59 protein-coding genes (2 of these 59 cut by a window edge) are annotated in these 53,714 nt (G+C 69.3%); 27 read left to right on the top strand and 32 right to left on the bottom strand.

The genetic code is table 11. From position 1 onward, the window contains the following. From ybgF to ACG00Y_RS05595, 12 genes are all read right to left on the bottom strand, one after another. Positions 1–242, bottom strand: the 5' portion of a protein-coding gene (gene ybgF, locus ACG00Y_RS05650) for a tol-pal system protein YbgF (RefSeq protein ID WP_394476793.1). It extends 541 nt beyond the left edge of the window; only the first 242 of its 783 coding nucleotides appear in the window; it begins with the start codon at positions 240–242; its stop codon lies off the left edge, out of view. 2 nt (positions 243–244) lie between these two features. Next, the gene (gene pal / locus ACG00Y_RS05645; RefSeq protein ID WP_394476791.1) at positions 245–781 is read right to left on the bottom strand and encodes a peptidoglycan-associated lipoprotein Pal; all 537 of its coding nucleotides are present in this window, start codon (positions 779–781) and stop codon (positions 245–247) included. A gap of 100 nt (positions 782–881) precedes the next feature. Further along, a complete protein-coding gene (gene tolB, locus ACG00Y_RS05640) occupies positions 882–2,171 on the bottom strand; it encodes a Tol-Pal system beta propeller repeat protein TolB (protein ID WP_394476789.1) in 1,290 nt (429 codons plus the stop codon). Between the two features lie 68 nt (positions 2,172–2,239). After that, positions 2,240–3,724, bottom strand: a complete 1,485-nt coding sequence (rng, locus tag ACG00Y_RS05635; protein ID WP_394476787.1) for a ribonuclease G — start codon at positions 3,722–3,724, stop codon at positions 2,240–2,242. A gap of 47 nt (positions 3,725–3,771) precedes the next feature. Beyond that, entirely contained in the window at positions 3,772–4,374 is a 603-nt protein-coding gene (locus ACG00Y_RS05630) for a Maf family protein (RefSeq protein WP_394476785.1), read from the bottom strand. Further along, positions 4,371–4,838, bottom strand: coding sequence for a 23S rRNA (pseudouridine(1915)-N(3))-methyltransferase RlmH (gene rlmH, locus ACG00Y_RS05625; RefSeq protein WP_394476783.1), 468 nt, complete (start codon positions 4,836–4,838; stop codon positions 4,371–4,373). Before rlmH ends, ACG00Y_RS05630 begins: the two co-directional genes overlap by 4 nt. Next, positions 4,838–5,527 carry a ribosome silencing factor gene (gene rsfS, locus ACG00Y_RS05620; protein ID WP_394476781.1) on the bottom strand — a complete coding sequence of 230 codons (690 nt, stop codon included), beginning with the start codon at positions 5,525–5,527 and terminating at the stop codon, positions 4,838–4,840. The genes rlmH and rsfS overlap by 1 nt, the downstream gene beginning before the upstream one ends. Next, a complete protein-coding gene (gene nadD, locus ACG00Y_RS05615) occupies positions 5,528–6,115 on the bottom strand; it encodes a nicotinate (nicotinamide) nucleotide adenylyltransferase (RefSeq protein ID WP_394476779.1) in 588 nt (195 codons plus the stop codon). Then, the gene (gene hemF / locus ACG00Y_RS05610; protein ID WP_394476777.1) at positions 6,112–7,047 is read right to left on the bottom strand and encodes an oxygen-dependent coproporphyrinogen oxidase; all 936 of its coding nucleotides are present in this window, start codon (positions 7,045–7,047) and stop codon (positions 6,112–6,114) included. The genes nadD and hemF overlap by 4 nt, the downstream gene beginning before the upstream one ends. Then, a complete protein-coding gene (locus tag ACG00Y_RS05605) occupies positions 7,044–7,682 on the bottom strand; it encodes a 1-acyl-sn-glycerol-3-phosphate acyltransferase (protein ID WP_394476774.1) in 639 nt (212 codons plus the stop codon). Before ACG00Y_RS05605 ends, hemF begins: the two co-directional genes overlap by 4 nt. Then, positions 7,679–8,965, bottom strand: coding sequence for a phosphoribosylamine--glycine ligase (gene purD, locus ACG00Y_RS05600; RefSeq protein ID WP_394476772.1), 1,287 nt, complete (start codon positions 8,963–8,965; stop codon positions 7,679–7,681). The genes ACG00Y_RS05605 and purD overlap by 4 nt, the downstream gene beginning before the upstream one ends. Continuing rightward, complete coding sequence (locus ACG00Y_RS05595; RefSeq protein ID WP_394476770.1) at positions 8,965–9,687, bottom strand: YebC/PmpR family DNA-binding transcriptional regulator; 723 nt, start codon at positions 9,685–9,687, stop codon at positions 8,965–8,967. The genes purD and ACG00Y_RS05595 overlap by 1 nt, the downstream gene beginning before the upstream one ends. Before the next feature lie 76 nt (positions 9,688–9,763). Between ACG00Y_RS05595 and ACG00Y_RS05590 the strand changes: the two genes are divergently transcribed. From ACG00Y_RS05590 to ACG00Y_RS05565, 6 genes are all read left to right on the top strand, one after another. After that, a complete protein-coding gene (locus ACG00Y_RS05590) occupies positions 9,764–11,305 on the top strand; it encodes a helicase HerA-like domain-containing protein (protein WP_394476769.1) in 1,542 nt (513 codons plus the stop codon). 81 nt (positions 11,306–11,386) lie between these two features. Next, a complete protein-coding gene (locus ACG00Y_RS05585) occupies positions 11,387–12,457 on the top strand; it encodes a sensor histidine kinase (protein WP_394476767.1) in 1,071 nt (356 codons plus the stop codon). Then, the gene (locus tag ACG00Y_RS05580) at positions 12,454–13,227 is read left to right on the top strand and encodes a LytR/AlgR family response regulator transcription factor (RefSeq protein WP_394476765.1); all 774 of its coding nucleotides are present in this window, start codon (positions 12,454–12,456) and stop codon (positions 13,225–13,227) included. The genes ACG00Y_RS05585 and ACG00Y_RS05580 overlap by 4 nt, the downstream gene beginning before the upstream one ends. 99 nt (positions 13,228–13,326) lie before the next feature. Then, positions 13,327–13,590, top strand: coding sequence for a hypothetical protein (locus tag ACG00Y_RS05575; RefSeq protein WP_394476763.1), 264 nt, complete (start codon positions 13,327–13,329; stop codon positions 13,588–13,590). A gap of 1 nt (position 13,591) precedes the next feature. Further along, a complete protein-coding gene (locus ACG00Y_RS05570; RefSeq protein WP_394476761.1) occupies positions 13,592–14,410 on the top strand; it encodes a hypothetical protein in 819 nt (272 codons plus the stop codon). Positions 14,411–14,465: 55 nt separating this feature from the next. After that, entirely contained in the window at positions 14,466–16,235 is a 1,770-nt protein-coding gene (locus ACG00Y_RS05565; protein WP_394476759.1) for a glutamine--tRNA ligase/YqeY domain fusion protein, read from the top strand. A 7-nt stretch (positions 16,236–16,242) separates the two neighbouring features. Here ACG00Y_RS05565 and ACG00Y_RS05560 read toward each other — a convergent pair whose 3' ends face one another. From ACG00Y_RS05560 to dbpA, 4 genes are all read right to left on the bottom strand, one after another. Beyond that, a complete protein-coding gene (locus ACG00Y_RS05560) occupies positions 16,243–17,031 on the bottom strand; it encodes a substrate-binding periplasmic protein (protein WP_394476757.1) in 789 nt (262 codons plus the stop codon). A gap of 66 nt (positions 17,032–17,097) precedes the next feature. Next, positions 17,098–17,307, bottom strand: coding sequence for a hypothetical protein (locus tag ACG00Y_RS05555; RefSeq protein WP_394476755.1), 210 nt, complete (start codon positions 17,305–17,307; stop codon positions 17,098–17,100). Between the two features lie 109 nt (positions 17,308–17,416). Next, the gene (locus ACG00Y_RS05550) at positions 17,417–18,271 is read right to left on the bottom strand and encodes a hypothetical protein (RefSeq protein ID WP_394476753.1); all 855 of its coding nucleotides are present in this window, start codon (positions 18,269–18,271) and stop codon (positions 17,417–17,419) included. Positions 18,272–18,379: 108 nt separating this feature from the next. Further along, entirely contained in the window at positions 18,380–19,780 is a 1,401-nt protein-coding gene (dbpA, locus tag ACG00Y_RS05545; protein ID WP_394476751.1) for an ATP-dependent RNA helicase DbpA, read from the bottom strand. Positions 19,781–19,908: 128 nt separating this feature from the next. Here dbpA and ACG00Y_RS05540 point away from each other — a divergent pair, with 128 nt between their 5' ends. After that, positions 19,909–20,400 (top strand): hypothetical protein, encoded by a 492-nt coding sequence (locus ACG00Y_RS05540; RefSeq protein WP_394476749.1) that lies wholly within the window; start codon positions 19,909–19,911, stop codon positions 20,398–20,400. On the opposite strand, the gene ACG00Y_RS05535 is transcribed toward ACG00Y_RS05540, so the two are convergent. From ACG00Y_RS05535 to ACG00Y_RS05510, 6 genes are all read right to left on the bottom strand, one after another. Then, the gene (locus ACG00Y_RS05535; protein ID WP_394476747.1) at positions 20,397–20,990 is read right to left on the bottom strand and encodes a hypothetical protein; all 594 of its coding nucleotides are present in this window, start codon (positions 20,988–20,990) and stop codon (positions 20,397–20,399) included. The two genes, ACG00Y_RS05540 and ACG00Y_RS05535, sit on opposite strands and share 4 nt — an antisense overlap. 14 nt (positions 20,991–21,004) lie before the next feature. After that, positions 21,005–22,150, bottom strand: a complete 1,146-nt coding sequence (locus ACG00Y_RS05530) for a M48 family metalloprotease (RefSeq protein ID WP_394476745.1) — start codon at positions 22,148–22,150, stop codon at positions 21,005–21,007. After that, on the bottom strand, positions 22,147–22,854 hold the full coding sequence (locus ACG00Y_RS05525; protein ID WP_394476743.1) for a hypothetical protein: 708 nt from the start codon (positions 22,852–22,854) through the stop codon (positions 22,147–22,149). Before ACG00Y_RS05525 ends, ACG00Y_RS05530 begins: the two co-directional genes overlap by 4 nt. Before the next feature lie 93 nt (positions 22,855–22,947). Further along, positions 22,948–23,301 carry a translation initiation factor Sui1 gene (locus ACG00Y_RS05520; RefSeq protein ID WP_394476740.1) on the bottom strand — a complete coding sequence of 118 codons (354 nt, stop codon included), beginning with the start codon at positions 23,299–23,301 and terminating at the stop codon, positions 22,948–22,950. After that, positions 23,298–24,173: a hypothetical protein gene (locus tag ACG00Y_RS05515; RefSeq protein ID WP_394476738.1), complete on the bottom strand. Its 876-nt coding sequence runs from the start codon at positions 24,171–24,173 to the stop codon at positions 23,298–23,300. The genes ACG00Y_RS05520 and ACG00Y_RS05515 overlap by 4 nt, the downstream gene beginning before the upstream one ends. 5 nt (positions 24,174–24,178) lie before the next feature. Further along, entirely contained in the window at positions 24,179–26,377 is a 2,199-nt protein-coding gene (locus ACG00Y_RS05510; protein WP_394476736.1) for a S9 family peptidase, read from the bottom strand. A gap of 411 nt (positions 26,378–26,788) precedes the next feature. Between ACG00Y_RS05510 and ACG00Y_RS05505 the strand changes: the two genes are divergently transcribed. Both ACG00Y_RS05505 and ACG00Y_RS05500 read left to right on the top strand, forming a co-directional pair. Further along, positions 26,789–27,265 (top strand): chemotaxis protein CheW, encoded by a 477-nt coding sequence (locus ACG00Y_RS05505; protein ID WP_394476734.1) that lies wholly within the window; start codon positions 26,789–26,791, stop codon positions 27,263–27,265. Positions 27,266–27,542: 277 nt separating this feature from the next. Further along, a complete protein-coding gene (locus ACG00Y_RS05500) occupies positions 27,543–29,258 on the top strand; it encodes a methyl-accepting chemotaxis protein (RefSeq protein WP_394476732.1) in 1,716 nt (571 codons plus the stop codon). 64 nt (positions 29,259–29,322) lie between these two features. Here ACG00Y_RS05500 and ACG00Y_RS05495 read toward each other — a convergent pair whose 3' ends face one another. Continuing rightward, a complete protein-coding gene (locus tag ACG00Y_RS05495; protein ID WP_394476730.1) occupies positions 29,323–30,258 on the bottom strand; it encodes a tRNA dihydrouridine synthase in 936 nt (311 codons plus the stop codon). Beyond that, positions 30,255–30,776: a M48 metallopeptidase family protein gene (locus ACG00Y_RS05490; RefSeq protein WP_394476728.1), complete on the bottom strand. Its 522-nt coding sequence runs from the start codon at positions 30,774–30,776 to the stop codon at positions 30,255–30,257. Before ACG00Y_RS05490 ends, ACG00Y_RS05495 begins: the two co-directional genes overlap by 4 nt. Here ACG00Y_RS05490 and ACG00Y_RS05485 point away from each other — a divergent pair. From ACG00Y_RS05485 to ACG00Y_RS05475, 3 genes are all read left to right on the top strand, one after another. Continuing rightward, positions 30,770–31,048, top strand: a complete 279-nt coding sequence (locus ACG00Y_RS05485) for a 2Fe-2S iron-sulfur cluster-binding protein (RefSeq protein ID WP_394476727.1) — start codon at positions 30,770–30,772, stop codon at positions 31,046–31,048. The two genes, ACG00Y_RS05490 and ACG00Y_RS05485, sit on opposite strands and share 7 nt — an antisense overlap. Before the next feature lie 183 nt (positions 31,049–31,231). Then, positions 31,232–31,822 carry a 1-acyl-sn-glycerol-3-phosphate acyltransferase gene (locus ACG00Y_RS05480; protein ID WP_394476725.1) on the top strand — a complete coding sequence of 197 codons (591 nt, stop codon included), beginning with the start codon at positions 31,232–31,234 and terminating at the stop codon, positions 31,820–31,822. A gap of 179 nt (positions 31,823–32,001) precedes the next feature. Continuing rightward, a complete protein-coding gene (locus ACG00Y_RS05475) occupies positions 32,002–32,241 on the top strand; it encodes a VF530 family protein (protein ID WP_394476723.1) in 240 nt (79 codons plus the stop codon). A 5-nt stretch (positions 32,242–32,246) separates the two neighbouring features. Here the strand turns inward: ACG00Y_RS05475 and minE are convergent, their stop codons facing one another. The 3 genes from minE to minC are packed head-to-tail and all read right to left on the bottom strand — an operon-like array spanning position 32,247 to position 34,134. Beyond that, on the bottom strand, positions 32,247–32,510 hold the full coding sequence (minE, locus tag ACG00Y_RS05470; RefSeq protein WP_394476721.1) for a cell division topological specificity factor MinE: 264 nt from the start codon (positions 32,508–32,510) through the stop codon (positions 32,247–32,249). Between the two features lie 13 nt (positions 32,511–32,523). Then, positions 32,524–33,339, bottom strand: a complete 816-nt coding sequence (minD, locus tag ACG00Y_RS05465) for a septum site-determining protein MinD (RefSeq protein WP_394476719.1) — start codon at positions 33,337–33,339, stop codon at positions 32,524–32,526. 36 nt (positions 33,340–33,375) lie between these two features. Continuing rightward, on the bottom strand, positions 33,376–34,134 hold the full coding sequence (minC, locus tag ACG00Y_RS05460; protein WP_394476718.1) for a septum site-determining protein MinC: 759 nt from the start codon (positions 34,132–34,134) through the stop codon (positions 33,376–33,378). Positions 34,135–34,787: 653 nt separating this feature from the next. Between minC and ACG00Y_RS05455 the strand changes: the two genes are divergently transcribed. The 5 genes from ACG00Y_RS05455 (at position 34,788) to ACG00Y_RS05435 (ending at position 39,910) form a co-directional block, all read left to right on the top strand. After that, positions 34,788–34,970, top strand: a complete 183-nt coding sequence (locus ACG00Y_RS05455) for a hypothetical protein (protein ID WP_394476716.1) — start codon at positions 34,788–34,790, stop codon at positions 34,968–34,970. A gap of 59 nt (positions 34,971–35,029) precedes the next feature. Next, a complete protein-coding gene (gene metG, locus ACG00Y_RS05450) occupies positions 35,030–37,075 on the top strand; it encodes a methionine--tRNA ligase (RefSeq protein ID WP_394476714.1) in 2,046 nt (681 codons plus the stop codon). A gap of 126 nt (positions 37,076–37,201) precedes the next feature. Then, positions 37,202–38,848: a SulP family inorganic anion transporter gene (locus ACG00Y_RS05445; RefSeq protein WP_394476712.1), complete on the top strand. Its 1,647-nt coding sequence runs from the start codon at positions 37,202–37,204 to the stop codon at positions 38,846–38,848. Positions 38,849–38,863: 15 nt separating this feature from the next. After that, positions 38,864–39,067 carry a DUF3460 family protein gene (locus ACG00Y_RS05440; RefSeq protein WP_394476710.1) on the top strand — a complete coding sequence of 68 codons (204 nt, stop codon included), beginning with the start codon at positions 38,864–38,866 and terminating at the stop codon, positions 39,065–39,067. 3 nt (positions 39,068–39,070) lie between these two features. Further along, on the top strand, positions 39,071–39,910 hold the full coding sequence (locus ACG00Y_RS05435) for a segregation and condensation protein A (protein ID WP_394476708.1): 840 nt from the start codon (positions 39,071–39,073) through the stop codon (positions 39,908–39,910). A gap of 10 nt (positions 39,911–39,920) precedes the next feature. On the opposite strand, the gene ACG00Y_RS05430 is transcribed toward ACG00Y_RS05435, so the two are convergent. Both ACG00Y_RS05430 and ACG00Y_RS05425 read right to left on the bottom strand, forming a co-directional pair. After that, positions 39,921–40,826: a DUF808 domain-containing protein gene (locus tag ACG00Y_RS05430; RefSeq protein ID WP_394476706.1), complete on the bottom strand. Its 906-nt coding sequence runs from the start codon at positions 40,824–40,826 to the stop codon at positions 39,921–39,923. A gap of 35 nt (positions 40,827–40,861) precedes the next feature. Next, entirely contained in the window at positions 40,862–41,317 is a 456-nt protein-coding gene (locus tag ACG00Y_RS05425; protein ID WP_394476704.1) for a MaoC family dehydratase, read from the bottom strand. Positions 41,318–41,361: 44 nt separating this feature from the next. On the opposite strand from ACG00Y_RS05425, the gene kefF reads away from it, so the two are divergent. The 8 genes from kefF to ACG00Y_RS05385 all read left to right on the top strand — a co-directional run bounded on the left by kefF (position 41,362) and on the right by ACG00Y_RS05385 (position 51,400). Next, on the top strand, positions 41,362–42,012 hold the full coding sequence (kefF, locus tag ACG00Y_RS05420; RefSeq protein WP_394476702.1) for a glutathione-regulated potassium-efflux system oxidoreductase KefF: 651 nt from the start codon (positions 41,362–41,364) through the stop codon (positions 42,010–42,012). Continuing rightward, the gene (kefC, locus tag ACG00Y_RS05415; protein ID WP_394476700.1) at positions 42,009–43,868 is read left to right on the top strand and encodes a glutathione-regulated potassium-efflux system protein KefC; all 1,860 of its coding nucleotides are present in this window, start codon (positions 42,009–42,011) and stop codon (positions 43,866–43,868) included. The genes kefF and kefC overlap by 4 nt, the downstream gene beginning before the upstream one ends. Further along, complete coding sequence (locus ACG00Y_RS05410) at positions 43,865–44,425, top strand: ECF-type sigma factor (protein WP_394476698.1); 561 nt, start codon at positions 43,865–43,867, stop codon at positions 44,423–44,425. Before kefC ends, ACG00Y_RS05410 begins: the two co-directional genes overlap by 4 nt. After that, entirely contained in the window at positions 44,418–46,334 is a 1,917-nt protein-coding gene (locus tag ACG00Y_RS05405; RefSeq protein WP_394476696.1) for a protein kinase domain-containing protein, read from the top strand. The genes ACG00Y_RS05410 and ACG00Y_RS05405 overlap by 8 nt, the downstream gene beginning before the upstream one ends. Before the next feature lie 84 nt (positions 46,335–46,418). Beyond that, entirely contained in the window at positions 46,419–48,347 is a 1,929-nt protein-coding gene (locus tag ACG00Y_RS05400; RefSeq protein ID WP_394476694.1) for a gluzincin family metallopeptidase, read from the top strand. 183 nt (positions 48,348–48,530) lie between these two features. Continuing rightward, positions 48,531–50,009: an MBL fold metallo-hydrolase gene (locus tag ACG00Y_RS05395; protein ID WP_394476692.1), complete on the top strand. Its 1,479-nt coding sequence runs from the start codon at positions 48,531–48,533 to the stop codon at positions 50,007–50,009. Between the two features lie 114 nt (positions 50,010–50,123). Then, positions 50,124–51,047, top strand: coding sequence for a PEP-CTERM sorting domain-containing protein (locus tag ACG00Y_RS05390; RefSeq protein WP_394476690.1), 924 nt, complete (start codon positions 50,124–50,126; stop codon positions 51,045–51,047). Then, positions 50,969–51,400: a DUF1841 family protein gene (locus ACG00Y_RS05385; protein ID WP_394476688.1), complete on the top strand. Its 432-nt coding sequence runs from the start codon at positions 50,969–50,971 to the stop codon at positions 51,398–51,400. The genes ACG00Y_RS05390 and ACG00Y_RS05385 overlap by 79 nt, the downstream gene beginning before the upstream one ends. 45 nt (positions 51,401–51,445) lie before the next feature. Here the strand turns inward: ACG00Y_RS05385 and ACG00Y_RS05380 are convergent, their stop codons facing one another. The 3 genes from ACG00Y_RS05380 to flgA form a co-directional block, all read right to left on the bottom strand. After that, a complete protein-coding gene (locus ACG00Y_RS05380) occupies positions 51,446–51,835 on the bottom strand; it encodes a hypothetical protein (protein ID WP_394476686.1) in 390 nt (129 codons plus the stop codon). Positions 51,836–51,839: 4 nt separating this feature from the next. Beyond that, entirely contained in the window at positions 51,840–52,175 is a 336-nt protein-coding gene (gene flgM / locus ACG00Y_RS05375) for a flagellar biosynthesis anti-sigma factor FlgM (protein ID WP_394476684.1), read from the bottom strand. Between the two features lie 222 nt (positions 52,176–52,397). Further along, positions 52,398–53,096 carry a flagellar basal body P-ring formation chaperone FlgA gene (gene flgA, locus ACG00Y_RS05370; protein WP_394476682.1) on the bottom strand — a complete coding sequence of 233 codons (699 nt, stop codon included), beginning with the start codon at positions 53,094–53,096 and terminating at the stop codon, positions 52,398–52,400. A 157-nt stretch (positions 53,097–53,253) separates the two neighbouring features. Here flgA and flgB point away from each other — a divergent pair, with 157 nt between their 5' ends. Both flgB and flgC read left to right on the top strand, forming a co-directional pair. Beyond that, positions 53,254–53,664, top strand: coding sequence for a flagellar basal body rod protein FlgB (gene flgB / locus ACG00Y_RS05365; protein ID WP_394476680.1), 411 nt, complete (start codon positions 53,254–53,256; stop codon positions 53,662–53,664). A 17-nt stretch (positions 53,665–53,681) separates the two neighbouring features. Beyond that, a protein-coding gene (flgC, locus tag ACG00Y_RS05360; protein ID WP_394476678.1) for a flagellar basal body rod protein FlgC crosses the window boundary here: on the top strand, positions 53,682–53,714 show its start. Its footprint extends 381 nt past the window's final position; the window shows 33 of its 414 coding nt (coding positions 1–33); it begins with the start codon at positions 53,682–53,684; its stop codon lies off the right edge, out of view.

Below are 53,714 nucleotides of genomic sequence, written 5' to 3'. Positions count from 1 at the left end.
ACGTCGATCTGGCTGTTCAGCTCCAGCATGCTGCGGCGCAGCGGCTGGAGCTGATCCTGGATCAGCGCGTTGAGCTGTTCGGCGCTCCGCTTGGCGGCGTCTTCGTTGGCCTGGACCTTGGCACGCAGCTCGATGATGGCCTTGCGGGCTTCGTCATCCTCGAACAGGCCGGCGCGAGCCGGCTGCAGAAAGGCCGCGCTCGTGGCCAGGGCCAGGAGCGTCACACGCAGAACGCGCTTCACTGTCACTTGTCCTTGAGCTCGACGCGACGGTTCTTGGCCCAGGCTTCCTCGCCGCCACCTTGGGCAGCCAGGCGTTCCTTGCCGTAGCTGACAGCTTCGACCTGCGCAGCACCGACACCCAGCAGCGTCAGCGACTTCGAGACAGCTTCGGCACGGCGCTGGCCAAGGGCCAGGTTGTACTCGCGGCCACCGCGTTCGTCGGTGTGGCCTTCGAGGGTCAGTGCGAGCTTCTTGTTGTTGTTCAGACGCTTGGCGTGCAGGTCGACCAGCGGGCGGTACTCTTCCTTGACGACGTCGCTGTCGTAATCGAAGTAGACGACGCGCTTGTCACGGACTTGTTCGGTGAACTGGGCGTTAAGGTCGATGGTCGCGACCTTGGACTCGGGCACCGCCTGGGCGGTGTTCTGCGCCGGGGCCGGCTTGGGCGCCTCGGGCTGACGGGTCTCGACCGGCGCGGGCTCGTCCAGCTTGACGGTGGAACCGCAACCGGCCAGGGCGGCTGCGGCAATCAGGGTGAGCGCAAAGCGGGTCAGTTTCATTCGAATGTCTCCACAACGGAACGGGGGGGCAGAAAAGAACTAAGCGGGTCCGACAGCGGTGCCGGGCGCGGCATTGTCCAACATGGTGCGACTTGTCAAGTTACTGACGTGTAAAAGGACCCCAGTGGGGCTCGCGCACTTCGGCCAGCGTGACCAGCAGCGGCGTCTTGATCTTGCCGTCCAGCGTCGTCGTCATCAGCACTTCCTTGCCGCCGGCGCGGCTCGCATAGACGATGAGCTTGCCGTTGGGCGCGAAGGCCGGGCTCTCGTCGTCGTTGGCTTCGCTGATGGTCTGCGACTGCCCGGTGGCGAGGTCCATGACGCTGAGGCGGAAGGCGCCGCCGCTGCGGTTGATGTAGGCCATCGTGCGGCCATCGGGGCTGATGGCCGGGCTGATGTTGTAGCCGCCGCTGAAGGTGACGCGCTCGGCCGTGCCGCCGCTGGCGGGCATGCGGTAGATCTGCGGGCCGCCGCCACGGTCACTGACGAAGTAGATCTTGCTGCCGTCCGGCGCGTAGCAGGCTTCGGTATCGATGGCGCTGCTCTGCGCAATGCGGCGCACGCCGGACCCGTCGCGGTTGATGACGAAGAGCTGGGTGCCGCCGTCGCGCGACAGGCTGAGCACGAGCTGGTTGCCATCGGGCGACCAGGCCGGCGCGCTGTTGGTGCCCTTGAAGTCGGCCAGCACCCGGCGGCCGCCGGTCTGCACGTCCTGGATACGCACGGTGGCCTTGCCGCTCTCGAACGAGACATAGGCCAGCTCGCGGCCATTGGGCGCCCAGGCAGGCGAAATGATGGGCTCGGGGCTGGCCAGCGCGACCTTGGCGCTCTCGCCGTCGGCATCAGCGATGACCAGGCTGTAGCGGCGGCCGGCCTTGGTGACATAGGCCATGCGCGTGGCAAACACGCCCTTCTCGCCGGTGAGCTTCTCGTAGACGATGTCGGCGATGCGGTGGGCAGCGAGGCGGGCGTCGTCGGGCAGCACGGCCTGGGCCTGGCCAATGATCTCCGCGCCGCGCACGACGTCCCAAAGCTTGAAGCGGATGTCCAGGCGGCCATCGGCGAGGCGGTTGACCGACCCGGCGACGAGCGCCTCGGCCTGGCGGGCGCGCCAGTCGGCGTAGACGGGGCTGCTGGTCTCGACCAGCCCGCCGGGCGCGTCGACCGTGCGGAACAGGCCGCTGCGCTCCAGGTCGGCGCGGATGATGGCGGCGATGGGCTGGGGCGACTTGGCCTGGTCACCGAAATCGACGATGGCCACCGGCACGCGGGTGCCGCCGACGCCGGAGATGTCGATGCGCACCTGGGCCAGGGCGGGAGTGGCGCCGAAGGAGGCGCCGAGGGCGGCAAGGGCCAGGAGGCCGTGGCGACGGGAGACGGATGCAGGCATGGCGCGCGATTTTGCCGCAGCTGCCGGCGCCGCTACGTCGGACGAGGCCGCGTTGCGACTGAACGCCTTCACAGCAGCACGATGTCGTAGTGCTCGGTCTGGTTGGTCGGCTCGGCCGTCAGCGAGATCGGCTTGCCGATGAAGTCGGACAGGCCAGCAAGGTGGGCGCTTTCTTCGTCGAGCATCATCTCGACGACATTGGCCGCCGCGACGACGCGGAACTCGCGTGGCGAGAACTGGCGCGCCTCGCGCAGGATCTCGCGCAGGATGTCATAGCAGACCGAGCGCGCCGTTTTCACCTGGCCGCGGCCTTCGCAGGTCGGGCAGGGCTCGCAGAGCATGCGCGACAGCGACTCGCGTGTGCGCTTGCGCGTCATCTCGACCAGGCCCAGCTGCGTGAAGCCGCCGACGGTGACCTTGGTGCGGTCCTTGCTGAGCTGCTTCTTGAACTCCGCCAGCACCGCCGTCTTGTGCTCCTCGCGAGTCATGTCGATGAAGTCCACGATGATGATGCCGCCAAGGTTGCGCAGGCGCAGCTGGCGGGCAATCGATCCCGCCGCTTCGAGATTCGTCTTGAAGATGGTGTCGTCGAAGTTCTTGGCGCCGACGAAGCCGCCGGTGTTGACGTCGACGGTGGTCATCGCCTCGGTCTGGTCGAAGACCAGCGAGCCACCGGACTTCAGCTCCACCTTGCGCATCAGCGCGCGGGCGATCTCGGCGTCGACATTGCACAGATCGAAGATCGGCCGCTCGCCACGGTAGTGTTCCAGCTTGGCCGTGGCGGCCGGCATGAAGGTCTCGCCGAACTCGCGCAGCACGTCGTACTGCATGCGCGAGTCGATGCGGATGTGCGCGGTGCGCTCGTGGGTCAGGTCGCGCAGCACGCGCTCGACGAGGCTGAGGTCCTGGTGCAGCAGGCTGGCGGGCTGCATCGTCAGTGCCTTCTCGCGGATCTGGTGCCAGGTCTTGCGCAGATAGGCGATGTCGGCGCCCAGTTCCTCGTCCGACGCGTCCTCGGCGTTCGTGCGCAGAATGAAGCCACCGCCGCCGCCCTGCTCCTTGCTGCCCACCAGCGCCTGCATGCGCGTGCGCAGCGCCTCGCGCGTCTCGGGCGAGCCGATCTTCTGGCTGATGCCGATGTGCTCGTCCTGAGGCAGGTAGACCAGCATGCGGCCGGCGATGCTGATCTGGCTGGACAGCCGCGCACCCTTGGTGCCGATCGGGTCCTTGATGACTTGCACCGTCAGCGGCTGGCCCTCGAAGACCAGGCGCTCGATGGGCGTCGGAGGCGTGTCTGCGTTCTGGTGCCGGCCATGGCCGAACTGCGAGGCGCTGTGCAGGTCGGCGACATGCAGGAAGGCGGCACGCTCCAGGCCGATGTCGATGAAGGCGGACTGCATGCCGGGCAGCACGCGCACGACCTTGCCAAGGTAGACGTTGCCGACGAGGCCCCGCTCCAGCGTGCGCTCGACGTGCAGTTCCTGCACCGCGCCGTTCTCGACCACTGCCACCCGCGTCTCCTGCGGGGACCAGTTGATCAGGATGTCTTCCATCTCTAACCTTTGAATGCTGACGGCTGCGCGCATGGTGCGCGCAGCCGTCAGAGCTCGAAGCCGAATTTGTCCAAGAGCGCCGCCGTCTCAAAGAGGGGCAACCCCATGATGCCGGTGTAGCTGCCGGCAATCTTCACGATCCAGGCGGCTGCCTGGCTCTGGATGGCGTAGGCGCCGGCCTTGCCGAAGGGCTCGCGACTGGCGATGTAGCGGTCTATCTGAGCGGCAGACAGCGGCGCGAATTCCACGTGAGACACGTTCAGGGCCGACAGGCGCCGGCCGGCATCGGCGACGGCCACCGCCGTGATGACGCGGTGGCTGCGGCCCGACAGCAGGCCGAGGATGCGGCGCGCATCGGCATCGTCCTCGGGCTTGCCGAGGATGAGGTCGTCGACCGCGACGGTGGTGTCTGCGCACAGGATGGGCGCCGGCGGCAGGCCACGCGCGGTCAGGCGAGCCAGCGCCGCGTCCAGCTTGGCGGCGGTGACGCGGGCGCAGTAGGTCTCGGGCAGCTCGCCGGCCTGCACGATCTCCAGCGCCTCGGCATCTTCATCGGTGCCGGGCAACAGCAGCTCATGCCTCACACCGATCTGCGCCAGCAGCTGGCGGCGGCGCGGGCTTTGCGAGGCGAGGTAGATGAATCTGTTCATTCGCGGTGGTACGGATGGCCGGTCGTGACAGTCCAGGCGCGATAGAGACCCTCGGCCAGCAGCACGCGGGCGAAGGCGTGCGGCAGCGTCAGGTCGGACAGGCGCAGCGTCTCGTCGGCCGTGGCCTTGAGGTCGGAATGCAGGCCATCGGGCCCGCCGATGATGAGGGCGGCGTCGCGTCCCTCACCCATCCACAGCTTCAGACGCTCGGCCAGTTGCACCGACGTGCGGCGCTCGCCGCGCTCGTCCAGGATGATGCGGCGCACGCCCTTCGGCAAGGCCGTCTCGATGCGCGCGGCTTCGGCCGCCATCAGCTGCTCGGCCGTCTTGCTGCCGCGCGTCTCGGCCTTGACAGCCTTGAGTTCGAGCTTGAGTTCGGGCGGGAAGCGCTTGGCGAAGTCCTCAAAGGCGGTGTCCGCCCAGGCCGGCTGGCGCTGGCCAACGGCGACGAGGAAGAGGCGCATCAGCGCTTCTTCGGAGCCGCCTTCTTGGCCGCTACGACCTTCTTCGCTACGGTCTTGGTGGGGGCAGCCTTCTTCACGCCAACCGTCGTCTTGACCGCGACCTTCTTGGCGGCGGGCTTCTTGGCCGCCGGCTTGGCGAGACCGACCGTCATCGTCTTGGTCGCCGGCGTCTTGGCGCTGACGACACCGCGCGGCGCCTTCTTGGCCGCCGGCTTCTTGGCAGCAGGCGCGGCCTTCTTCGCCGGTGCGGCTTGCTTCACACCCACCGGGCCGAGGGGCTTGCCGGACTTCTTGGCAGGCTTGGCGGAGGCATCCTCGGACGCCTTCACCAGCTTGACCTCGCTGGAACCGAGCTTGAGCTTGACGGGCTTGTCGCCCCAGATCTCTTCGAGGTGGTAGTAGTCGCGGATGGCCGGCTGCATGACGTGGACGACGGCGGCGCCGCAGTCGACGATGATCCATTCGCCGTTGTCCTCGCCCTCGGTGCGCATGACCTGCAGGCCACGGCCCTTGACCGTTTCACGCACGCTGGACGCGAGTGCCTTGGTCTGCCGGTTGCTGGTGCCGGAGGCGATGATGACGCGCTCGAACAGGGGCGACAAATGCTCGGTGTTGAACACGACGATGTTCTGAGCCTTGACGTCCTCGAGACCATCGACGATGGCTCGTTGCAGTTTGCGAATGTCCATTCAGGGCTTCTTCCCGTAAAGACGGTGCGAGCCAATATAGCTTGCCACGTCGGCGCCCACCATGGGGCTGATGTCGTCACCGCAGGCGAGGGCCTCGCGCACGGCAGTGGATGAGATGGGAGTGTCCGGCATGTCCAGCACCTGCAGGCGGTGCGGCGGCATGCCGGGCGGCGTGACGACGGCCTCACCGGCGCGTGGCACGACGACGAGTGTCGCCAGCTGGGTGACCGCCTCGGCGCGGTACCAGGTCGGCAGGCGGGCGTACTGGTCCTGACCGATGAGGAACAACAGTTCGGCAGCGGGGTACTCGGTCTTGAACTCGCGCAGCGTGTCGGCCGTGAAGCTGGGGCCGCGGCGGTGCAGTTCGCGGTCGTCGACAGCGAAGCGCGGCTCGCCGGCGATGAGGCGCCGCAGCATCGCGACGCGGTGCACGCCGGCCGCCATGATCTGGTCGGGCTTCTGCCATTGGCGACCGGCGGGCAGCCACAGCAGGCGCTCGGGCGAGAGCGCCTCCAGCGCGAAGCGGGCGAAGGCCAGGTGGCCAAGATGAGGCGGGTCGAAACTCCCGCCAAAGAGAGCCAACTTCATAGCCAAAGTGCAGTCGGGGTTTCGTCGGCCCAGTCACGCGGGCGCAGGAAGTCGGTGTACAGGCGCGCCTCGGGCGTGCCCGGCTCGGGGGTCCAGTCGTAGCGCCAGGTCACCTGGGGAGGCATGGACATCAGGATGGACTCGGTGCGGCCGCCGGACTGCAGGCCGAACAGCGTGCCCCGGTCCCAGACGAGGTTGAACTCGACGTAGCGGCCGCGGCGGTAGGCCTGGAAGTCGCGCTCGCGCTCGCCGTAGGCATAGCCCTGGCGGCGCTCGACGATGGGCAGGTAGGCGGCCAGGAAGGCGTCGCCCACGGAGCGGATCAGCGCGAAGCCGCCGTCGAAGCCGCCGTCCGCATAGTCGTCCAGGAAGATGCCGCCGATGCCGCGCGGCTCCTGGCGGTGCTTCAGGAAGAAGTAGTCGTCGCACCAGGCCTTGAACTTCGGGTGCAGCTCCGGCCCGTGGGGCGCAAGCGCATCGCGGCAGGTGCGGTGGAAGTGCTGGGCGTCGCGCTCGTAGCCGTAGTAGGGCGTCAAGTCCATGCCGCCGCCGAACCAGGTCACAGCCGGTGCGTCGGCCGGCAGCGCCGCGAACATGCGCACGTTCATGTGTACCGTCGGCACGAAGGGGTTGTGCGGGTGCAGTACCAGCGACACCCCCATGGCCTCGAAGGGAGCGCCCGCCAGCTCGGGGCGGTGCTGCGTGGCCGAGGGCGGCAGCACGCGGCCCTTCACATGCGAGAAGTTGACGCCGCCACGCTCGAAGACGGCGCCGCCCTCGATGAGGCGCGACAGGCCGTCGCCCTCCAGCCGGCCGCCGGGTTCGCGCGTCCAGCCGTCGCTGAGGAAGGCATTGCCATCCACGGCCTCCAGCGCGCTGACGATGCGCTGCTGCAGATCAAGCAGGTAATCACGGACGGCTTGCGTGTTCATGAGCGGGGGCCTGGGCTGGAGCAGGGCTGGATGGGGCTGGCCAGCTCGGGGCGCTTGCCCACGCGGTGGCCCAGGTAGTCGGCAAAGGCGGCGAAGTCAGCTTGCGCGTCGCCTGTCGGCTGGACGAAGCGGGTCAGCGACACGACCTGCTCGCGGAAATCGAAGTAGCACAGGCCCACCGGCACGCCGGCCTGCAACGCGACCTGGTAGGCGCCGGTGCGCCAGCCACCCTTCAGCGAGCGCGTGCCCTCGGGCGCAGCCGCGAGCCAGAAGCGCTCGCCGCGCGCGGCGGCGGCCTGCATCTGCCGCACCGTGTCGGCCACGATGCCGTGCGGGCTGCTGCGGTCCACGCCCACGCCACCGATCCAGCGCATCCAGTGGCCCAGCAGCGGCGCCTTGAACAGGCTGTCCTTGCCCCAGAAGCGCAGCTCGATGCCGATCGCCCACTTGGCCAGCAGGCCGATGACGAAGTCCCAGTTGGACGTGTGCGGATAGACCAGGATGACGCCCTGCTCCGCCGGCACGCCGGGTGCGTCGACCCTCCAGCCGAACAGGCCCAACACGCCGCGCGCCAAGCGGCTCTCGCGGCGGTGCGGGCGCAGCGGCCCGGTCAGGACGACGGGCGCTGCTGTCAACGCTTGATGGCCCGGTGGCCGATGTCGCTGCGGTACTGGCGGCCGGCGAACTGGATGCCAGCCGCCAGCTCGTAGGCGCGTTGCGCAGCGGTGCGCGCGGACTCGCCCAGCGCCGTCACGCACAGCACGCGGCCGCCGCTGGTCAGCAGTTGGCCGTCGGTCTCGGTGGTGCCGGCATGGAAGACCATGGCCTCGTCCTCGTCTGCGGGCAGGCCGGTGATGGCGTCGCCCTTGCGCGGGTTCAGCGGGTAGCCCTCGGCGGCCAGCACGACGCCCAGCGCCACGCGCCGGTCCCATTGCAACTCGACCTCGTCCAGCGTGCCGTCGGTGGCATGCAGCAGCAGCTCGAACAGGTCGCTCTTGAGCCGCATCATGATGGGCTGCGTCTCCGGGTCGCCCATGCGGGTGTTGAACTCGACAGTGCGGGGCTGGCCTTGCTCGTCGATCATCAGCCCGGCATACAGGAAGCCGGTGAACGGATGGCCGTCGCGGGCCATGCCGGCGATGGTCGGCTGGATGATCTCGTGCATGACCTTGGCATGCACGTTGGGCGTGACGACCGGCGCGGGCGAATAGGCGCCCATGCCGCCGGTGTTGGGGCCGGCATCGCCGTCCAGCAGGCGCTTGTGGTCCTGGCTGGTGGCCAGCGACACGACATTCTTGCCATCGCAGACGACGATGAAGCTGGCCTCCTCGCCGGCCAGGAAGTCCTCGATGACCACCCGCGCGCCGCCGGCGTTGTGGGTCACGCCGAGCTTGTTGTCCTCAAGAATCCACGAGATCGCCTCGTGGGCCTCGTCCAGCGTCATCGCCACGACGACGCCCTTGCCCGCCGCCAGGCCGTCGGCCTTGATGACGATGGGCGCGCCGCGACCGTCCACATAGGCGTGAGCGGCGGCCGGGTCGGTGAAGGTCTCGTAGGCCGCCGTCGGGATGCCGTGGCGCTTCATGAAGTCCTTGGCGAAGGCCTTGGAGCTTTCGAGCTGGGCCGCAGCCTTGGTCGGGCCAAAGATGCGCAGGCCGCGCGCGCGGAACTCGTCGACGACGCCGACGGCCAGCGCCGCCTCGGGGCCCACGACGGTCAGCGTGATCTTGTGTTCGACGGCGAAGTCGGCCAGCGCCTTGGGGTCGGTGGCGGAGATGGCCACGTTCTGCAGCCGCTCGTCGCGCGCGGTGCCGCCGTTGCCGGGGGCGACTAACACCTGGCTGACGCGCTCAGCCTGGGACAGCTTCCAGGCCAGCGCGTGTTCGCGGCCGCCATTGCCAATGACAAGAACTCGCATCAGCCGATTTCCGCGTTGTGATAGACGGCTTGGGTGTCGTCCAGGTCTTCGATGATGTCCAGCAGTTTCTGCATGCGCTCGGCGTCTTCGCCGCTCAGCGCAATGGTGTTCTCGGGGCGCATCGTCACTTCCGACAGCTCAGGTACCAGACCGGCGGCTTCCAGCGCGGCCTTGACGGCTTCATAGTCGGCCGGCGAGGTCAGCACCTCGATGGCGCCGTCGTCGCCGGTGACGACATCCTCGGCACCGGCCTCCAGCGCCACTTCCATGACCTTGTCTTCCGACGTGCCGGGCGCGAACAGCAGCTGGCCGCAGTGCTTGAACTGGAAGGCCACGGAGCCGTCCGTACCCATGTTGCCGCCGTACTTGCTGAAGGCGTGGCGCACCTCGGCCACGGTGCGGACGCGGTTGTCCGTCATCGTGTCGATCATGATGGCCGCACCACCGATGCCATAGCCTTCGTAGCGGATTTCTTCATAGGTCAGGCCGTCGATGTTCCCGCTGGCCTTGTCGATGTTGTACTTGATGCGGTCGGCCGGCATGTTGGCGCCCTTGGCCTTGTCGACGGCCAGACGCAGGCGCGGGTTGTCCTTGATGTCGGGGCCGCCCTGGCGCGCGGCGACCGTGATCTCACGGATGATGCGGGTCCAGATCTTGCCGCGCTTCTCGTCCTGGCGACCTTTTCGGTGCTGAATATTGGCCCATTTGGAATGACCAGCCATGTGTTCGGCTCCTGGCGGCCGCATCGAAGGCGGCCTGATTTATCGTTGGCAAGCTCGCGATTTTAGAGGACACCCCATGACCGACCCGATCCTGCTGGCCCGCCATGGCGACATCGAGTGCCTGCTGCTGCCCGCGCTGGCCAACCGCCACGGCCTCATCACCGGCGCCACCGGCACCGGCAAGACCATCAGCCTGCAGACGCTGGCCGAGAACTTCTCCCGCATCGGCGTGCCCGTTTTCATGGCCGACGTGAAGGGCGACCTGACCGGCATCAGCCAGCCAGGCAACCCCAGCGAGAAGCTGCTCGCCGTGCTGAAGGACCGGGGCATCGAGCCGCCCGCGAAGCTCGCCTGCCCCACGACGCTGTGGGACGTCTTCGGCGAGCAAGGCCACCCGGTGCGGGCGACCGTGTCGGACATGGGCCCGCTGCTGCTGGCCCGCATGCTGGCACTGAACGAGACCCAGGCCGGCGTGCTGCAGATGGTGTTCAAGATCGCCGACGACAACGGCCTCTTGCTGCTGGACCTGAAGGACTTGCGCGCGATGTTGCAGCATGTGGGCGACAACGCGAGTCAGTTCACGACGAAGTACGGCAATGTCTCGGCCGCGAGCGTCGGCGCCATCCAGCGCGGCCTGCTGCAGATCGAGGCGCAGGGCGGCGACAAGTTCTTCGGCGAGCCCATGTTGAACATCGCCGACTTCATGCAGACGGAAGGCGGGCTGGGCGTCATCAACGTGCTGGCCGCCGACAAGCTGATGAACGCGCCGCGCCTGTATGCCACCTTCCTGCTGTGGATGCTGAGCGAGCTGTTCGAGACGCTGCCCGAGGTGGGCGACCTGGACAAGCCCAAGCTGGTGTTCTTCTTCGACGAGGCCCACCTGCTGTTCAAGGACGCGCCCGACGCGCTGGTCGAGCGCATCGAGCTGGTGGTGCGCCTGGTGCGCTCCAAGGGCGTCGGTGTGTACTTCGTGACGCAGAACCCGCTGGACATCCCCGATGCCGTGCTGGGCCAGCTCGGCAACCGCGTGCAGCATGCGCTGCGCGCCTTCACGCCGCGCGACCAGAAAGCGGTCAAGAGCGCGGCCGACACGATGCGCGCGAAGCCCGGGCTGGACATTGCCACCGCCATCACCGAGCTGGCCGTGGGCGAAGCGCTCGTCAGCCTGCTCGACGAGAAGGGCCGACCCAGCGTCACCGAGCGCGTCTTCGTGCTGCCGCCGGGCAGCCAGATCGGCCCGATCACGCCGGCGCAGCGCCAGGCGCTGCTGGCCAACTCGCTGGTGGCCGGCGTCTACGAAAAGCAGCTGGACCGCGAATCGGCCTACGAGAAGCTCGCCGCCCAGCACGCCGCCCCGGCGGGCGGAGGCATGGCGGCCGAGGGCGGCGCCGTGTTCAAGGGCGGCCCGGCCGCGCCGGCGCCTGCTGACGGCGGCGGCATGATGGACAGCCTCAAGGATGTGCTGTTCGGCACCACCGGCCCGCGCGGCGGCCGCCATCCCGGGCTGGCCGAGAAGGCGGCACAGTCCGCCGTGCGCAGCATCGGCTCGGCCGTGGGCCGCGAGATCATCCGTGGCGTGCTGGGCAGCATCCTGGGTGGCGGCAGCCGTCGGCGCTGACCGGCGTGCGTCTCGCGCCCGGCGGCTGCCGCTCGTCGCAGGCCGCTGGCGCCTGCACCGGGGCGCAACGATGCTGACCCCATGACCCCCGCCCATTCCCGCCGCGACTGGCCCACCTATGTCGGTGGCACCATCGCCATCTGCCTGGTGGTCGGCCTGCTGAACTACGTCATGCGCGGCGGCAAGTTCTGGCAGGGCATGCTGTATGCGTTCACCGTCGGCGTGCAGATTTCGGCCTACATCTCGCTGCTGACCTACGGGCTGGCCGCCCTGCTGCGGCGGCGCCGAGCCGACTCGGCGGCGCTGCGCCATGGCTGGGTGGGCTGGGGCTGGCTGCTGCCCTGCATCCTGCTGGGCTCGCTCGCCGGCTACAGCGGCGGGCTCTGGCTGGGCGACCTCATCAGCGGCGGCCGCTCGCTGCAGCCCTGGCAGGCCGCCGACCGGCGCGTCGCGCTGTCGCTGAGCTTCACGCTGCTGGTCTCGGTCGTCGCCACCTGGTTCTTCTTCTCGCTGTTCAAGCTCAACTCGGCACGCATCGAGCGCGCCGAGGCCGAGCGCCAGGCGGCCGAGGCGCGGCTGGCGCTGCTGCAAAGCCAGCTGGAGCCGCACATGCTGTTCAACACGCTGGCCCACCTGCGCGTGCTGATCAAGCTGAGGCCCGACGAAGCCCAGCGCATGCTGGACCGGCTGATCGACTACCTGCGCGCCACGCTGCAGGCCAGCCGCGCGACGGAGCATGCGCTGGCCGACGAGTTTGCGCGCGTGGCGGACTACCTCGCGCTGATGCAGCTGCGCATGGGCGAACGCCTGCGCGTGCGGCTGGACCTGCCGGCCGAACTGAGCGGCGTCGCCATCCCGCCGCTGCTGCTGCAGCCGCTGGTGGAGAACGCCATCAAGCATGGGCTGGAGCCGCATGTGGCCGGCGGCGAGCTGCGCGTGTCGGCCGCGCGCGAGGGCGGGCGGCTGGTGCTGGAGGTGGCGGACAGCGGTGCCGGGCTAACCGCCACCAACGAGCTGAGCGGCGTCGGCACCGGCTTTGGCTTGAACCAGGTCCGCGAGCGCCTGGCCCATCGTTACAGCGACAGCGCGCGCTTCGACCTGACACCGCAAGCGGGTGGCGGCAGCGTCGCCCGCATCGAGATCCCGTCATGACGACAGCCTTGATTGCCGAAGACGAACCCCTGCTCGCCGACAACCTGCGCGCCGAGCTGGCCGCCGCCTGGCCGGCGCTGCAGATCGTGGCCCAGGCCGGCAGCGGCACGGCGACCGTGGCGCTGGCGCTGCAGCACCGGCCGCAGATCTGCTTCCTGGACATCCGCATGCCGGGCATGACCGGGCTGGAAGCCGCCCAGGCCATCGGCGAGGACTGGCCCGATGACGCCGGCGCCCTGCCCTTGTTCGTCTTCGTGACCGCCTACGACCAGTACGCGCTGCAGGCCTTCGACGCGGCGGCGGCCGACTACCTGCTCAAGCCCGTCACACCCGATCGCCTGGCGCAGAGCGTGGCGCGGCTGCAGGCCCGCCTGGCCCAGCCGACCACGGGCGACGCCACGCTGGCCACGCTGCGCCAGCTGCTGACACAGGCCGCCGCCGCACCCCGGCTGCGCCACCTGCAGGCCGCCGTGGGCGACGCCATCGAGCTGGTGCCGGTGGACAACCTCGTCTACCTGGAAGCCGCCGACAAATACGTGCGCGCCGTGACGGCCGAGCGCGACTACTGGGTGCGCGTGTCGCTGCGCGAGCTGGCGCCACAGCTGGACCCCGAGCGCTTCTGGCAGGTGCACCGCAGCACCATCGTCCAGATCGACGCCGTCGCCCGCGCGCAGCGGCTGGAGAACGGCAACGTGTTGCTGGAACTGCGTCAGCGGCCGGAGAAGCTGACCGTGAGCAGAGTGCACGCAAGCCGTTTCAAAGCGCTCTAGGGTCTGTTCACCCTGCGGCAGCGGGTCACTGCCGCTGGGTGAACAGACCCTCACGGTAGCAAGGAAACGATGAAAACCGTATAAACGGTTTTCATCGTTATGAACCACAAACCCAAACCCGCCCCAGAAGAACGCGCCAAGCTCGTGCGCGACGGCTTCACCATGCCCGAGGCCGACTACGCCTTGCTCAAGGAACTCAAGCTGCGCCTGCATAAGGTCAAGCGCGAGGCCAAGAAGAGCGAGCTGCTGCGCGCCGGCCTGCAGGCGCTGGCCTTGCTGGACGCCGCGGAGCTGGCCGCCGCGCTGGACCGGCTGGCGCCGGTGAAGACCGGGCGTCCGCCGAAATCCGGCCAAGGAGACTGAGATGACCGATGCAACGATCTGGTGGACGCTGCTGTGCGCCATCGCCGGCCTGAACCTGATCGCCTGGACGGCCTCCACCGCCTGGCTACACCGCAACCGGCCCGACGGCACGACCTGGCCCCACCAGCGCCTGCAACTCGTGCTGTCGGCGCTGTACGTGCTGGGCTGCGGCTACCGCTCGGTCATGCCGGTGTTCGACGTACCGCGCGTCGTCATGGTGGACTCGTTCGCGTCCAGCGTCATCGTCGGCCGCACGGTGGCCACCATCGCCGAGCTGAGCTTTGCCGCGCAATGGGCCCTGCTGCTGCGCGGCATCGCGCTGACGACGGGGCACCGATTCAGCCTCTGGGTGGCCTGCGCCATCGTGCCGATGATCGCCATCGCCGAGGTGCACTCCTGGTATGCCGTGCTGACGACGCGCAACATCGGCCACGTGGTGGAGGAAGTGCTGTGGGGCTCGGCCGCCGTGCTCAGCGTGGCGGCCATGGGGGCCATGTGGCCGCAGGCCAGTGCGCGCGGCCGGCGCTGGCTGGGCGCGGCCATCGCCGCCGGCATGCTCTACGCGGCCTACATGTTCTTCATCGACGTGCCCATGTACTGGGCTCGCTGGCTGGCCGACGAGGTGGCCGGCCGCACGTATACGACCGTGGCGGCCGGCATTGCCGACGCGGCTGGCCGCTGGCACGTCTCCCACGACTGGGCGCACTGGCGCAGCGAGGTCGTGTGGATGACGTCCTACTTCAGCGTCGCGGTCTGGATCAGCATCGGCATGGCGCATGCAAGGCTGCCGCTGCGAGTCGCGCAGCGGGCGCGTCCTTAGAATCGGCCGCATCGCGGGCCTGGAACACGGCCCGCTCCCATTTCCCGAGCCGCTGATGAGCCACCCCGCCGCCCCGACCACTCCCGCGACGAACTTCCTGCGCCAGCGCATCGAGCAAGACCTCGAAACGGGCACCTTCGCCGGCCGCCATTTCGCCGGCACGCCGGGCGACGCCGCCCACCACGCAGCCGGCCCGCTGGACGAAGCGCGCATCCGCACCCGCTTCCCGCCCGAGCCCAACGGCTATCTGCACATCGGCCACGCCAAGAGCATCTGCCTGAACTTCGGCCTGGCGCGCGACTACGGCGGCGCCTGCCACCTGCGCTTCGACGACACCAACCCCGAGAAGGAGGAGCTGGAGTACGTCAACGCCATCAAGGAGATGGTGCAGTGGCTGGGCTGGAGCTGGGGCGACAACCTCTTTGAAGCCAGCAGCTACTTCGACTTCATGTACGCCGCCGCCGAGGCGCTCATCAACGCCGGCCACGCATACGTCGATGAGCAGAGCGCCGAGGACATGCGCGCCAACCGCGGCGACTTCGGCCGCCCGGGCGTCGACAGCCCGTTCCGCAGCCGCACGCCCGCCGAGAACCTGGCTCGATTCCGCGAAATGCGTGACGGCCAGCATGCCGACGGCGCCATGGTGCTGCGGGCAAAGATAGCCATGGACTCGCCCAACATCAACCTGCGCGACCCGACGCTGTACCGCATCAAGCATGCGGAACACCACGCCACCGGCGCCAAGTGGTGCATCTACCCGATGTACACCTACGCCCACCCCATCGAGGACGCGCTGGAACGCATCACACACAGCATCTGCACGCTGGAGTTCGAAGACCAGCGCCCCTTCTACGACTGGCTGCTGAACCAGCTGGCCGACCTGGGCTTGCTGGCCCGGCCGCTGCCGCAGCAGATCGAGTTCGGCCGGCTCAACCTGAACTACGTCGTCACCAGCAAGCGCAAGCTGCGCCAGCTCGTCGAGGAGAACCACGTCAGCGGCTGGGACGACCCGCGCATGCCGACGCTGGTGGGCCTGCGCCGCCGCGGCTTCACGCCGGCCAGCGTGCGCGCGATGGTGGAAGCCACGGGTGCCAGCAAGCAGAACGCCTGGATCGACGACACCGTGCTGGACCAGGCGCTGCGCGCCGACCTGGAGCCGCAGGCGCCGCGCGCCTTTGCCGTGCTGCAGCCGCTCAAGCTCAAGCTGACGAACTACGCCGAAGTCTTTGGTTCGACCGACCACCGCGAACCCTGCGAGACGGCCGCCCATCCGCACAAGCCTGAGCTGGGCCAACGCAAGTTCTCCCTCGGCCCCGAGCTGTGGATCGAAGCCGAGGACTTTGTCGAGGTGCCGCCCAAGGGCTACTTCCGACTGTTCCCGGGCAACAAGGTGCGCCTGAAGGCCGGCTACATCGTTGAGTGCACGGGCGCCGAGAAGGACGCCGATGGCAACATCACCGCCGCGCTGGCCACGGTCATCCCCGACACCAAGAGCGGCACGCCCGGCGCGGATGCCGTCAAGGTCAAGGGCACCATCGGCTGGGTCGGCGCGCACGAGGCCGTGGCGGCCGAGGTGCGCCTGTACGAGCGCCTGTTCACCGAGCCGCAGCCCGACGCGGGCGGCCGCGACTTCCTGGAATTCGTGAACCCGAACTCGCTGCGCGTGGTGCAGGCCTTCGTCGAGCCCTCACTGGCCGGCGCCGCCGCCGACCAGCGCTGGCAGTTCGAGCGTCACGGCTACTTCGTGACCGACCGCGTGGATCACCGGGCCGACAAGCCGGTGTTCAACAAGATCACCGGCCTGAAAGACAGCTTCAGCCGCTGAGCACCGCTCAGGCGGGCATGCGATCGTCGCCGAACTCGTCCAGCGCCCGCCGGTAGAGCCGGGTGATGCTGCCGTCGCGCTGCAAGGCCTCGACGGCCTTGGCCAGCCGCTCCAGCAGTTCGGGCGTGGCGCTGCGCCGGGACAGGTGCAGCCAGAAGGCCTGGCGCTCCACGGGCAGCGGGCGGGCAAACTGCTGCATGCGCAACCCCAGGCCGCGCGCCGCGCCGAACAGCCCCAGGTTGCTGCCGTAGGCGGCGTCCACCCGCTTGCCCATCAGCATCTGGATGGCGTGCTCGTTGTTGTTCACCCATTGCAGTTGCCGGCCTTCCCAGCCCGGTGGCAGCGGAAAGCTGCGTGGCACGGCCAGCAGACCGCGAGACACATCCTCCAGCCGCTGCAACGGCGCCTCCTGGCGGCTGACCAGCACCGTCGGCAGCTCCAGCACCGGCGCGACCTGCACCGCCACGGCCTTCAGCTCATCGTTGGAGAAGCGCAGCACCATGTCGGACACGCCGTTGTGCAGGCTGCGCACGGTGCGGGCATAGGGCACGACGCGGTTCTGCGCCGTCAGGCCGGCGCGCTGGGCGATCAGCATGCCGATGTCATACATCAGGCCACCGGGGCCCTGCGGGCCGATGCGGCCGAAGGGCTCGGACTGGATGGTTTCGATGCGCAGCAGGCCGGGCTCGGCCGCCGCCAGCGGCCCGGGTGGCAAGCCGGCCAGCAGTGCCGCCGTGCACAGGCTGCGCCGGCGCACACCCGTCACCGCGGCCCGACCTCCCGATTCCTTCTGCATCCAGGCATTCAAGCATGCACGGATGCAGCCCCTTTTGATCTGGGACAAGCCATTCGCTGCGGGTGTTTAGCGGCAGCGCAGCACTATGGGCGTGGCGTAATCGCGCCCCACGACCGCGCGGGCGAACAGGTAGTTCTGCCGCGCGCGGTCGCTGAGGGCGTCCAGCGACACATCGCCCTGCGCGTCGCAGGGGAAGGCCAGCGCGCGGCCGGACTGGAACAGGGACTCGAAGCGCAATTCGAAGCCGTCGCTCAGCGGCATGGGGCGTGTGGTCATGGGGCACCTCGTCTGAATGCAGACTAGGCGCCGCACCGGCCCGCCGCGCGTGCATACGTCGCACCCGCAGGCCCGCACCCCCACACACGACCGGCCGGCCGCCAACATGTCACGGCTTGCGCAGCAGGTCGATCTGGAAAGGCTTGTCGTTCATCTCGACGACGGCGCCCGAGGGCGCCGTCAGCGCGATCAGCCGGCGCTGCGGCAGCTTCAGCTGAGGCAGCCAGGGCTGCAGATGGCGGCGCAGCAGCGCCTGCAGCGAGCCGTCGGCAAAGGCCAGGCGCAGCCCGCGGCCGACGCGCTCGATGGCCTGGTGGTTGCCCGGATGGGTGTACAGGTATTGCGGCAGGTCGTAGGCGAGCAGCAGGCTGTCGTCCAGCGCCAGGTCCTTCATGCCCCTGTGCGCCAGGAGCTCGGCGCCGACCTCCAGCACGTTGCGGCAGAACAGGTCGGCCCGGCCCACGGCCACGAGGTCGAACATGGACTCGTAGACATTCACCTCGGCCACGTTGAACCCATTGGCACGCAGCACCGCCACATCGGGCCAGTCGTGGCCCTGCACATGGCGCAGCCGGGCCACCGCCTCGCGGCTGCGGGCCGCACGCACGGCCGCCTGGCGCCCGGCGTGCACGAAGCAGACGCGGTAACGGTTGGCGCCCAGGTGGATGGGGAACAGCACGGGCGCCAGGCCGGCCGCGCGGCCGGCATCGGGCCCCGTGACGATCAGGAAGTTGGGCGCCGTGCGGGCGGCCGCTTCCACCAGCGCGCGGCGCTTGTTCATGCGTGGCGACAGCTGCAGGCGGTAGGGACCGTCGCTGGCGCCGGTCTTGTCCAGCGCCAGTTGCACCGCGTCGCGTGCATAGTGGTTGCGCAGGTCGTTGTCGCTGTCGGGCGCGCGCAGCGTGATGACCAGCTCCTGCGCCCATGCCGGCGCGGCCGCGAACAACGCAGGCAGCACAGCCATCGAACGGCGTCTGGTCAACAGGGGTGGCGCAGGCACCGGCGGAATGTAAGCCGGCCACCTGCGGCGGGGAATCGTGCAGCGCAGCAAACGGCGCGCCGCGCGAGCGCGCTAGTCGGCGAGGTCGGCCAGCCGCCTCACCTTGACCTTGCGGCCCTTGAGCTTGCCCGCCGACAGGCGCTTCACGGCCTCGATGGCAATGCTGCGCTGCACCGCGACATAACTGTGAAAGTCCGTGACATTGATCTTGCCGATCTGCGCCGCCGTGAAGCCGGCCTCGCCGGTCAGCGCGCCGAGGATGTCGCCGGGGCGGATCTTCTCCTTGCGCCCACCGAGTATCTGCAGCGTGTCCATGGCCGGCAATAGCGGGCCGCCGGGCGCATCCTGCACGCTGTCCAGCGGCTGCCACTTGAACTCTTCGCCCTGCAGCAGCTCGATGCGGCCGATGCGGCCCATCTCGTCCAGGCTCGCCAGGCTCAGCGCCAGGCCATCCGCGCCCGCGCGGCCGGTGCGGCCGATGCGGTGCACGTGCTGCTCCACGTCGGCGCTGATGTCGACGTTGATGACGCAGGCCAGGTTGGCGATATCCAGCCCGCGCGCGGCCACGTCGGTGGCCACCAGCACCGAGGCGCTGCGGTTGGCGAACTGGATCAGCACCTGGTCGCGGTCGCGCTGCTCCAGGTCGCCGTGCAGCGCCAGCGCGATGAAACCCTGCGCCGCCAGCACCGCCTCCAGGTCGCGGCATTGCTGCTTGGTGTTGCAGAAGGCAATCGTCGACTGGGGCCGGAAGGCGCGCAGCAAGCGCGGCACGGCGTCCAGGCGCTGGTCTTCCGTCACCTCGAAGGCGATCTGGCGGATGGTGGACGACGCCGCGCTGGTGGAGCCTGCCACCTTCACGGTCTGCGGCTCACGCATGAACTTGGCGGCGATCTCGGTCACACCCTCGGGGAAGGTGGCCGAGAACAGCAGCGTCTGCCGCTTGGCCGGCGCGCGCTTGGCTATTGTCTTGATGTCGTCCAGGAAGCCCATGTCCAGCATGCGGTCGGCCTCGTCCAGCACCAGGGTCGTCAGCGCGGACAGGTCCAGCGTGTCGCGCTCCAGGTGGTCGATGAGGCGGCCCGGCGTGCCGACGGCGATGTGGGCGCCGAAGGACAGGCTCTCGATCTGCGGCTTCATCGGGCTGCCGCCGCACAGGCTCAGCACCTTGATGTTGTCGGCCGCGCGGGCCAGGCGGCGGATCTCCTGCGTGACCTGGTCGGCCAGCTCGCGCGTGGGGCACAGCACGAGCGCCTGCACGCGCGTCTGCGCCGCGTCCAGCCGGTGCAGCAGCGCCAGCGCGAAGGCGGCCGTCTTGCCGGAGCCGGTCTGCGCCTCGCCGATGACGTCGCGGCCGGCAAGGGCGAGCGGCAGGCTGGCGGCCTGGATGGGGGTCATCTGCGCGTAGCCGAGCTGGTCGAGGTTGGCCAGCATGGCGGGGCTCAGCGGCAGTGTGGAAAAAGCAAGTTCGGTCATCGCAGCATTGTCGATGGCTGTGACTTCCTGCTCGATTCCCGCCGCCGAACGGCTGAGGCTTGCATTTGCTCACCGTTGCGCGCAGCCTCGCTCACTAGCATTCGCGGCGGCGCTAACGCCTCACCCACATGCCCACCGGCACCAAGTCCTTCCCCGCCACCCAGCCCATCGATCCGCCGACCTCGGCGCGCACGCGTGTGCTGCAAGGCGGCACGCCGGTCCGTGCGCCGCAGGCTGCGGCGCCGGCGCGCAAGGCCCAGCCCGCCGCCGGCCCGCGCGCCCAGGGCACCGCCGTCGCGCCGGAGCGCCTGCCGCGCTGGGCCAAGGGCTTTGTCATCGGCGGCGTGCTGGTGGCCATTGCCATGCCGGCCTCGGTGCTGCTGTCGCGCTCCATGCTCGTGCAGTCGGCGCTGGCGGAACAAAGCAGCTCCAAGGCCGCGATGATCTGCACCGGCGGCGAAGGCCGGGCGGTGGACGGCTCCAGCCTGATGGGCTGGCTGTTCGGCGGCTCCTACTTCCACTGCGGTGACTGGGAGACGCGCGAGGCCCGCCAGCAGCGCGAGCGCGACCGGGACCAGGCCAACTTCCTGGCCCGCGAGAAGGCGCGGCTGCAGCGCTAGGAGCGCAGGCTGACCGTCTTGATCAGCGCCTCGACACGCGGCTGATGACGCGGGAAGAACACGAGGCGCGGCGCGCTGTAGCTCACCAGGAAAAGCTCGCCGCCTCGCACGCGGCCGTAGGCGACGCCCTTGAGCGGCACTTCGTCGACCTTGCGCACCGTCGAGTACTCGAAGCGGAAGCCCTGGCCGTCGAGGAAGGGGGCCGGCTCCAGCTTGTCGAGCGTGAAGCTGGAGCCATCCTGCGTCTGCAGCGACTGGAACATCGCGACGATGTCGGCCGGCTGCATGCTGGCCTTGAAGATCACCGGCTGACGGCCCTTGGGCGTGTTGGACGGGCCGAAGGTCTGGCCGTCCTTGATGTCGGTGTAGAAGCTCAAGGCATCGATGGTGATGCCCTCCATCGTCCACGTCGGCACGCCGCCGGTGAGCCCGCCGCTGAACTGGTTCCAGGCGGCATCGACCTTCACGGCCAGACGCTTGCCGACCGTGGTCTCGCCCACGTCGACCCGCGTGACGGGTGCCGCGCAGGCGGCCAGCAGCAGGGCCAGGCTGACAGCGGCCAGGCGGCCGCGGATGTTGGTGTTGTTCATGGGGGTGACCCTCCTCACAGCAGACTCTTGATCATTGCCGCGTCAGGCGCGGCGGGTGCCTTGTCGATGTAGCGGACAAAGGCCTCGCGGGCGCGTTCGGCCTGGTCCCGGCTGCGATGCAGATAGCCCAGCGCACGATGGCATTCGGCCGGCTCGCTGCCCAGCGCCACCGCGCGCTCGAAGTCCGCCAGTGCCAGCTCCAGGTCGCCATCGGCCGCGCGCAGCCGGCGCGCCTCGCCGCGGCTGTACAGCAGGTCCGCACGCTCGGGCTGGCGCTCAATGAGGCGGTTCAGCAGCGCCAGCGTCTCGTTGGTCTGGCCGCGCTTGAGCTCGTCGTCCAGCATCTGCGCCTGAAAGCCGGCCAGGGCCCGGCGGTGCTCGTCCTCGCCGAGGTAGCCGCCGCTGTCACCGGCGGCCAGTTCGGCGAGCGTCGCACTGCGCTCGGCCGAGCCGGGATGGGTGGCGAACAGCGGGCTGCGCTGGCTCGGGTCGCCGCCATGCACGGCGGCCAGTTCCAGCCGCAGGTTCTCCCAGACCTTGGCGGCCTCGCGGGTGTCGTAGCCGGCCTGGCGCATCAGGGCCAGGCCGATGTGGTCGGCCTGGCGCTCCTGGTCGCGCGAGAAGCCGAAGGCGCCGGCGATGGCCGCCATCTGTCCCACCAGGCCGACGAGGCCGAACATGCTCATGAACATGCCGAAGGCCGAGCGGGACTTGACGTCGCGCAGCCTCTCCAGCGTGTGGCGCTGCAGGTAGTGGCCGATCTCGTGGCCCACCACGGCGGCCAGCTGGGCCTCGTTGTCCACGCGCAGCAGCAGGCCAGTCCACACCTGCATCATGCCGTTGGGCGCCATGCTGGCGTTGAAGAACGGCGTGCGCACCGGGTAGACGCGCACGTCGGGCGCATGAGTGCCAGCCAGCTTGCCGGCCATGTCCTGCAGGTACTTCTGCAGGCCGGCGTCGCGCAGCATGAACGGGCTGCGCCGCAGCCGGGTCTCCTCGCGGTCCATCAAGGCCCACAGGCCGCCTTCGTCGCTGGCCAGGTCGGGCCGCTCGAAGCGCGGGGGTGCGAGCCAGCTGGCTTGCGCGTGGCTGGCGGCCGGGCCGAGCAGCGTGGACAGGGCCGCGCACTGAGCACAGCCCAGCAGCGCGCGACGCCTCATGGCGTGGGCTTGGGGAAGCCGTTCAGCAGCACGTCGATGGATTCCGCCGCCTCCTTGGGCTCGCGCAGGTCGCCCGTGGCGCGCGCGAGCTGGTTGAACCACAGCACCTGGCCGCTGTTCAGGTCGACGAGCGAGGCATAGCCCACCTGCGCGCCGCCGGTGATGCCGACGCCCAGCAGGGCCAGGCCGACCATGGCCAGCTTGCGCTCGGCGCTGGCATAGCTGTCGCGGACCCAGATGAAGAGCCCGTAGTCGGCGCCGCTCTTGGCCTTGAGGTCACGCAGCGCGTCGTCGAAGCTCCAGTCCAGCCTGCCGGCCTTGGTCGGCAGCGCCCAGGCACCACCGGTGGCATGGTGCAGCGCGATGGAACGGGCCACGGCGGCGTGCAAGGCCATGGGCTCGGCAAACTCGTCAGCGGCCTGGTCGTCCATCACCTGGGTGGTCAGGCCCAGCGTCTTGGTGCGCTGCACCAGCTCGGCCTTCATGTGCTTCTGGGCATTGGCCGTCCAGTCGGCCTTGGGCTCGTTCACGCCGCCTGCGGACATCGAGAACAGCTCCACGTCCACCGGCATCAGCACGAGCTTGGCCGCCTGGGGCAGCTTGGCGAAGCCCGGGGCCAGGTGCTTGCTGTGGTCCGCCGCGCTGGCGATCGCAGCCGTGCAGACGAGCGCGCTGGCGAGCAGCGCGCGCAATGTCTTTCTCATTTGTTTTCACTCCCTCTTGACGGCCAGAAATGTACGGTGCCCGGCGTGATTTTCGGCTCCAGACTTTCACGGGGCCCGCGAACGCGGGGCGGTTCAGCCGCCGGCCCGCTTGACCGTCCAGCCCTCGGGGCGCGCCTGCAGCCAGGCCATGACCTTCTCCAGGTGGTCGCCCTGGATCTCGATGACGCCGTCCTTGGCCGTACCGCCGCTGCCGCACAGGGCCTTGAGCTGCTTGGCCAGCGCCGTCAGCGCCGCGTCGTCCAGCGGCAGGCCGTGGATGGCCGTGACGCCCTTGCCCTTGCGGCCGGCCGTCTCGCGGCGCACGCGCACGACGCCGTCGCCGGTGGGGCGCTGCTTGGCCTTGCAGGTGCACTGGGCCTGGGGTTGGCCGCAGCCGGCGCAGGCGCGGCCGAAGTCGGTGGAATAGACCAGGCGAGTTCCGTTCATCTCAGGCTCTTCATCAGTTGTTCGGGCGTCAGCCGCGGCTCGCCGGCATCGGGCCAGCCCGGCGGCGATGCGAGCCGGATGACGCGGCGCCGCGCCAGCTGCAGCACCGGCTCGTGGGGTTGCAGGCGCTGGCGCAGCAGCGCCTGCAGGCTGCCGTCCGCGTAGGCGCGCTTCAGCCCCTCGGTCATGCGCGCGATCAGCGCCGTGTTGGACGGGTGGGTATGAAAGAAGCTGGGCATGTCGTAGGCCAGCAGCAGGCTGTCGTCCAGCACCAGCCCGGACAGCCCGGCGTGGCGCTCCAGCTCCGGCCCCGCTTCGAGGATGCTGCGGCAGAACAGGTCGACGCGGCCCAGCGCCACCATCTGGAACATGGCCGGGTAGGACGTCACCTCCACCACCTTCAGGCCGTTGGCGCGCAGCACGCTGACGTCGGCCCAGTCCCTGCCCTGCACGTGCAGGAAGGGGCGCAGGTCCGCCAGGCTGCGCACCGCCCGCAACTGCTCGCGCCGCGCCGGGTTGACGAAGCAGACACGGTAGCCGTGCACGCCGAGGTGGATGGGAAAGGGCACGGCGGCCAGCCCGGCCTCGCGGCCCACATCGGGTGCCACCGGCAGCAGCAGATTGGGCGGGTCGTTCTGCGCCGCCGCCCGCAGCGCGCGCAGGTTGTTCATGGGCACCGACCGCGCGAGCGTGTAGCTGCCATGGCTGTCGCGCGTGCGCTCCAGCGCCAGCCGCGCAATGCCGCCGATGAAGTCGTTGCGCGGGTCGGCTGCACCGTCCGGCGCGCGCAGCGTGACCACCAGCGGACGCGCGGACGCATGCGCGCAGGGCAGCGCGAGTGCAGCGGCCAGCAAGTAGCGACGGCTGGGCATGCGCGTCAGCGGCCCGGCGCCAGATGACGCTCGAAGAACGCGTCCATCGAGCGGTACAGATGCAGCCGCGCCGCGCGGCCGGCGATGCCGTGGGCCTTGCCGGGGTAGATCTGCAGGTCGAAGGTCTTGCCGGCGTTCTGCAGCGCCTCCACCAGGCGCAGCGTGTGCTCGAACAGCACGTTGTCGTCCGCCGTGCCGTGCACGAGCAGCAGCGGCTTGGCTAATAGCGCAGCGCGCGAAGGCAGGTTGGCGCTGGCGTATGGCGCGGCCTTGCCCTCTTCGGGAAGGCCGAGATAACGCTCCGTGTAAGCGGTGTCGTAGAGCGTCCAGTCGGTCACCGGCGCGACCGCGACCGCCGCGGCGAACGGCGTGTCGGCGTCCAGCACCGCACGCGCGCCGAGGTAGCCGCCGTAGCTCCAGCCGAAGAAGCCGATGCGGGCCGCGTCGACGCCGGGCACGCGGGTGGGCAGCTGGCGCACGGCGGCGAACAGGTCAGCCACCTCGACCTGACCAAAGGCGCGGTGGTGGGCGCGCGTGAACGCGCGGTCGCGGTGGGCCATGCCACGCGTGTCCAGCATCAGCACCCCGTAGCCGCGCTGCTGCCAGTACGCGATCAGCGGCAGGTCACGGCCCCAGGCCCAGTTGACGGTGGCCGCACCCGGGCCGCCATAGGCCATGACGATGACGGGGTGCTTGCCCGGGCGACCGTCTCGGGTGGGGAAGAAGAAGGCGTTCAGCGGCGTGCGGCCGTCGGCGGCTGTCAGGTCCAGTGCCAAAGGCGTGTTGCTGAACTGGCGCAGCGCCGGGTCGGGCGGGTCGCCGGCCAGCGCGATGGCATGGGCGCCGTCCAGGCCGCGCAGTTCCAGCCGGGGCGGCGAGCCCCAGGCGGAGCGGGTGACCAGCAGGCGCGCGCAGCCGGCATCGGCCTTGGCGTCGCGCCACTGGCGGTTGCCTGCGCCTGCCAGCGGCTTCGCGCGGCCACCGGCCAGCGGCATGACGTACAGCTCCTGCACCTTGCCGCGGTCGCCGTAGGCGGCGAAGACGACGTTCTTCTCGTTGGCACAGATGGCGTGCGCGACCGGCTCGGCGGCCTGCGTCAGCGGCGTGCGCGTGCCGGTGGCGCGGTCGATGAGCAGCAACTGGCGCCGGCCCGAGGCCTCGCTGGACCACAGCAAGCCGCGCGGCGTCTCGATGAGGTCGTCGTGCACTTCGACCCAGGCGCTGTCGTTCTCGATGGTGATGTACCTCGGTACGCCGGCCTTGAACTCGGCGAGCGTCAGCCGCGTCTGCGCGCGGTTGAACCACTGCAGCCAGGGCGTGCCGTCACGGAACCAGCCTGCCCGACCGATGTATTCGGCGTCCGGCGGCGGCAGCACCCAGTCCTGTCGGCCGGTGGTGGCGTCTATGACGGCCGCGACGACCTCCGCATTGCGCTCGCCCGCCGCAGGGTAGCGCTGCTGCGTCATCTCCGTGCGGTCGGCAAAGATCTGCGCGCGCGTCTTGACGCCGACACCGGACTCGTCGACCCGCAGCGCCAGCAGCGACCGGCCGTCTGGCGACCACCAATAGCCGCGCTGGCGCGACAGCTCTTCGGCGGCGATGAACTCGGCCTGCCCCCAGGTGACGGTCTCGCTGCCGTCCGACGTCAGCTGGCGTGGTGTCGCGCCGGCCAACAGCGGCAGCACGAAGAGATTGCCGCCCTGCACATAGGCCAGGCGCTTGCCGTCCGGCGCGCAGCGCGGCTCCAGCTTGGGCGCGCCGGCGGCGAGCGCGAGCTTTTGCGCCTGCGGCCCCGCAGCCGTCAGGCGCACGAGGTAGAGGTCTCCCGACAGCGGGAACAGCAGCGCGCTGTCGTCACCGCCGCACCACTGGTAGCCAGTGATGCCGCGCTGGCTGATGCGCTGGCGCTCCAGCGCCATCTTCTCCGCCTCGCTGAGCTTTTGTTCGGCACCGCCGAGCAGGTCGGCTGCGGCAACGAGCTTGCGCGGCTCGCCGCCCGAACCGGGTTGAGCCCACAACTCCAGCACCTCGCTGTCGGTCTGCGAAGGCCGCAGGAAGCTGACCCATTGCCCGCCCGGCGAGATCTCCGCCTGGCGCGGCAGGCGGCCGGCCAGCGGCGGGTCGGCGGTGATGCGTTCGAGGGTGAGGGCGGGAGTCTGGGCCAACGTGGCGCTTGTGGCGCAGGCGCTGACCAGAAGGGTCATGAGGATCTTCATCACGGCATGCTATCCGCGCTGCCGCCCTGCCCTCGCCCAGCGGGCAACGGGATGGTTGCGAGTGCAAAGTCCTCGTCCACCCAGCCGGCGATGCCACCACCACGGTCGTCACCGGCCGTCTGGAGAGCGCCCAAGCCCTGTCCACGCTTCACCAAGCCAGGTTGAGCCAACAACTGCCCAGGCCGCCGTTGCTGAGGCCATGAGAACCAGATTTATCAAATGAATCCGGCAAGGCAAGTCATTCCAGCGAAGCACCGAGCGCCCCTTGCGTGACGACCAGATGCCGATTTCATCAGGCCACGGCGCGAATTCCTCCACGCCACGGTCGATTCTGTAGCGCGCCTCCGTTTGCCATTTTACTTATCAAATTTATCATTTAAAAATCAACAAAGGACGACCATGACCGCCATTTCCGTCATCGAACAACAAGCCGTGGCCGCTGCAGCTCCCTTGGAGGTCCTCACCTCCCGCCTGGGCGCCGAGGAATACGGCATCGACATCCTGGCGGTGCAGGAGATCCGCCGATTCGAGCCGGCCACGCGTATCGCCAACGCGGCCAGCTACCTGCTGGGCGTGACCAACCTGCGCGGCGTCATCGTGCCCATCATCGACCTGCGCCACCGCATGGGCCTGCCCGCAGAGGTCGGGCCGGAGACCGTCATCGTCATCGTCACCGTTGCGGGCCGCACGGTCGGGCTCGTCGTCGACTCGGTGTCCGATGTCGTGGCCTTGACGCCCGAGCAGGTGCAGCCCCGGCCCAGCCTGGGCAGCCATGTGGACGCCGACCACATCGTCGGCTTGGCCAGTATGGAGACCGCCGAGAGCCGACGCATGCTGCTCCTCATCGACCTGAATGCGCTGCTGCGCGGCCTGTGATCGTCCATGCACAGCACAAGGCTCATCGGCGCCCGGCAAAGCTGCGCAGCGGCGCCCGCTGGCCCAAGCGCCGTTCGCCCACGCTGCCGGCCCATCCCAAGACCCTGGGACGTTCACACACCAAGCCCGGAAACACCTTTGTGACCGCCTTGGCGAGTGTGGAGCCCCGGGCTTAGCCCATCCATGGCCAAGGCCGAGAAACGGCCGCGCCCCGCAGGCCGCCCACGGAGGCGTCCTTGGCCCCCCCCACGCTGACCTCCGCGAACCAGGAGACCCCATGAATGCACTGAAGAATCTTCGCATCGGCACCCGCCTCGGCGCCGCCTTTGCGCTGGTGGCCCTGTTGATGGTCGCCATGGCCGTCAACGGCTGGCTTGGCCTCAGGGCCGTGCGCGCCGACACGGACTCGGTGCTGAAGGACCGCTACGTCAAGGTGAAGCTCGCCAAGGAGATCGGTGACGACGTCAATGTGCAGGCCCGCGCCATGCGTAACCTGTTGCTGCTGGACAGCGAGGACAAGCGCAGGCCCGAGCTGCAGATCATCGCGGATGCCCGCGATCGCATCACCAAGCACTACGAGGATCTGGACAAGCGCATCAACACCGACGAGGGCCACAAGCAATTCGAGAAGCTGCAGACGGAGCGCGGCGCCTTCGTGGCCAGCCAGACCGAGTTCCTCAGCCTGGTCAAGGCGGGTGACATGGCGGCAGCCCAGACCCTGCTGCTGGACAAGCTGCGCCCGCTGCAGCTGAGCTACATGAAGGAACTCAGCGGCCTGACGCATTTCCAGGAACGGCTGATGGCCGAGGCTGGGGAATCGACCTACGCCACCATCGACCGGGTCACGATGATGTCGCTGGGTGGCACGCTGCTCGGCCTGCTCATGGCGGTCGTGGCCGGCCTGCTCGTCACGCGCTCCATCACACAGCCAATGGCCGTTGTCGTCGGTGACCTGAAGACAGTGGCGGGCGGCGACCTGACGATCAGCGTCGTCACCGACCGCCGCGATGAACTGGGCGAGCTGCAGAAGGCCCTGGCCGACACCGTGGAGGCACTGCGCCGCGTCGTCGGCGAGGTGCGCTCGGGCGTCGATTCGGTGACCACGGCCTCCAGCCAGATCGCCGCCGGCAATCAGGACCTCTCCAGCCGTACCGAACAGCAAGCCTCCAGCCTGCAGGAAACCGCAAGCTCGATGGAAGAGCTGACCGCGACAGTACGCCAGAGTGCCGACACGGCGCGCGCTGCCAGCGGCCTGGCCGCAGAAGCCAGCCAAGCCGCCGGCCGCGGCGGCGAGGTGGTGGGCCAGGTCGTCGGCACGATGGACGAGATCAGCACCAGCAGCCGCAAGATCGTCGACATCATTGGCGTCATTGACGGCATCGCCTTCCAGACCAACATCCTGGCGCTGAACGCCGCCGTCGAGGCCGCCCGCGCCGGCGAGCAGGGCCGCGGCTTCGCCGTCGTGGCCAGCGAAGTGCGCACCCTGGCACAGCGCAGCGCCGAGGCAGCCAAGGAGATCAAGGGGCTGATCAGCGCCAGCGTCGAACGGGTCGAGACGGGCAGCCGCCAGGTGGCCGATGCGGGCGAGGCCATGCAGGCCATCGTCGAGCAGGTGCGCAAGGTCAACGACCTGATCGGCGAGATCGCGAGCACCGCAAGCGAACAAAGCCGCGGCATCGAGCAGGTCAACACGGCCGTCACACAGATGGATCACGTCACCCAGCAGAACGCTGCGCTGGTGGAGGAAAGCGCCGCCGCTGCCAGCAGCCTGTCCCACCAGGCCGAAGCCTTGTCCAGCGCGGTGGCGGTCTTCCGCATCGCCCACTCGTCCAGCAGCCCCGCCAGCTTGGGCGCCACACCCGCCAGCGCACGCGCGCCGGCTCAGCACAAGCCCCGCCCTGCTGCGAAGCCGGCCCGGCCGGCAGCAGCCAGCCCTGCGCCGCAGTCCAAGCCCAAGGCTGCGGAGGCCGACATGGCCTGGGAGTCCTTCTGAACTTACCCGGCAGTCCTGCACAGCAACCCCGCCCAACCGGGCGGGGTTCTTCACGCCTGGCGCGTCAGGGTGCTGCGCCGAACAGTCGTTGCGCCAGCTCGTCCGCCGCGTTGATGGTGCGCAGCTCTACATAGGCCGTCTCCGCCTCCGGGTAGGCGCGCTTCAGGTAGTGCAGCCACTGCTTGAGCCGCCCGCCCTGGTGCTTGGCGGCGACGTGGCCGCGGACCTGGTCGAAGAAGACCTGCATCAGCGGCAGCAGTTCGGCCCACGGCAGCTGCGAGTCGCGCTGCCCGGCGATACGCAACGCCAGGCCCGGGTCGGCCACCATGCCGCGACCCAGCATCAGGTGCTCGCAGCCGCTGCGCTCGCGGGCCAGCCCGGCATGCTCCACCGTCCAGATCTCGCCGTTGGCGATGACGGTGATGGGCACCGCCTCGCGCACGGCGGCGATGCGCTCCCAATAGGCCGGCGGCTTGTAGCCATCGGCCTTGGTGCGGGCGTGGACGACGATCTCGCTGCCGCCGGCCGCGTGGATGGCGCGGGCCACATCCAGCGTGCGGCTGTCGTCCATGTAGCCCAGGCGCATCTTGGCGCTCACCATCACCTCGGCCGGCACCGCGCGGCGCACGGCGGCGACGATCTCGTGGATGAGCTCGGGCTCGTCCAGCAGCACCGCACCGCCGCGATGGCGGTTCACACATTTGGCCGGGCAGCCGAAGTTGAGGTCGATGCCCTCGGGCTTCAGCTCCGCCAGGCGAGCGGCGTTCTCGGCCAGGCAGGTCACGTCGGAGCCCAGCAGCTGCGGATGCACCGGCACGCCCGCCGCCGTGCGGCCGCCGTTCATCAGCTCCGGCACGATGCGCGTGAAGACACGGTTAGGCAGCAGCTGGTCGGTCACGCGGATGAACTCCGACACGCAGCGGTCCACGCCGCCGACGCGGGTCAGCACGTCGCGCAGGATGTGGTCGAGCAGGCCTTCCATCGGCGCCAACAGGATCATTTCAATTCCTCTTGATGCATCAGGTACAGCCTCAGATCGAACTCCAGCTGAAAGTAGTCCGGCTCCATGTGCCGGCACAGCTGGTAGAAGGCCTTGTTGTGCTCCAGCTCGCGCAGGTGGGCCAGCTCGTGCACGACGATCATGCGCAGCAGCGCGGCCGGTGCCTCCTTGAACAGCGTGGCCACACGGATCTCGCGGCGCATCTTCAGCTTGGCCCCCTGCACCTGCGTGCGGCGCGTGTGCGTGCCCAGGGCGTGCTGCAGCACGCGCAGCTTGGCGTCATAGCCGACGAAGTTCAGCGGCTCGGCATTGCGCAGGTGGCGGGTCTTCAGGTCCTGCACATAGGCAAACAGCGCCGAGTCGCTGCGCACCTCGTGGCGCTCGGGAAAGCGGCGTTGCAGGTAGTTGGCCAGACGGCCCTCGGCACGCAAACCTTCGGCCTGGGCAATCAGTTCGGGCAGATAGCCAGCGAGGTAGCGGGCGGCGGTGCTTGGGCTGGCAAGATGGGGCGATGACATCGGAGAAGTTCAGGATCAGGCTGGAGCCGCAGGGCGCCATTTTCGACTGTGCGCCGGACCAGCCCCTGCTCCTCGCCGCCTTGGCCGCCGGCATCGCCCTGCCCTGGTCCTGCCGCAACGGCACCTGCCGCACCTGCATCAGCCTTCTGGTCGACGGCCGCGTCGAGCACCGCATCCCCTGGCCCGGCCTCTCCGCCGAGGAAAAGGCCCAGGGGCTGATCCTGCCCTGCGTGGCCGAGCCGCGCAGCGACCTGATGCTGCGGCGGGCCTGAACCTCAGGTGCGGCAGGCGCCAGCCCCGGCCGTTCGGCGCGCAGTGCCGTGGCCGCCATCCACAGCGCCTGTGGACAAACCCGTGAACAGCCTGCGTGCGGATGCCTCAAGTGCTTGCTCGTTCAGGGCTTTTCTTAACCTGCCTCAGTTTCGGGCAGGGGTTCAGCCGGGACAATCCCGGCCATGCACCGCACCATCTTCACGACGCCCGTCATCAGCACCCTGCTGCGCGGGCTCTCGCTGGCGTGGCTGAAGCTGGCCGGCTGGACCGTCCAGGGCCAGTTGCCACCCGAGGCCCGCAAGAGCGTCTTCATCGCCGCGCCGCACACCAGCAACTGGGACCTGCCCTACACGCTGTTCGCGTCGTTCGCGCTGCGGCTGACGCCTTACTGGATAGGCAAGGCGGCCATCTTCAGGTTCCCATTCGGCGGCGTCATGCGCTGGCTGGGCGGCATCCCGGTGGACCGCAGCAAGTCCAACAACCTGGTGGCCGCCTCGGCCGAGGCCTTGAAGAACGCCGACGGGCCGGTGCAACTCATCGTGCCGCCCGAGGGCACGCGCAGCAAGACGATCTACTGGAAAACCGGCTTCTACTGGATCGCCGTCACGGCCGAGCTGCCCATCGTCATGGCGCACATGGACTATCCGCGCAAGCTCGTGGGCCTGGGGCCGCTGTTCCGCCCCAGCGGCGACGTGGATGTGGACATGGCAGAGATCAAGCGCTATTACGCCCAGTTCAAGGGCAAGAACTCGGACCAGTTCACACACGAATAGAAATGCAGCCCCTCGCCCAGTCTCGCGCCGCTGAACGCGTGCGAGTCCGGTCGGTCCCCCGAGGGGACGGCGATGTTCACGGCATAGAGCCGCGAACACATCGCCATAACGGGCCGGCTTGGGAGCGGCCCGGCGCTCGGCCCGAATACTGAAAACACCTACTACACACACTGCAGCCCATGCCCACCAACCTGTCCAAAGACCCGCTGCATGGCATGACGCTGGAGGCCATTGTCACGGCCCTGGTCGAGCACTTCGGTTGGCGCGAACTGGGTGAGCGCATCGCGATCAAGTGCTTCCAGGTCGACCCCAGCGTGGCGTCCAGCCTGAAGTTCCTGCGCAAGACGCCGTGGGCACGCGCCAAGGTGGAGAGCCTCTACCTGTTCATGCGGCGCGAGCAGGCCCGCGCAGTACGCTAGAGGCGTTAGCGGCCGCCGGGCTCCGGCAATTCAATCTTCACTTCCAGCACCTCCAGATCACCCTGGCGCTCCATGTGCACCTTGATGTCGTCGGGGTTGATGGCCACGTACTTGCTGATGACGGCCACCAGCTCGCGCTGCAGCTGCGGCAGGTAGTCGGGGCTGCTGCTGCGGCCGTTGCGCTCGTGCGCCAGGATGAGCTGCAGCCGCTCCTTGGCGACGCTGGCCGAGCTCTTCTTCTCGCCGAGGAAAAAGTTCAGGAATCCCATGGTGCGGCCTCCCTCACTTGCCGCCGAAGACGCGCTTGAACCAGCTCGGCTTCACAGCCTCGGTGAAGCGCATCGGCTTGTCTTCGCCCAGAAAACGCGCGACGACGTCCTTGTAGGCCTCGGCCACGTCGGTGTCGGCCAGGTGGATGGCCGGCGTGCCCTGGTTGGACGCCTGCAGCACGCTCTCGCTCTCGGGGATGACGCCGATCAGCGGCGTGCGCAGGATCTCGTGGATGTCGTCCAGGCTCAGCATCTGCCCGCCCTCGACCCGGTTCGGGTTGTAGCGCGTGATGAGCAGGTGCTCCTTGACCGGGTCGCCGCCTTCGATGGCACGCTTGGTCTTGCTGCTCAGCATGCCGAGGATGCGGTCGCTGTCGCGCACCGAGGAGACCTCGGGGTTGGTCACCACCAGCGCCTCGTCGGCGTAGTGCATGGCCATCAGCGCGCCGGTCTCGATGCCGGCCGGCGAGTCGCAGACGATGTAGTCGAACTCCATCGCCTTCAGCTCGTTCAGCACGCGCTCCACGCCTTCCTGCTTCAGCGCGTCCTTGTCGCGCGTCTGGGACGCGGCCAGGATGTAGAGCTTGTCCAGCTGCTTGTCCTTGATCAGCGCCTGGGTCAGCTTGATCTCGTCGTTGACGACGTTGATCAGGTCGTACACCACGCGGCGCTCGACACCCATGATCAGGTCGAGGTTGCGCAGGCCGACGTCGAAGTCGATGACGCAGGTCTTGAGGCCGCGCATCGCGAGCCCTGTGGCGAAGCTCGCGCTGGTGGTGGTCTTGCCGACCCCGCCCTTGCCGGAGGTGACGACGACGATCTTGGTCATCTGAGCTTTCCTGTTGTGTTCAGTTCAATCGGGTGTTCAGAAGGACAGCGGCAGCATCAGCAGCTTCTCGCCATCCAGCAAGACCTGGGCCGGCTTGCCCGCCACCTCGGCCGGCAGCGGGTTCTCGGCCGTGCGGTAGATGCCGGCAATCGACAGCAGCTCCGCCTCCAGGCTGTGGGCGTAGATGCGCGCCGCCGTGTCGCCACGCGCACCGGCAATCGCCTTGCCGCGCAGCGGCGCGTAGACATGCACGCTGCCGTCGGCAATCACCTCGGCGCCGTGGTTGACGAGCGCTAGCACGACCAGATCGCCGCCCTTGGCGTAGATGCGCTGGCCGGAGCGCAGCGGCTTGTCGACGATCATCGTCGGCACGGGCGCGGCGGGTTTCTCGACGATCTTCTCGACGGTGATCTCGCGCACGACTTCGCGCACGGTCTCTGCCGGCGCTGCCGAGACCGGCTCGTCGGCGGCGTCGGCCAGCCCCAGCGCATGGGCCACGGACAGCTCCTCGGCCGTCGCGCCGGCCACCGCCACCGGCTGCAGCTGGCTGGCGCGCAGCAGCTCGACGATGGCGCGCAGGTCGACCGGCGCCGGGCCGTCCAGCGCCAGTGGCGCCTGGCCTTCGACCGGCGCCGTCGCTGGGACGGGCGCGCGCGGCAGCTGGGACAGGTCGATGACGACCGGCTCATGCTCGAAGCCGCCCTGGCCGGCACGCGCTGCCCAATCCGCCGCGATCTCGGCCATGTCGGCGCTGTGCAGCACCAGGCCCAGCAAGCTGAGGCGGCGCGATTTCATCTCGAAAGTGCCGGCACGCGCAGCGCTCCTGCGCCCGCTGCTGTCCCTCGTCGTGTCCACCATCTGCGCCGCTGCCGCCCCGCTCAAAAGGGCGCGAGTTTAGCCGCCGCCCGGCATCAGGCCCTTGGGGCCAGCCCCCAAAAGCCCGGCCGGCCGCGCCTCAAAAACGGGCAATGCAGCCGCTGCGGTTGCCGATCAAGCACTTAGCGTCGCTGTCGTCAGCCGGCCCACAGACTTGTCCACAGTTGCCGGGGACAAGCTCATCGTTCTGTCATACGGATTCGTGACATCGGCCCGCCGCAGCTTGACTTATCCCCAAATCTGGCACCCGTCAAGCACCGCAGACCCTGGCGGCACGGATTCCAGCGGCACCCCAGCGCCTGACGCTAAGTTGTTGATTCATATAGGGCGCGCTGGCCTGCCTAAAAATGCAGCAACCTAAGCGGAGCCGCATCACACAAGGGCTTGGCGGCGCTCAGGGGGAGTTCTCCACAAAGTTTTCCACAGACTCGGTGGATAGCTCAAAGAAGTATTACAAATCAGTGACTTAACCGCGATCCTTGAGGCGCTGCGGAGCTTTCGGCGCCAACTTGGGGGCGCTGCACCCCTCGGCGCAAGCTACATTGGGCCGGCCACCTCAAGGAGAGTCCATTTTGGCCACCCCCAACTACAGCTATGAAAAACGCCAGCGCGAGCTGGCCAAGAAACGCAAGGCCGAAGAAAAGCGCCAGCGCAAGGCCAGCGGCAAGCCCGATGACGGCAGCGCGCCCGACGAGGCCCAGGCCGATGGCGACGTGGCAGCCGACCCGGCCAGCCCGACCGAGCCGCAAGCCTGAGGCCCTGGCCCCGGCCTCCTAAAATCCGCAGTTCCGTCCGCCTCCCCGACCCCGCTCCCATGTCCCGCCAGCTCTTCGTCACCACCGCCCTGCCCTATGCGAACGCCGGTTTCCACATCGGCCACATCATGGAGTACACGCAGGCCGACATCTGGGTGAGGTACCAGCGCATGGCGGGCTCGCAGGTGCACTTCGTCTGCGCGGACGACGCCCACGGCGCGCCGATCATGATCGCGGCCGAGAAGGCCGGGAAGACACCGCAAGAGTTCGTCGCGGCAATAGCTGCCGGCCGGCAGCAATACCTGGACGGCTTCCACATCAGTTTCGACAACTGGCACTCCACGGACGGGCCGGAGAACCACGAGCTGTCCAAGTCGGTCTACCTGGCGCTGCGGCACAACGAGCTGATCACGACCAAGACCATCGAGCAGTTTTTCGACCCGGCCAAGTCCATGTTCCTGCCGGACCGCTTCATCAAGGGCGAATGCCCCAAGTGCGGCGCGAAGGACCAGTACGGCGACTCCTGCGAGAGCTGCGGCGCCGTCTACGCGCCGACCGAGCTGAAGAACCCCTACTCCACGCTGTCCGGCGCCACGCCGGTGCTGAAGACCAGCGAGCACTATTTCTTCAAGTTGAGCGACCCGCGCTGCGTCGACTTCCTGACGAAGTGGACGCAGGAGCCCGGCCGTCTGCAGCCCGAGGTGCTGAACAAGATCCGCGAGTGGTTCGAGCCGGACGAGGACGGCAACAACCGCCTCAGCGACTGGGACATCAGCCGCGACGCGCCTTATTTCGGCATCGAGATCCCGGACGCGCCGGGCAAGTATTTCTACGTCTGGCTAGACGCGCCGGTCGGCTACCTGGCGTCGCTGAAGAACTACTTCGGCAAAACGGCCAAGGACTTCGATGCCTTCATGGCCGAAGACCAGGTGGAGCAGATCCACTTCATCGGCAAGGACATCACCTATTTCCACACGCTGTTCTGGCCGGCGATGCTGCACTTCAGCGGCCGCAAGACGCCCAACCACGTCTTCGTGCACGGCTTCATGACCGTCAACGGCGGCGAGAAGATGAGCAAGAGCCGCGGCACCGGCCTGGACCCGCTGAAGTACCTGAGCCTGGGCCTGAACGCCGAATGGCTGCGCTACTACATCGCGGCCAAGCTGAACGCCAAGGTCGAAGACATCGACTTCAACCCCGAGGACTTCGCCGCCCGCGTCAACAGCGATCTGGTCGGCAAGTACATCAACATCGCGTCGCGCGCGGCGGGCTTCCTGAGCAAGCGCTTCGGCGGCCACCTGAGCGGCGACCTGGGCGTGGAAGGCCGCATGCTGCTGGACGCACTGCGCGGCCATAGCAGCGCCATCGCCGAGCTGTACGAGGCCCGCGAGTTCGGCAAGGCGCTGCGCGAGATCATGGCGCTGGCCGACAAGGTCAACGAGTTCGTCGACCAGCACAAGCCCTGGGAGCTGGCCAAGCAGGAGGGCATGGACGCGGCGCTGCACGATGTCTGCAGCGTCTGCATCGAGGCCTTCCGGCTGCTGACCATCTACCTCAAGCCGGTGCTGCCGGCATTGGCCGCGCAGGTGGAAGCCTTCCTGAAGGTCGAGCCGCTGCAGTGGAAGGACAGCGCCCGCGCGCTCGGTGCCCACCAGATCGGCGCCTACCAGCACCTGATGCAGCGCGTCGACGTGGCCAAGGTGGACCAGCTCTTTGAAGCCCCGCCCGCGCCCAAGGTCGTGCCCGGCGGTGAGGACATCGCCCCCGAGATCAAGATCGACGACTTCGCAAAGGTCGACCTGCGCATCGCGCTCATCGTCAAGGCCGAGCATGTCGAAGGCAGTGACAAGCTCCTGCGCCTTACGCTGGATGCCGGCGAAGGCCGCCTGCGCAATGTGTTCAGCGGCATCAAGGCCGCCTACAAACCCGAAGACCTGGAAGGCAAGCTGACCGTGCTGGTCGCCAACCTCGCGCCGCGCAAGATGAAGTTCGGCATCAGCGAGGGCATGGTCCTTGCTGCCAGCCATGCCGATGAGAAATCCACACCCGGCATCTTCGTCCTTGAGCCCCACGCCGGTGCCCAGCCCGGCATGCGGGTGCGCTGAACCCATGCACGCGCCGCGACTGCCGCTGGGCTTGTCGCGGCGCCGGCGTTTCATCGCCCTGCGCCATCACTGCGGCCCTCCGAAGTCGACGCCCACCCGCGTCGCCTGCCCTACTTCGGAGAGCCAATGTCCCTGCCCCGCCTGCATCCCTTTCGCCCGCGTAGCCTGACGCTGCTTGAGGGCTATTCCCGTGCGCGGCTGGCCACCGACATCGGCGCCGGCCTGACCGTCGGCATCGTCGCGCTGCCACTGGCGCTGGCCTTTGCGATCGCCTCGGGCCTGCGGCCCGAGCAAGGCCTGGCCACGGCCATCGTCGCGGGGCTGCTGATCTCGCTGCTGGGCGGCTCCAGCGTGCAGATCGGCGGCCCGGCCGGCGCCTTCATCGTCGTCGTCTACGGCATCGTGCAGCGCCACGGGCTGGAGGGCCTGCTGCTGTCCACCTTCGGCGCCGGCCTGCTGCTGCTGGCCATGGGCGCGCTCAAGCTGGGCGTGCTGGTGCGCTACATCCCGGTGGCCATCGTCACCGGCTTCACCAACGGCATCGCGGTGCTGATCGCGCTGGCGCAGCTGAAGGACTTCCTGGGACTCAGCATAGAGAAGATGCCGGCCGACTTCTTCGGCCAGCTTGGCGCGCTGTCCGCGAACATCGCGTCGCTGAACCCCTGGGCGCCGGCACTGGCCCTGGCCTGCATGGCCATCGTCATGCTCTGGCCGAAGAACATCAGCCCCGACCGGCCGCTGAGCGGCGCGCGCCGCTGGCTGGCCTTGCTGCCCGGCACCGTCATCGCGCTGGTCGGCGCCACGCTGGCCATGGCCTTCTTCAGCCTGCCGCTCGAGACGATAGGCAGCCGCTTCGGCGAGATTCCGCGCAGCCTGCCGCCCCTGCGCTGGCCGACGCTGGACTGGGCCACGGCGCAGCAGCTCGTCACACCGACGATCACGCTGGCGCTGCTGGGCGCGATCGAGTCGCTGCTGTGCGCCCGCGTGGCCGACAAGCTGGCGCCCGACCTGCCCCGCCACGACCCCAACCAGGAGCTGATGGCGCAAGGTATCGCCAACCTCGCCGCGCCACTGTTCGCCGGCTTGCCGGCCACGGGCACCATCGCCCGCACCGTCACCAATATCCGCGCCGGCGCCACCAGCCCGGTGGCCGGCGTCGTGCATGCAATGACGCTGCTGCTCGTCCTGCTCGCCGCCGCGCCGCTGGCCGCGCATGTGCCGCTCGCGGCGCTGGCCGGCATCCTGCTGGTCGTCGCCTGGAACATGGGCGAATGGCATGAGTTCACGCGGCTGCAGCGCTTTCACATCACCTACCGGCTGCTGCTGCTGGGCACCTTCGTGCTGACCGTCGTGACCGACCTGACGGTGGCGGTGGAAGTCGGCCTGGTGGCGGCCTGCGTCTTCTTCGTCTGGCGCATGGGCCAGTTGTTCACGCTCAGGCCGGTGGAGCATGCGCTGCCGGCGGGTGTCGTCGGCTACGAGCTGGACGGCGCCCTCTTCTTCGGCGCTGTCGGCAAGCTGGAGCCGCTGCCCGAGCAACTGCCCGCCGGCACGCGCCTGCTGGTGCTGGGCATGCAACGCCTCGTCACGCTGGACAGCTCCGGCGTCGAGGCGCTGCGCGACCTGCACCGTGCGCTGCGCAAGCGCGGCGTGGGCCTGGTGCTGGCGCAGGCGGGCGGCCAGCCGCTGGCGCTGCTGCAAAGCACCGGCCTGGCCGACGAACTGGGCATGGGCATGCTGGCCTCGCTCGCCGAACTAAAATCACCCGCTTAGTCAGAGAGACCCACCATGCCGCTGTTCTGGAAGCCCTACAAGTCCGAAGTCACCGCCTTCATCGAGCAGCTCAAGGCCCAGCGCCCGACGCTGGAAGCCGAACAGCGCGCCGGCCGCGCGCTGCTGTGGGACAAGGAGCAGGACCGCAGCGCGCAAGCCGGCTTCAACGAAGCCAAGGTGCCTCAGCAGCCCTACGTCTACCAAACGTCTGACAAGTAAGCCGTGACGGTGGTGGCCGACGAGCCCAGCCAAGCCGCGCCGGGGCTGCCGGAGGTGGTTGACGCAGTCGCAGTGGCCCGCCTGTACGGCGAGCCGCTGTTCCAGATGCCGCTGGACCTCTACATCCCGCCGGATGCGCTGGAGGTCTTCCTGGAAGCCTTCCAGGGCCCGCTGGACCTGCTGCTCTACCTGATCCGCAAGCAGAACTTCAACATCCTCGACATCCCGCTGGCCGACGTGACGCGCCAGTACCTGAGCTATGTCGAGCAGATCCGCCGCCACAACCTGGAGCTGGCGAGCGAATACCTGTTGATGGCGGCGATGCTCATCGAGATCAAGTCGCGCATGCTGCTGCCGCCCAAGAAGAGCGAGGACGGCAAGGAAGTGGAAGACCCGCGTGCCGAACTCGTGCGGCGCCTGCTGGAGTACGAGCAGATGAAGCTCGCCGCCGCGCGGCTGGACCGCCTGCCGGTGCTGGGCCGGGACTTCCTGCGTGCCCAGGTGCACATCGAGCAGTCGCTGGCGCCCAACTTTCCGGACGTAAACACCGCCGACCTGCGCGAGGCCTGGCTGGACATCCTCAAGCGCGCCAAGCTTAACCAGCACCACAAGATCAGCCGCGAGCAGCTGTCGGTGCGCGAGCACATGAGCATCGTGCTGCGCCGGCTGCAGGGCCAGCGCTTCGTGGAGTTCGAGCAGCTGTTCGACGTGACGCGCGGTCAGGCCGTGCTGGTCGTCACCTTCATCGCCATGCTGGAGCTGGGCAAGGAAGGCCTGCTCGAGATCACGCAGGCGGAGGCGTTCGCGCCGATCTACGTCAGGCTGGCGTACCGGCCGACCTGATCCCGCCGCCTTATTTGCCGCGCAGCTTCTGGATACCCGTCCAGACGGCCAACACCAACGCACCGGCGACGATGCCGGCAACACCATTGGCCGCGTTCTCGATCAACGCCGCCACGCCCCAGGACTGGCCGGCAACCCAACCCTCGACGACATGGTGCAGCGCCGGGATGCCGTGCACCAGGATGCCGCCGCCCACCAGGAACATGGCCGCCGTGCCGACCACCGACAAGGTCTTCATCAGCCACGGTGCTGAGGCCAGCAAGCCACGGCCGATGGCGCGCGACACTGCGCTGGCACGCTGCGACAGCCACAGGCCCGCGTCGTCCAGCTTGACGATGCCGGCCACCAGGCCGTAGACGCCCACCGTCATCGCCAGCGAGATGGCCACCAGCACGGCCAGCTGCGACTGGAAGGCCACGCCGGCCACCGTGCCCAGCGAGATGACGATGATCTCGGCGGACAGGATGAAGTCAGTGCGCACGGCGCCCTTGATCTTGTCCTGCTCGAACTTGACCATGTCCACCTGCGGGTCGGCCACGGCCTGCACCAGCTCCTGGTGGTGGGCCTCCTCCTCGGCCTGGCTGTGCAGGAACTTGTGCGCCAGCTTCTCGAAACCCTCGAAGCACAGGAAGGCGCCGCCGATCATCAGCAGCGGCGTGATGGCCCAAGGCGCAAAGGTCGCGATCGCCAGCGCCGCCGGCACCAGGATGGCCTTGTTGACCATCGAGCCCTTGGCCACCGCCCAGACGACCGGCAGTTCGCGGTCGGCCTTCACGCCGGTGACCTGCTGGGCGTTCAGCGCCAGGTCGTCGCCCAACACACCGGCCGTCTTCTTGGCGGCGACCTTGGTCATGACCGCCACATCGTCGAGGATGGTGGCGATGTCGTCGAGCAGTGCGAGCAGGCTGGAGGCCATGGGGCGGTGATGCAGTCGTGGGAACGGCCGCGATGCTAGCGGTAATGTCGCGCCAGGCTCTCCGCGACGCAGACCGGCTTGGCCGCACCTTCGGCTTCCACGGCCACTTCCACCGTCAGCTGCACCGCGCCGCCAGCCACCTCATCCATGGCCAGCAGCTTGAACGCCGCGCGCAGCCGGCTGCCCACCGGCACCGGCGCCGTGAAGCGCACCTTGTTGAGGCCGTAGTTGAGGACCATGCGCGATTCGCGCACCGCAAAGCCGGTCTCGAAGAAGTAGGGGATCAGCGACAACGTCAGAAAGCCATGCGCAATCGGCCCGCCGAACGGCCCGGCCTTGGCGCGCTCGGGGTCGACGTGTATCCACTGCCGGTCCTCGGTCGCCTCGGCAAAGGCGTTGACGCGGGCCTGGTCCACGGTGATCCAGTCGCTGTGGCCCAGGGGCTGGCCGATCAGGGCTTGCAGGTCGGCGAGGGTGTCGAAGATGCGCATGACGGTCGGTGAGTGGTCGCAGCGCGAAGTTACCCTAGCGGCCTATGCCCGACAGTACCGCCCGCGACATCCTCGTGCTCGCCGCCCATCCCGACCTGGGCCGCTCCCATGCCACGCGCACGCTGATCGCCGCGCTGCGCGCCTCGCCGGTGGCCGGCCGCGTGGAGCTGCGCGACCTCTACCGCCTCTATCCCGACTTCCATATCCACGTCGACGCCGAGCAGCGCGCGCTGGAGGCCGCCAAGCTCGTCGTCATGCTGCACCCCATCTACTGGTACAGCATGCCGGCGCTGCAGAAGCTCTGGCTGGACGAAGTGCCGCGCCTGGGCTGGGCCTACGGCCCGGGCGGCACGGCCCTTCATGGCAAGGACTTCTGGCTGGTCGCGTCCACCGGCGGCGGCGCCGAGGCCTATGCGCCGGGCGGCCACAACCACCATGCCATCGAAGAGTTCCTGCTGCCCTATCTGCAGTCGGCCCGCACCTGCGGCATGAACTACCTGCCACCGCAGATCCTGCACGCCGCACACCGCGCAACGGACGCCCAGATCAACGCCCATGCCGAGCTGTTCGTGAAGCGGCTGCAGCACTACCCCGCCTGGTGCGAGCACCTGGCCGCGCCGCCTGTGGGTGACGAGGACGATGTCGAACTGGACGAGCGGCCGCCGCTGTTCTCGACGATCGGCGGTGCAGCATGAGCGCGGGCCATGGCGCGTGGCTGCAGTTGCCGCTCGTTTTCCTCGGCGCGGCCGTCGTCGCCGTGCCACTGGCACGCTGGCTGCGGCTCGGCTCCATCCTGGGCTATCTCGTCGCCGGCCTCGTCGTCGGGCCGGCCGTGCTGGGGCTGGTGCCCGAGTCCGCAGCCATCGCAGAGGTGGCCGAGCTGGGCGTCGTGCTGATGCTCTTCCTCGTCGGCCTGGAGCTGGAGCCCAAGCGGCTGTGGGCCATGCGCAGGCCCATCTTCGGCTGGGGCAGCGTACAGCTGCTGGGCTGCGCGGCGGTGCTCGCTGCGGTCGGCCTGGCGCTGGGCTACCCGTGGCGGCTGACCGTTGTCGTCAGCCTCGGCTTGGCGATGTCGTCCACGGCCGTGGCGCTGGCGGTGATGGCCGAGCGCAACCTGGGCCGCACGACGGCGGGCGAGAGCATCCTGTCCGTCGCGCTGCTGCAGGACATCGCCGCCATCCCGGTGCTGGCGCTGGTGCCCATCCTGGCGCTCAGCGGCGCGCATGACGATGGCGACGGCCAGACCTGGCTCGCGGCGGCCAAGGCCATCGCCGCCGTCGTCGTCATCATCTTCGGCGGCCGGCTGCTGCTGCGCCCGGCGCTGCGCTGGATCGCCCAGAGCAAGACGCCCGAGATCTTCACCGCCGCCGCGCTGCTGCTCGTCATGGGCACGGCCGCGCTGATGCTGGCCGTGGGCCTGTCGATGGCTCTGGGCGCCTTCCTGGCCGGCGTGCTGCTGGCCGAGAGCGAATACCGCCGTGAACTGGAGACCGACCTGGAGCCGTTCAAGGGCCTGCTGCTGGGTCTGTTCTTCATCGCCGTCGGCATGGGGCTGGACCTGAAGGCGGTTGCCGCGCAGCCGGGCCTCGTCGCCGGGCTGGTGGCCGCGCTGCTGGTCTGCAAGATCGTCGTGCTCGGCGTCATGGCCAAGGCGATGAAGATCCCGCTGGTCGAGCGCCCGGCCTTCGTCATCCTGCTGGCCCAGGGCGGTGAGTTCGGCTTTGTCGTCTTCCAGCTTGCGCAGGGCAACGGCATGATCGACGCGGCGCAGAACTCCGCGCTGGTCGCGTCCGTCGCGCTGTCGCTGGCGCTGACGCCGCTGCTGCTGACCGGCGGCGACCGACTGATGTCGCAGAAGCTCGCCCGCCGTGGCGCCCAGAAGCGCGGCGAAGCCCCACCGCCGCCGCCCGCGCCCATCATCATTGCCGGCAGCGGCCGCTACGGCCAGGTCGTCGCCCGCATGCTGCGTGCCAACGGGCTGGAAGCCACGGTGCTGGACCACGACGCCGAAGCCATCGAAACGCTGCGCCGCTTCGAGTGGACCGTGCACTACGGCGACGCCACGCGGCTGGACATGCTGAGGACCGCCGGCGCCGCGACGGCCCGCATTCTTGTCATCGCCATCGACGACATCTCCCAGAGCGTGGAGATCGCCGAACTGGCGCGCGAGCATTTCCCGCAGCTCACCGTCGTGGCCCGCGCGCGCAATGTGCAGCACTACTACCAGCTGCACGAGGCCGGCGTGCGCCACATCGAGCGCGAGACCTTCGACGCCGCGCTGATGAGCGCCCGCAGCGTGCTGGAGATCAACGGCATGGAGCCCCACGCCGCACGCCGCCAGGCCATGCGCTTTCGGCGCCACAACATCGAGGTGCTAGACCGCATGGCGCCGCTGCAGGGCGACGAGGGCGCACTGATCGCCGCCGCAAAGCTGGGCCGCCAGCAGTTCGAGCAGCTGCTGGCCGCCGAACGTGAAGGCGAAGAGGCGCAACGCCGGGCCCAGCGCGGCGGCTGGGACCCGCACGACGCCACGGACGGCAAGCCGGGATGAGCCTGCCGCTGACCGAGCTGCTGGACGCCGCCCGCCGGGGCGACGCCGCCGCCGCGCAGGCCGCCTGGCCGCTGGTCTACCCCGAGCTGCGGCGCATCGCGCGCGCCCGACTGCGCGGCCCCGGCGCACCCAGCCTGGCCACCGAGGACTTGCTGCACGAAGGCTTCCTGCGCCTGGCCCAGGCACCCGGCGCGCCGCTGGCCGACCGCCATCATTTCTACGCACTGGCGAGCAAGGCCATGCGCCACATCGTCATCGACCACCTGCGCCGCCGCCAGGCCCAGCGGCACGGCGGCGACTGGCAGGCGCTGAGCTGGGACACGGCCATGGTCGACGCCGCCGCGCCCGAAGCGGACGCCGAGCGGCTGCTGGCCCTGGACGCCGCCCTCGACGCGCTGACGGCGCTGGAGCCCGCGCTGGCCAACGTCGTCGAGCTGCGCTTCTTCGGCGGCTACACCGAGGTCGAGACGGCCGAGGCGCTGGGACTGAGCGACCGCACGGTGCGCCGGCACTGGACCAAGGCGCGCGCCTTCCTCTTGATGCACCTCGATGCCTGAACCCATCCCGGCCGCGCTGTGGCCGCGGGTGTCGGCGGCATTCGACGAGGCGCTGGCGCTGGGCGCCGCCGAGCGCGAGGCCTGGCTGGCCGCGCAACCGGACGAACTCGCAGCGCCGCTGCGCGCCTTGCTGCAAGCGCACGACAGCGAGGCCGCTCTGCCCGACCTGCCCGCGCTGGAGGCTACCGCCGCGTTGGCGTCGCCCGGCCAGCACATCGGCCCTTACCGCCTGATCGAGCGCATCGGCGAAGGTGGCATGGCCGAGGTCTGGGGCGCCGAGCAGGTGGACGGGCCCATGGCCGGCCGCCGTGTCGCGCTCAAGCTGCCGCGCCCGGGCCAGCGCCTCAGCGAGCGGCTGGGCGAGGAACGCGCGTTGCTCATCGGTCTGGAGCACCCGCACATCGCGCGGCTCTACGACGCCGGCGCCGAGGCCGCACAGCCCTGGCTGGCGCTGGAATGGGTGGCCGGCCGACCCATCACCGACGCACTGGCCGGCCAGCCGCTGCGCAGCCGCCTCATCGCCTTCCTGCAGGTGCTGGACGCCGTGCGCCACGCCCACGCCCGCCTGGTGCTGCATGCCGACCTCAAGCCCGGCAACATCCTCGTCGGCGACGACGGCCGCGTAAAGCTGCTGGACTTCGGCATCGCCCGCCTGCTGCACACGGCCGGGCCACGCGCCTTCACGCCCGGCCTGGCCGCGCCCGAGCAGCAGCGCGGCGAGACGCTGACCGTGGCCGCCGACGTCTACGGCCTGGGCGGCGTGCTGGCCGCGCTGGTGCCGCCGCCCGAGCGCAGCCGCGCGCTGGCCGCCGTCATCGCCCGCGCCCAGGCCCATGAGCCCGCCGACCGCTACGCCGATGTCGACGCGCTGGCCAGCGACATCCACCGCCTGCTCGACCACCGCCCCGTGGCCGCGCTGCCGCAGGCGCGCGGTTACCGCCTCGCCTGCGTCGTGCGCCGCCAGCGCTGGCCGCTGCTGGGCGCCACGGCGCTGCTGGTCGGCACGGCCGCCGCACTGTGGCAGGCCGACAGCGCCCGCCGCGAGGCCCGCCGCGCCGAGGCCGCCAATGCCTATCTGCTGGACCTCTTCAAGACACTGGACCGCCGCGCCCCCGACGCCGCCCAGCCCGAGGCCGCGCTGCGCCGCCTGCTGGCCCAGCGCATGGCCCGCATCGAGGCCACGCTGCCCACCGACCCCGACACCGCGGACGAGCTGCTGCGCATCACCGCGACGCTGCACGACTACCTCGGCGAGGCCAGCCGCAGCCGCACCTTGAGCGAGCGCCGCTACGCCCTTCTCAAGCAACGCCTGGGCCTGCGCCACGAACGCACGCAGTACGCCGGCATGGGCCTGGTGTGGCCGCTGCTGGCCGAGCAGGACCTGCCTGCGTCGGCGGCACTGCTGGCCGAGCTGGACAAGGCCTTGCCGGCCCGCGGCCTGCTGCGCGCCGAATGGTGGCTGGCCCGCCACGACCTGCGCATGCGCCAGGGCGCCGCCGCTGCCGAGCGCGAGGCCTTGCTGCGCCAGGCCCTGGCCCGCTACGCCGCCGACGCGCCCGACGACAGCGGCCATGCCGCGACCTGGCTGGCGCTGAGCGAGCTGCAGGCCGCCACCGGCCACCGGGCCGAGGCGCTGGCTGCGGTCAACCAGGCGCTGGCCCATGTCGCCCACGCCCGGCCCTACATCGCCAGCGACCATGCCCGCCAGCTGCTGCACCGCGCCAGCCTCGTCGACGCACCGCAGGACGAAGCGCGGGCGCTGCAGCTGCTGCGCGGCAGCACCGGCCTGCGCGCGGCCTTCCTGAAGCAGCCGCTGGCCACGCTGATCGCCCGCCGCTGCGCCAGCGATGTGGCTGCGGCGCAGGCGCTGGCCACCGAGGCCGGGCTGCCCGGCTGCCCTGCCCGCTGAGCCAGGCCCCGATCCGCAGATCAAAGGATGACGCCGGCGCTGGCCGCGCCTATCTTGCGGCGGCGAGTGCCGCAGGGAGGTCGCATGACAGCATCGAGAGCGCCAGCACCCACGCCAGTTCACGCGGCGTCGCAACCCGCCCGACCCACGCACCGTCTGCTGCGCGGCTATGCCTTCGACCCCAGCCTGGCCACGCGGCTGGAGACCGCCCTGGTCAGCGAGGTGCGCTACCGCGTGCCCTGGGAGGCGCTGCAACCCGGCCCCTGCGGCGAGTATGTGGAGGTGATCGACGTCGACCCGGCCAGCGGCTGCTTCTATGCGCCCGTCAACCTCGACCACCCGCACATCCTGGCCCAGCACGGCCTGGCGCCTTCCGAGGGCAACCCGCAGTTCCACCAGCAGATGGTCTACGCGGCGGCCATGACCACCATCCACCATTTCGAGCGCGCCCTCGGCCGCAAGGCCTTGTGGGCGGAGCGCAAGCCGGCCGAGGGCGAGGCACTCGACGAGGCGCAGCGCTTCGTGCAGCGGCTGCGCATCTACCCGCATGCCTTGCGCATGGCCAATGCCTACTACAGCCGCCACCGCGGCGCCCTGCTGTTCGGCTACTTTCCGGCCACCCAGGATCGCTCCTCGGGCCAGTTCCCCGGCGGCATGGTGTTCACCTGCCTGTCCCACGACGTGGTGGCGCACGAGACCGCGCATGCGCTGCTGGACGGCTTCCACGACGAGTTCATGGAGGCGACCAACCCGGATGTGCTGGCCTTCCACGAGGCCTTTGCCGACATCGTGGCGCTGTTCCGGCATTTCACCTTTCCGGAGGTGCTGCGCCACCAGATCGCCAAGACTCGCGGCGACCTGAGCGAGCAGAACCTGCTGGGCCAGCTGGCCACGCAGTTCGGCCAGGCCCAGGGCCTGCACGGCGCGTTGCGCGATGCCATCGGCCGCTTCAGCCCCGAGCTGAGGAAGTGGGTCAAGCACGACCCCCAACCCACGGAGCTGGACGAAGCGACCGAGGTCCATGCCCGCGGCGCCATCCTGGTGGCGGCCGTGTTCGACGCCTTCCTGTCCATCTACCGCTCGCGCACCAGCGACCTGATGCGCCTGGCCAGTGAGGGCACCGGCGTGCTGCGCCAGGGCGAGCTGCAGTCCGACCTGGTGGACCGCCTGGCGCAGGAGGCCGGCAAGGCCGCCAGCCACGTCCTCACCATGTGCATACGCGCGCTGGACTACTGCCCGCCGGTGGACCTGACGTTCGGCGAGTTCCTGCGCGCGCTGATCACCGCCGACATCGATCTGATGCCCGAGGACCGGCATGGCTACCGCATCGCCTTCATCGAGGCCTTCCGCCGCCGAGGCATCTACCCGCACGACATCCGCACGCTGTCGCAGGACAGCCTGCGCTGGGCGGCGCCCAACGAGAACCCGACGGGCGACGGCAAGGAGGCCACCATGGCCTTCGCCGACTTCATGCAAGGCATCGACCTGCTGGGCGTCGTCGACAGGCTGCGCCGCTGCCGAACCCGCTTCGATCTCTGGCAGAAAAGCCGTTGCGCCTGCCGCGACCTGCACGACATCATCCGCGACTACATGGCCAAGGCAAGGCTGCTGGAGGTGCTGACCGGCCTGGCCTTGTCGCCCGGGAGCACGCCGTCCAGCGTGCGCAAGAACCGCAAGGAAGCGCCCAAGTTCTACGTCCACTCGCTGCGCGAGGCGCGCCGCCAGACCGAGGACGGGCAGGTGCTCAACCAGGTCTTCCTGACCATCCTGCAGACCGAGCTGGCGGACGGCGAGGACGGTCGGCAGCACGCCATCCACTGCGGCAGCACGCTGGTGATCGACCTGGACGGCGCCGTCGTCAGGTATGCCATCCGCAAGGGGCTGGGCGATGAGCAGCGGATCGCGCGCATCGTCGCCTTCCGCGAAGCCCAGCTGCGCGGCCAGTCGCTGGCGGCGACCTACTTCGGCGCCGCAGACGAGCCCTTTGCCGCACTGCACCGCTGCGGCGCTTGAGATGGACTGCCCCTCGCCCAGTCCCGCGCCGCTAAACGCGGGCGTGCCTGGTCGGTCCCCCGGGGGGACGGCGATGCTTGCCGGATCGACCGGCAAGCACATCGCCCACCGGGCCGGCTTGGGGCGGCCCGGCGCTCGGCCCGAAACAAGTGCTAGCACCACCGACAACTGACAGGAGAGCTCATGCCCGCCACCAAAAAGCCCGCCGCGTCAACCTTCACCGCCCCGCGCAGCCCCAAGGCCTACCGCGCCCGCGTGCGCATGTACCGCCACGGCCTGGGCGACTGCTTCCTGCTCACGCTGCCCCGCAAGGGCGCCGCGCCCTTCAACATGCTGATCGACTGCGGCGCGCTAGCCCGCGACAAGGCCTTCATGACCCGCGTCGTCGAGCACATCCGCGGCAGCGTGCTCCATGCGGCGGGCCGGCGCCGGCCCGCCAGCGGCAAGGCCTTGCTGGACGTGGTGGTGGGCACACATGAGCACAAGGACCACATCAGCGGCTTCAACCAGGCGCGCGCGGTGTTCAACGACGGCTTCGACTTCGGGGCCGTCTGGCTGCCCTGGACCGAGAACCTGTCGGAACCCGCCATCCGCAAGATCAAGGAGACCCGCAGGAAGGCCCGTGCCACGCTGCTGCAGGTCGTTGGCGCCAACCCGGCCGCAGCCCCGGCAGCACTGGCCGGGCTCGGCGAGCTGCTGGCTTTCAGTGCCGACGACGACTCCGTCGGCGACCACACCGTGGCCCAGGCCATGGACTACCTCAAGCAACGCGGCAAGGACGCCGGCGACCTGCGCTTCCTGAAGCCCGGCGGCACGCCCTTCGAGCTGAACGGCGTCGACGGCGTGCGCGTCTACGTGCTCGGCCCACCGCTGGACCCGCTGATGCTCAAGACCAGCGCCGTCACCGAGAAGATGAAGCGCGAGCACACCATCTTCCACCTCGGCGCCACCGGCGACCTGGGCCTGGAAACGCTGGCCGCCGCCTTTGCCAACAGCGGCGACGATGCCGCCCGCAAATGCCGGCCCTTCGCCGACGAGCACTGCATCCCGCGCCGCCTGCCCGGGGGTGCCGACAACCCGTTCTTCCACACCTTCATGGGCGGCGTGGCCGCCGCCTACGACGACCCGCAGGCCGCCTGGCGCCGCGTCGACGAGGACTGGCTGGGCGCCTTCGGCCAGCTCGGCCTGGACCTGGACAACGACACCAACAACACCAGCCTCGTGCTGGCCTTCGAGTTCGTCGACACCGCCGAGGTGCTGCTCTTCGTGGCCGACGCCCAGGTGGGCAGCTGGCTGTCGTGGGCCGATCTGTCGTTCGAGCTGCCCGGCAACGGCAGCCCCGTGCCGGCGCACGACCTGCTGCGGCGCACGGTGTTCTACAAGGTCGGCCACCACTGCAGCCATAACGCCACGCTCGACACCGGCGGCCTGGCGCTGATGACCAGCGACCAGCTCACCGCCTTCATTGCGCTCGACAAGGCCACCGCCGCCAAGCAGGGCGCCAAGGGCTGGGCGATGCCGGCGCCGGCGCTCTTCAAGGCACTGGGCAGGAGCGCGCAACAGCGGGTCGTGATCTCCGATGCCGAGGAACCCCTGACCGCAGCAGCCGACGCAGCGGGCGTGCGCGCCACGAGCGTCTTTGTCGACTACTTCCTCAAGTGAGCGGGAGCAGGCGGGGCGGGCGGCCCTGCGCTCCCTAACTTGAGCTGTCCGGTTCTGCCGCCGGACTGCGTTGGTTGGGATGCGCCGCTGTTGGCGCTGACCCAGGGAGCCCCCATGCCCGCCCGCGCCTTTGCCTTGACATTGCTCCTGGCTGCCAGCCTGCCGGCCGCCGCCATCGACTCGCAGCTCAGCGTGAACATGAACGTGCACGCCACCAGTTTCCTTGCACCAGGCGCCGGCGAGCAGCGCTTCACGCCCACGCTGGACCTGCGCGACGACCCGCGGCTGTCGCAGATGCAGCGCATGCACGAGATCGCCAGCTACGCCGGCGGCCACGGCATCGGCCGCTTCGAGGGCCATGTCGGCCTGCTGCGCGCCTTTGCGTCGGGCAGCTTCCCCTACTGCTGCGACCTGGCCGGCCGGCGCGTCAACTACGGCTATGCCGGCGCCTCGGTGCAAGGCCAGTTCTACGACAGCATCGTCGTCGGCGGTGCCGGGCTGGCGGCGGGCACGCCGGTCAGCTACACGGTGAACTTCAGCATCAGCGGCCACCTGTCCCGCCCCAGCTTCGAGAGTGGCGGCTTCCTGTCGGCCTGGGGCGTGGCCGAGGTCCGGCTGCGCGACATGAGCAGCTTTGCCGAAGTCAACAAGAGCTGGGACGCCAGCCGCGACGCGGCGGCCATTTACAGCCTGACGCTGGACACCTTCGTCGGCCGCACCATCGCCCTCAGCGGCATGCTGGCCGTGGGCGCCTCGGTCAGCGACTACGCCATGCTGGCCCGCTACGTCGAGGCCGACTTCGGGCATTCGGCCGGCTACCAGCTGATCCCGTCCGTCGCCGGGCTCAACACGGTGGGCGCCAGCGGCTACGACTTCGCCACGCCGGTGCCCGAGCCGGGCGCGGGGCTGTTGATGCTCGCCGGCCTGGCCGCGCTGGTGGGCCGGCGACAATTGCGTCCATGTTTGCCCCGTCCCAGCTCGAAGTCCGGCGCTTCTTCTGCGCCACCTACCGCAAATGGCGCGACGGCGCGCCCTTGATCCCAATGGAGGCCATCGCCGCCGACTGGATCGCCGAGCATCCGGAGTACCACGCTGACCTGGCCGACGAGGCCGCCGCGCTGGAGAAGGTCTACACGGTGGAGGAAGGCCGCACCAACCCCTTCCTGCACCTTTCCATGCACCTGACGATCACCGAGCAGCACGCCATCGACCAGCCCTCGGGCATCCGCCAGGCCGTCGACCTGCTGGCCGCGAAGCGCAACTCGCGCCACGAAGCGCATCACGCGGCGATGGACGCCCTGGGCGAAATGATCTGGGCCTCGCAGCGCAGCGGCCTGCCGCCGGACGGGCATGCCTACCTGGACTCGGTCAGGAAAAAAGCGACCCGCTGAAAGCACGAAAGCCACCCGAGGGTGGCTTTCTTCATGTGGAGCGGTTCAAGCTGTGAAGCTGCCCCCACCGACGCTGCGGCGCTCGGCCTTGCCGCCGGCGCCGTAAAGGCCGGTGGGTTCACTGGGGATCAGCACGTCCAGCGCCCGGTCCAGCGAGGCGTTGCCGCGTGCCAGGCTTTCGCGCTGGGCGGCCAGCAGGCCACCGGCACGCACCAGGCGGTTGCGCAACGCCGGGGGCACGCTGCCGGTGCGGGCGGCTTCGGTGAAGCTCTGCACGGCGCGGGCCAGGTGTTGATGCAGTTCAGCCGAATGCTGCTCGATGGCGGCGGCATCGCGGCGGGCCAGCGCGTCGCCGAGCTGGTTCAGCGCCGCTTCGACGGCCAGCAAGGGCTGTTCGAGTTCGGCGCTGAGCGGGGTCGGGGCGGTGGCGGTCATGGGTTCAATGCTTGTTCGCGCGGGAGTTCAGCAATTCTTGCGCATTCGCGACCAGCTTGTCCGCGATGGCATTGGCATTGATCGTGAACTTGCCCTCGCTGATGGCCTTGGAGATGCGGTCGACCTTGGCGGCGTCGAAGCTGCCGTCGTCAGGGCCGGCACTGGCGGCCAGCTGGGCGGCGCTGGACAGAGCCACCTGGGCGCTGGCTGCCGGTGCGTTGGCCGTGGGGCGGACGATCTCGTTGGCGACCGCAGCTTCCGGCTTGCGCGCGGCGGGGCGCTGCTCGGTCTTGGCCGGGCCGGCAGGACCTTCCGGACTGGGGCTGTTACCGATCTTCATGAGCTTCTCCAGGGTGCGGGGCGAACCCCGCAGGGGGCATTGCAGGGGAGTTTCCACCTGTATCGGCGCCAGACCCAGGAACTTGAGTGGGAAATGGCGGGTTTATCCGCCCATTTCGGGGGATTCGTGGCAGTTTGCTCACACCGGGACACGCCGGGCCGCCCCAAGCACCGGTCGCCCCCATGGGGGGTCGGAGCGGCAGAGCCGCGAACTGGGGGCAGTTCATAACATCAGCTCCACGCGCCGCTCGCCAACGGCCCGGCCGCTGCTGATGCGGCCGCTCTCGAAGCGCACGCGGACCTCCTGCCCCTCCAGACCAGCAGACAGCGCCCGCGCCTCGGACACGACGGAAAAGCCCGGGCCGACGGCTTGCACCTGCACCGTCTCGCCGGCGGCGAACCACTGGCGGGACTTCAGCGTTGGCGCACGCACCGCCTCGGCCGCGCCCAGCGGCCGGGACAGCGTGCGGCCGATGAGCAGGGCGGGGTCGGTGAACACGGCGCCGGCTTCGGCCGCGATGTCGATATCGGCCAGCGCCAGATGTTCTTGAGACAAATTCACGCCGGCCGGCAGCGGGCCGCTGGCGACGACGGCACGGCCGAAGACGGCCACGCGCACCGGCAGCGTGACGTTCCAGCGTGCCACGCCGTCCGTGCAGCGCAGGCCGATGCGGCTGCGTCCCCAGGCAGACATGCCGGGCGGCAGGTAGGGCTGGACCTGCCGGCAGGGCGCCAGGCGCAGGCGGGCGTCGAGGGCGCCGATCTCGACGGCCACGCGGGTGTTCGGTGGCGCAGCGGCGCGGGCGGCGGTTTCGGCGAGCTGGCGCACGCGCTCGATGAGCGCGGGATCGAGCACGGTCTGCGCCCAGGCGCCAGGCCCGGCCAACAGCACGCACAACAGGAACGCAGTTCGACGCAGCATGGCCACAACTCTAGAGATCGGGCCGGCGCCGCCTAGGTCCGAATTGACCGGCTTTGGTCTTGCTAATCCCGCTCATGTTTTCCGGCCTGGTCCAGACAATTTGCGCAAGGAGCCTTCCCGGCTTCGCACCTCGCCACCTCCAAAAAGGGGGCCCGACATGAACCGACTCACCGACTCGCTGAACTTCCAGACCCAGGCGCTCACGCTGCGGGCGGAGCGCCAGCGCCTGCTCGCCAGCAACATCGCCAATGCCGACACGCCGGGCTACCAGGCCCGCGAGATCAACTTCGCCCGGGCGCTGCGCGAGGCCACCGGCGAGATCGGCACGCCCGGCGCCATGTTCGCACCGCAGCGCGGCCACATCGCGCCGCTGGCCGGTGCACGCGGCGAGAGCGGCAAGGACTACGCGCTGCAGTCGCAGACCAGCCTGGACAGCAACGGCGTCGACATGGACCGCGAGCGCGCCAGCTTTGCCGACAACGCGGTGAAGTACGAGGCGACTCTGCGCTTCATCAACGGCTCCGTGCGCACGGCGCTGGACGCGATGAAGTCGCACAACCAAGGTTGATCCAGGAGTAAGCGGCCATGTCCATGTTCCAGATCTTCAACGTCTCCGGC

The sequence above is a fragment of the Pelomonas parva genome (assembly GCF_043555835.1).
Lineage (GTDB): Bacteria > Pseudomonadota > Gammaproteobacteria > Burkholderiales > Burkholderiaceae_C > Pelomonas > Pelomonas parva.
This window is presented reverse-complemented; position numbering and strand designations above follow the sequence as displayed.

Bases quoted from the DNA above. Each gene is read 5' to 3' on its own strand.
- pal (WP_394476791.1), bottom strand. From the start codon at position 781: ATGAAACTGACCCGCTTTGCGCTCACCCTGATTGCCGCAGCCGCCCTG.
- tolB (WP_394476789.1), bottom strand. From the start codon at position 2,171: ATGCCTGCATCCGTCTCCCGTCGCCACGGCCTCCTGGCCCTTGCCGCC.
- rng (WP_394476787.1), bottom strand. From the start codon at position 3,724: ATGGAAGACATCCTGATCAACTGGTCCCCGCAGGAGACGCGGGTGGCA.
- ACG00Y_RS05630 (WP_394476785.1), bottom strand. From the start codon at position 4,374: ATGAACAGATTCATCTACCTCGCCTCGCAAAGCCCGCGCCGCCGCCAG.
- rlmH (WP_394476783.1), bottom strand. From the start codon at position 4,838: ATGCGCCTCTTCCTCGTCGCCGTTGGCCAGCGCCAGCCGGCCTGGGCG.
- rsfS (WP_394476781.1), bottom strand. From the start codon at position 5,527: ATGGACATTCGCAAACTGCAACGAGCCATCGTCGATGGTCTCGAGGAC.
- nadD (WP_394476779.1), bottom strand. From the start codon at position 6,115: ATGAAGTTGGCTCTCTTTGGCGGGAGTTTCGACCCGCCTCATCTTGGC.
- hemF (WP_394476777.1), bottom strand. From the start codon at position 7,047: ATGAACACGCAAGCCGTCCGTGATTACCTGCTTGATCTGCAGCAGCGC.
- purD (WP_394476772.1), bottom strand. From the start codon at position 8,965: ATGCGAGTTCTTGTCATTGGCAATGGCGGCCGCGAACACGCGCTGGCC.
- ACG00Y_RS05595 (WP_394476770.1), bottom strand. From the start codon at position 9,687: ATGGCTGGTCATTCCAAATGGGCCAATATTCAGCACCGAAAAGGTCGC.
- ACG00Y_RS05590 (WP_394476769.1), top strand. From the start codon at position 9,764: ATGACCGACCCGATCCTGCTGGCCCGCCATGGCGACATCGAGTGCCTG.
- ACG00Y_RS05585 (WP_394476767.1), top strand. From the start codon at position 11,387: ATGACCCCCGCCCATTCCCGCCGCGACTGGCCCACCTATGTCGGTGGC.
- ACG00Y_RS05580 (WP_394476765.1), top strand. From the start codon at position 12,454: ATGACGACAGCCTTGATTGCCGAAGACGAACCCCTGCTCGCCGACAAC.
- ACG00Y_RS05575 (WP_394476763.1), top strand. From the start codon at position 13,327: ATGAACCACAAACCCAAACCCGCCCCAGAAGAACGCGCCAAGCTCGTG.
- ACG00Y_RS05570 (WP_394476761.1), top strand. From the start codon at position 13,592: ATGACCGATGCAACGATCTGGTGGACGCTGCTGTGCGCCATCGCCGGC.
- ACG00Y_RS05565 (WP_394476759.1), top strand. From the start codon at position 14,466: ATGAGCCACCCCGCCGCCCCGACCACTCCCGCGACGAACTTCCTGCGC.
- ACG00Y_RS05560 (WP_394476757.1), bottom strand. From the start codon at position 17,031: ATGCAGAAGGAATCGGGAGGTCGGGCCGCGGTGACGGGTGTGCGCCGG.
- ACG00Y_RS05555 (WP_394476755.1), bottom strand. From the start codon at position 17,307: ATGACCACACGCCCCATGCCGCTGAGCGACGGCTTCGAATTGCGCTTC.
- ACG00Y_RS05550 (WP_394476753.1), bottom strand. From the start codon at position 18,271: ATGGCTGTGCTGCCTGCGTTGTTCGCGGCCGCGCCGGCATGGGCGCAG.
- dbpA (WP_394476751.1), bottom strand. From the start codon at position 19,780: ATGACCGAACTTGCTTTTTCCACACTGCCGCTGAGCCCCGCCATGCTG.
- ACG00Y_RS05540 (WP_394476749.1), top strand. From the start codon at position 19,909: ATGCCCACCGGCACCAAGTCCTTCCCCGCCACCCAGCCCATCGATCCG.
- ACG00Y_RS05535 (WP_394476747.1), bottom strand. From the start codon at position 20,990: ATGAACAACACCAACATCCGCGGCCGCCTGGCCGCTGTCAGCCTGGCC.
- ACG00Y_RS05530 (WP_394476745.1), bottom strand. From the start codon at position 22,150: ATGAGGCGTCGCGCGCTGCTGGGCTGTGCTCAGTGCGCGGCCCTGTCC.
- ACG00Y_RS05525 (WP_394476743.1), bottom strand. From the start codon at position 22,854: ATGAGAAAGACATTGCGCGCGCTGCTCGCCAGCGCGCTCGTCTGCACG.
- ACG00Y_RS05520 (WP_394476740.1), bottom strand. From the start codon at position 23,301: ATGAACGGAACTCGCCTGGTCTATTCCACCGACTTCGGCCGCGCCTGC.
- ACG00Y_RS05515 (WP_394476738.1), bottom strand. From the start codon at position 24,173: ATGCCCAGCCGTCGCTACTTGCTGGCCGCTGCACTCGCGCTGCCCTGC.
- ACG00Y_RS05510 (WP_394476736.1), bottom strand. From the start codon at position 26,377: ATGACCCTTCTGGTCAGCGCCTGCGCCACAAGCGCCACGTTGGCCCAG.
- ACG00Y_RS05505 (WP_394476734.1), top strand. From the start codon at position 26,789: ATGACCGCCATTTCCGTCATCGAACAACAAGCCGTGGCCGCTGCAGCT.
- ACG00Y_RS05500 (WP_394476732.1), top strand. From the start codon at position 27,543: ATGAATGCACTGAAGAATCTTCGCATCGGCACCCGCCTCGGCGCCGCC.
- ACG00Y_RS05495 (WP_394476730.1), bottom strand. From the start codon at position 30,258: ATGATCCTGTTGGCGCCGATGGAAGGCCTGCTCGACCACATCCTGCGC.
- ACG00Y_RS05485 (WP_394476727.1), top strand. From the start codon at position 30,770: ATGACATCGGAGAAGTTCAGGATCAGGCTGGAGCCGCAGGGCGCCATT.
- ACG00Y_RS05490 (WP_394476728.1), bottom strand. From the start codon at position 30,776: ATGTCATCGCCCCATCTTGCCAGCCCAAGCACCGCCGCCCGCTACCTC.
- ACG00Y_RS05480 (WP_394476725.1), top strand. From the start codon at position 31,232: ATGCACCGCACCATCTTCACGACGCCCGTCATCAGCACCCTGCTGCGC.
- ACG00Y_RS05475 (WP_394476723.1), top strand. From the start codon at position 32,002: ATGCCCACCAACCTGTCCAAAGACCCGCTGCATGGCATGACGCTGGAG.
- minE (WP_394476721.1), bottom strand. From the start codon at position 32,510: ATGGGATTCCTGAACTTTTTCCTCGGCGAGAAGAAGAGCTCGGCCAGC.
- minD (WP_394476719.1), bottom strand. From the start codon at position 33,339: ATGACCAAGATCGTCGTCGTCACCTCCGGCAAGGGCGGGGTCGGCAAG.
- minC (WP_394476718.1), bottom strand. From the start codon at position 34,134: ATGAAATCGCGCCGCCTCAGCTTGCTGGGCCTGGTGCTGCACAGCGCC.
- metG (WP_394476714.1), top strand. From the start codon at position 35,030: ATGTCCCGCCAGCTCTTCGTCACCACCGCCCTGCCCTATGCGAACGCC.
- ACG00Y_RS05445 (WP_394476712.1), top strand. From the start codon at position 37,202: ATGTCCCTGCCCCGCCTGCATCCCTTTCGCCCGCGTAGCCTGACGCTG.
- ACG00Y_RS05440 (WP_394476710.1), top strand. From the start codon at position 38,864: ATGCCGCTGTTCTGGAAGCCCTACAAGTCCGAAGTCACCGCCTTCATC.
- ACG00Y_RS05430 (WP_394476706.1), bottom strand. From the start codon at position 40,826: ATGGCCTCCAGCCTGCTCGCACTGCTCGACGACATCGCCACCATCCTC.
- ACG00Y_RS05425 (WP_394476704.1), bottom strand. From the start codon at position 41,317: ATGCGCATCTTCGACACCCTCGCCGACCTGCAAGCCCTGATCGGCCAG.
- kefF (WP_394476702.1), top strand. From the start codon at position 41,362: ATGCCCGACAGTACCGCCCGCGACATCCTCGTGCTCGCCGCCCATCCC.
- kefC (WP_394476700.1), top strand. From the start codon at position 42,009: ATGAGCGCGGGCCATGGCGCGTGGCTGCAGTTGCCGCTCGTTTTCCTC.
- ACG00Y_RS05410 (WP_394476698.1), top strand. From the start codon at position 43,865: ATGAGCCTGCCGCTGACCGAGCTGCTGGACGCCGCCCGCCGGGGCGAC.
- ACG00Y_RS05405 (WP_394476696.1), top strand. From the start codon at position 44,418: ATGCCTGAACCCATCCCGGCCGCGCTGTGGCCGCGGGTGTCGGCGGCA.
- ACG00Y_RS05400 (WP_394476694.1), top strand. From the start codon at position 46,419: ATGACAGCATCGAGAGCGCCAGCACCCACGCCAGTTCACGCGGCGTCG.
- ACG00Y_RS05395 (WP_394476692.1), top strand. From the start codon at position 48,531: ATGCCCGCCACCAAAAAGCCCGCCGCGTCAACCTTCACCGCCCCGCGC.
- ACG00Y_RS05390 (WP_394476690.1), top strand. From the start codon at position 50,124: ATGCCCGCCCGCGCCTTTGCCTTGACATTGCTCCTGGCTGCCAGCCTG.
- ACG00Y_RS05385 (WP_394476688.1), top strand. From the start codon at position 50,969: ATGTTTGCCCCGTCCCAGCTCGAAGTCCGGCGCTTCTTCTGCGCCACC.
- ACG00Y_RS05380 (WP_394476686.1), bottom strand. From the start codon at position 51,835: ATGACCGCCACCGCCCCGACCCCGCTCAGCGCCGAACTCGAACAGCCC.
- flgM (WP_394476684.1), bottom strand. From the start codon at position 52,175: ATGAAGATCGGTAACAGCCCCAGTCCGGAAGGTCCTGCCGGCCCGGCC.
- flgA (WP_394476682.1), bottom strand. From the start codon at position 53,096: ATGCTGCGTCGAACTGCGTTCCTGTTGTGCGTGCTGTTGGCCGGGCCT.
- flgB (WP_394476680.1), top strand. From the start codon at position 53,254: ATGAACCGACTCACCGACTCGCTGAACTTCCAGACCCAGGCGCTCACG.